General features: G+C 45.2%; 51 protein-coding genes (2 of these 51 cut by a window edge). 19 read left to right on the top strand and 32 right to left on the bottom strand.

Annotation, left to right across the window (positions count from 1 at the left end):
- Together L0U89_RS08685 and L0U89_RS08680 are read right to left on the bottom strand one after the other, a co-directional pair.
- Positions 1-205, bottom strand: the beginning of a protein-coding gene (locus L0U89_RS08685; protein ID WP_234861177.1) for a response regulator. 428 nt of this gene lie to the left of the window's left edge; 205 of the gene's 633 nt are visible here — the first part of the coding sequence; it begins with the start codon at positions 203-205; the stop codon falls past the left edge of the window.
- Between the two features lie 73 nt (positions 206-278).
- Positions 279-3,275: a sensor histidine kinase gene (locus tag L0U89_RS08680; RefSeq protein WP_234861176.1), complete on the bottom strand. Its 2,997-nt coding sequence runs from the start codon at positions 3,273-3,275 to the stop codon at positions 279-281.
- Between the two features lie 159 nt (positions 3,276-3,434).
- On the opposite strand from L0U89_RS08680, the gene L0U89_RS08675 reads away from it, so the two are divergent.
- The 4 genes from L0U89_RS08675 to L0U89_RS08660 are packed head-to-tail and all read left to right on the top strand — an operon-like array spanning position 3,435 to position 7,543.
- Entirely contained in the window at positions 3,435-4,838 is a 1,404-nt protein-coding gene (locus L0U89_RS08675) for a S41 family peptidase (protein ID WP_234861175.1), read from the top strand.
- Positions 4,839-4,848: 10 nt separating this feature from the next.
- Positions 4,849-5,682: a hypothetical protein gene (locus L0U89_RS08670; protein WP_234861174.1), complete on the top strand. Its 834-nt coding sequence runs from the start codon at positions 4,849-4,851 to the stop codon at positions 5,680-5,682.
- 6 nt (positions 5,683-5,688) lie between these two features.
- The gene (locus L0U89_RS08665; RefSeq protein WP_234861173.1) at positions 5,689-6,735 is read left to right on the top strand and encodes a S41 family peptidase; all 1,047 of its coding nucleotides are present in this window, start codon (positions 5,689-5,691) and stop codon (positions 6,733-6,735) included.
- A 10-nt stretch (positions 6,736-6,745) separates the two neighbouring features.
- Positions 6,746-7,543, top strand: coding sequence for a glucose 1-dehydrogenase (locus L0U89_RS08660; RefSeq protein ID WP_234861172.1), 798 nt, complete (start codon positions 6,746-6,748; stop codon positions 7,541-7,543).
- Positions 7,544-7,791: 248 nt separating this feature from the next.
- On the opposite strand, the gene L0U89_RS08655 is transcribed toward L0U89_RS08660, so the two are convergent.
- From L0U89_RS08655 to L0U89_RS08615, 9 genes are all read right to left on the bottom strand, one after another.
- Positions 7,792-8,322, bottom strand: a complete 531-nt coding sequence (locus L0U89_RS08655; protein WP_234861171.1) for a dihydrofolate reductase family protein — start codon at positions 8,320-8,322, stop codon at positions 7,792-7,794.
- A gap of 74 nt (positions 8,323-8,396) precedes the next feature.
- Positions 8,397-8,831: a DUF4345 domain-containing protein gene (locus tag L0U89_RS08650; RefSeq protein WP_008626091.1), complete on the bottom strand. Its 435-nt coding sequence runs from the start codon at positions 8,829-8,831 to the stop codon at positions 8,397-8,399.
- Positions 8,832-8,839: 8 nt separating this feature from the next.
- On the bottom strand, positions 8,840-9,535 hold the full coding sequence (locus L0U89_RS08645; protein ID WP_234861170.1) for a hypothetical protein: 696 nt from the start codon (positions 9,533-9,535) through the stop codon (positions 8,840-8,842).
- A 24-nt stretch (positions 9,536-9,559) separates the two neighbouring features.
- Positions 9,560-10,165: a c-type cytochrome gene (locus L0U89_RS08640; RefSeq protein WP_234861169.1), complete on the bottom strand. Its 606-nt coding sequence runs from the start codon at positions 10,163-10,165 to the stop codon at positions 9,560-9,562.
- 231 nt (positions 10,166-10,396) lie between these two features.
- A complete protein-coding gene (locus tag L0U89_RS08635; protein ID WP_234861168.1) occupies positions 10,397-11,134 on the bottom strand; it encodes a TlpA family protein disulfide reductase in 738 nt (245 codons plus the stop codon).
- Between the two features lie 98 nt (positions 11,135-11,232).
- Complete coding sequence (locus tag L0U89_RS08630; protein WP_234861167.1) at positions 11,233-12,204, bottom strand: alpha/beta hydrolase; 972 nt, start codon at positions 12,202-12,204, stop codon at positions 11,233-11,235.
- A 213-nt stretch (positions 12,205-12,417) separates the two neighbouring features.
- The gene (locus L0U89_RS08625; protein ID WP_234861166.1) at positions 12,418-12,897 is read right to left on the bottom strand and encodes a DUF2306 domain-containing protein; all 480 of its coding nucleotides are present in this window, start codon (positions 12,895-12,897) and stop codon (positions 12,418-12,420) included.
- Positions 12,890-13,612 (bottom strand): TMEM175 family protein, encoded by a 723-nt coding sequence (locus L0U89_RS08620; RefSeq protein WP_234861165.1) that lies wholly within the window; start codon positions 13,610-13,612, stop codon positions 12,890-12,892. Before L0U89_RS08620 ends, L0U89_RS08625 begins: the two co-directional genes overlap by 8 nt.
- A gap of 294 nt (positions 13,613-13,906) precedes the next feature.
- The gene (locus L0U89_RS08615; RefSeq protein WP_234861164.1) at positions 13,907-14,296 is read right to left on the bottom strand and encodes a hypothetical protein; all 390 of its coding nucleotides are present in this window, start codon (positions 14,294-14,296) and stop codon (positions 13,907-13,909) included.
- Between the two features lie 216 nt (positions 14,297-14,512).
- Here L0U89_RS08615 and L0U89_RS08610 point away from each other — a divergent pair, with 216 nt between their 5' ends.
- A complete protein-coding gene (locus tag L0U89_RS08610; RefSeq protein WP_234861163.1) occupies positions 14,513-15,412 on the top strand; it encodes a DUF6882 domain-containing protein in 900 nt (299 codons plus the stop codon).
- 12 nt (positions 15,413-15,424) lie between these two features.
- On the opposite strand, the gene L0U89_RS08605 is transcribed toward L0U89_RS08610, so the two are convergent.
- From L0U89_RS08605 to L0U89_RS08585, 5 genes are all read right to left on the bottom strand, one after another.
- On the bottom strand, positions 15,425-15,907 hold the full coding sequence (locus tag L0U89_RS08605) for a hypothetical protein (protein WP_234861162.1): 483 nt from the start codon (positions 15,905-15,907) through the stop codon (positions 15,425-15,427).
- Positions 15,908-16,163: 256 nt separating this feature from the next.
- Complete coding sequence (locus tag L0U89_RS08600; protein WP_234861161.1) at positions 16,164-16,820, bottom strand: porin family protein; 657 nt, start codon at positions 16,818-16,820, stop codon at positions 16,164-16,166.
- 255 nt (positions 16,821-17,075) lie between these two features.
- Positions 17,076-17,552 carry a threonine/serine exporter family protein gene (locus L0U89_RS08595; RefSeq protein ID WP_234861160.1) on the bottom strand — a complete coding sequence of 159 codons (477 nt, stop codon included), beginning with the start codon at positions 17,550-17,552 and terminating at the stop codon, positions 17,076-17,078.
- 23 nt (positions 17,553-17,575) lie between these two features.
- Positions 17,576-18,352 carry a threonine/serine exporter family protein gene (locus tag L0U89_RS08590; protein WP_234861159.1) on the bottom strand — a complete coding sequence of 259 codons (777 nt, stop codon included), beginning with the start codon at positions 18,350-18,352 and terminating at the stop codon, positions 17,576-17,578.
- A 60-nt stretch (positions 18,353-18,412) separates the two neighbouring features.
- Positions 18,413-20,518: an acylase gene (locus L0U89_RS08585; RefSeq protein ID WP_234861158.1), complete on the bottom strand. Its 2,106-nt coding sequence runs from the start codon at positions 20,516-20,518 to the stop codon at positions 18,413-18,415.
- Positions 20,519-20,970: 452 nt separating this feature from the next.
- On the opposite strand from L0U89_RS08585, the gene L0U89_RS08580 reads away from it, so the two are divergent.
- The gene (locus L0U89_RS08580; RefSeq protein ID WP_234861157.1) at positions 20,971-22,083 is read left to right on the top strand and encodes a fatty acid desaturase family protein; all 1,113 of its coding nucleotides are present in this window, start codon (positions 20,971-20,973) and stop codon (positions 22,081-22,083) included.
- 178 nt (positions 22,084-22,261) lie between these two features.
- Here L0U89_RS08580 and L0U89_RS08575 read toward each other — a convergent pair whose 3' ends face one another.
- The 3 genes from L0U89_RS08575 to L0U89_RS08565 all read right to left on the bottom strand — a co-directional run bounded on the left by L0U89_RS08575 (position 22,262) and on the right by L0U89_RS08565 (position 25,056).
- On the bottom strand, positions 22,262-23,308 hold the full coding sequence (locus L0U89_RS08575) for a TolB family protein (RefSeq protein ID WP_234861156.1): 1,047 nt from the start codon (positions 23,306-23,308) through the stop codon (positions 22,262-22,264).
- Between the two features lie 163 nt (positions 23,309-23,471).
- Entirely contained in the window at positions 23,472-24,062 is a 591-nt protein-coding gene (locus L0U89_RS08570; protein ID WP_234861155.1) for a hypothetical protein, read from the bottom strand.
- Between the two features lie 19 nt (positions 24,063-24,081).
- Positions 24,082-25,056 (bottom strand): hypothetical protein, encoded by a 975-nt coding sequence (locus L0U89_RS08565; protein WP_234861154.1) that lies wholly within the window; start codon positions 25,054-25,056, stop codon positions 24,082-24,084.
- A 405-nt stretch (positions 25,057-25,461) separates the two neighbouring features.
- On the opposite strand from L0U89_RS08565, the gene L0U89_RS08560 reads away from it, so the two are divergent.
- Both L0U89_RS08560 and L0U89_RS08555 read left to right on the top strand, forming a co-directional pair.
- Positions 25,462-26,967 (top strand): arylsulfatase, encoded by a 1,506-nt coding sequence (locus L0U89_RS08560; RefSeq protein WP_234861153.1) that lies wholly within the window; start codon positions 25,462-25,464, stop codon positions 26,965-26,967.
- Positions 26,968-27,283: 316 nt separating this feature from the next.
- Positions 27,284-28,108: an SDR family oxidoreductase gene (locus L0U89_RS08555; RefSeq protein WP_234861152.1), complete on the top strand. Its 825-nt coding sequence runs from the start codon at positions 27,284-27,286 to the stop codon at positions 28,106-28,108.
- Between the two features lie 239 nt (positions 28,109-28,347).
- Here L0U89_RS08555 and L0U89_RS08550 read toward each other — a convergent pair whose 3' ends face one another.
- Together L0U89_RS08550 and L0U89_RS08545 are read right to left on the bottom strand one after the other, a co-directional pair.
- Positions 28,348-28,821: a glycosyl-4,4'-diaponeurosporenoate acyltransferase CrtO family protein gene (locus tag L0U89_RS08550; RefSeq protein WP_234861151.1), complete on the bottom strand. Its 474-nt coding sequence runs from the start codon at positions 28,819-28,821 to the stop codon at positions 28,348-28,350.
- Between the two features lie 177 nt (positions 28,822-28,998).
- Entirely contained in the window at positions 28,999-29,625 is a 627-nt protein-coding gene (locus L0U89_RS08545; protein WP_234861150.1) for a hypothetical protein, read from the bottom strand.
- 1,176 nt (positions 29,626-30,801) lie between these two features.
- Between L0U89_RS08545 and L0U89_RS08540 the strand changes: the two genes are divergently transcribed.
- Both L0U89_RS08540 and L0U89_RS08535 read left to right on the top strand, forming a co-directional pair.
- Positions 30,802-33,699, top strand: coding sequence for a PAS domain S-box protein (locus L0U89_RS08540; protein ID WP_234861149.1), 2,898 nt, complete (start codon positions 30,802-30,804; stop codon positions 33,697-33,699).
- Between the two features lie 4 nt (positions 33,700-33,703).
- Positions 33,704-34,090, top strand: coding sequence for a response regulator (locus L0U89_RS08535; RefSeq protein WP_008626028.1), 387 nt, complete (start codon positions 33,704-33,706; stop codon positions 34,088-34,090).
- A gap of 271 nt (positions 34,091-34,361) precedes the next feature.
- Here L0U89_RS08535 and L0U89_RS08530 read toward each other — a convergent pair whose 3' ends face one another.
- Positions 34,362-36,692, bottom strand: a complete 2,331-nt coding sequence (locus L0U89_RS08530) for an ABC transporter permease (RefSeq protein WP_234861148.1) — start codon at positions 36,690-36,692, stop codon at positions 34,362-34,364.
- 366 nt (positions 36,693-37,058) lie between these two features.
- Positions 37,059-37,511 carry an IS200/IS605 family transposase gene (gene tnpA, locus L0U89_RS08525; protein WP_234861147.1) on the bottom strand — a complete coding sequence of 151 codons (453 nt, stop codon included), beginning with the start codon at positions 37,509-37,511 and terminating at the stop codon, positions 37,059-37,061.
- A 78-nt stretch (positions 37,512-37,589) separates the two neighbouring features.
- Here tnpA and L0U89_RS08520 point away from each other — a divergent pair, with 78 nt between their 5' ends.
- Positions 37,590-37,820 (top strand): STAG domain-containing protein, encoded by a 231-nt coding sequence (locus L0U89_RS08520; protein WP_234861146.1) that lies wholly within the window; start codon positions 37,590-37,592, stop codon positions 37,818-37,820.
- Between the two features lie 285 nt (positions 37,821-38,105).
- Here the strand turns inward: L0U89_RS08520 and L0U89_RS08515 are convergent, their stop codons facing one another.
- Positions 38,106-39,746 (bottom strand): DUF8832 domain-containing protein, encoded by a 1,641-nt coding sequence (locus tag L0U89_RS08515; protein ID WP_234861145.1) that lies wholly within the window; start codon positions 39,744-39,746, stop codon positions 38,106-38,108.
- Positions 39,747-39,749: 3 nt separating this feature from the next.
- Entirely contained in the window at positions 39,750-40,952 is a 1,203-nt protein-coding gene (locus tag L0U89_RS08510) for a hypothetical protein (RefSeq protein WP_234861144.1), read from the bottom strand.
- 923 nt (positions 40,953-41,875) lie between these two features.
- Here L0U89_RS08510 and L0U89_RS08505 point away from each other — a divergent pair.
- From L0U89_RS08505 to L0U89_RS08470, 8 genes are all read left to right on the top strand, one after another.
- On the top strand, positions 41,876-42,187 hold the full coding sequence (locus L0U89_RS08505; RefSeq protein ID WP_255777854.1) for an ORF6N domain-containing protein: 312 nt from the start codon (positions 41,876-41,878) through the stop codon (positions 42,185-42,187).
- Positions 42,180-43,085 (top strand): ORF6N domain-containing protein, encoded by a 906-nt coding sequence (locus L0U89_RS08500; RefSeq protein WP_234861143.1) that lies wholly within the window; start codon positions 42,180-42,182, stop codon positions 43,083-43,085. The genes L0U89_RS08505 and L0U89_RS08500 overlap by 8 nt, the downstream gene beginning before the upstream one ends.
- A 184-nt stretch (positions 43,086-43,269) precedes the next feature.
- A complete protein-coding gene (locus L0U89_RS08495) occupies positions 43,270-43,587 on the top strand; it encodes a helix-turn-helix domain-containing protein (RefSeq protein WP_255777853.1) in 318 nt (105 codons plus the stop codon).
- Entirely contained in the window at positions 43,587-44,861 is a 1,275-nt protein-coding gene (locus L0U89_RS08490) for a type II toxin-antitoxin system HipA family toxin (RefSeq protein WP_234861141.1), read from the top strand. The genes L0U89_RS08495 and L0U89_RS08490 overlap by 1 nt, the downstream gene beginning before the upstream one ends.
- A 256-nt stretch (positions 44,862-45,117) precedes the next feature.
- Positions 45,118-45,396 carry a hypothetical protein gene (locus L0U89_RS08485; RefSeq protein ID WP_234861140.1) on the top strand — a complete coding sequence of 93 codons (279 nt, stop codon included), beginning with the start codon at positions 45,118-45,120 and terminating at the stop codon, positions 45,394-45,396.
- Positions 45,397-45,909: 513 nt separating this feature from the next.
- Positions 45,910-46,755: a DUF3825 domain-containing protein gene (locus L0U89_RS08480; RefSeq protein ID WP_234861139.1), complete on the top strand. Its 846-nt coding sequence runs from the start codon at positions 45,910-45,912 to the stop codon at positions 46,753-46,755.
- Positions 46,756-46,921: 166 nt separating this feature from the next.
- Positions 46,922-47,848 carry a DUF8426 domain-containing protein gene (locus tag L0U89_RS08475; protein WP_234861138.1) on the top strand — a complete coding sequence of 309 codons (927 nt, stop codon included), beginning with the start codon at positions 46,922-46,924 and terminating at the stop codon, positions 47,846-47,848.
- 43 nt (positions 47,849-47,891) lie between these two features.
- Positions 47,892-48,359, top strand: coding sequence for a hypothetical protein (locus tag L0U89_RS08470; RefSeq protein ID WP_234861137.1), 468 nt, complete (start codon positions 47,892-47,894; stop codon positions 48,357-48,359).
- Positions 48,360-49,244: 885 nt separating this feature from the next.
- Here L0U89_RS08470 and L0U89_RS08465 read toward each other — a convergent pair.
- The 7 genes from L0U89_RS08465 to L0U89_RS08435 all read right to left on the bottom strand — a co-directional run.
- Positions 49,245-50,372, bottom strand: coding sequence for a site-specific DNA-methyltransferase (locus L0U89_RS08465; protein WP_234861136.1), 1,128 nt, complete (start codon positions 50,370-50,372; stop codon positions 49,245-49,247).
- Complete coding sequence (locus L0U89_RS08460) at positions 50,369-51,736, bottom strand: DNA double-strand break repair nuclease NurA (protein ID WP_234861135.1); 1,368 nt, start codon at positions 51,734-51,736, stop codon at positions 50,369-50,371. Before L0U89_RS08460 ends, L0U89_RS08465 begins: the two co-directional genes overlap by 4 nt.
- Before the next feature lie 15 nt (positions 51,737-51,751).
- On the bottom strand, positions 51,752-53,851 hold the full coding sequence (locus L0U89_RS08455; protein WP_234861134.1) for a helicase HerA domain-containing protein: 2,100 nt from the start codon (positions 53,849-53,851) through the stop codon (positions 51,752-51,754).
- 300 nt (positions 53,852-54,151) lie between these two features.
- The gene (locus L0U89_RS08450) at positions 54,152-56,035 is read right to left on the bottom strand and encodes a monovalent cation:proton antiporter-2 (CPA2) family protein (protein WP_234861133.1); all 1,884 of its coding nucleotides are present in this window, start codon (positions 56,033-56,035) and stop codon (positions 54,152-54,154) included.
- The gene (gene kefF, locus L0U89_RS08445) at positions 56,025-56,612 is read right to left on the bottom strand and encodes a glutathione-regulated potassium-efflux system oxidoreductase KefF (RefSeq protein WP_234861132.1); all 588 of its coding nucleotides are present in this window, start codon (positions 56,610-56,612) and stop codon (positions 56,025-56,027) included. Before kefF ends, L0U89_RS08450 begins: the two co-directional genes overlap by 11 nt.
- A gap of 252 nt (positions 56,613-56,864) precedes the next feature.
- Positions 56,865-57,086, bottom strand: coding sequence for a (4Fe-4S)-binding protein (locus tag L0U89_RS08440; RefSeq protein ID WP_008625997.1), 222 nt, complete (start codon positions 57,084-57,086; stop codon positions 56,865-56,867).
- A 407-nt stretch (positions 57,087-57,493) separates the two neighbouring features.
- A protein-coding gene (locus L0U89_RS08435; RefSeq protein ID WP_234861131.1) for an acyl-CoA thioesterase crosses the window boundary here: on the bottom strand, positions 57,494-57,671 show its final stretch. Its footprint extends 365 nt past the window's final position; 178 of the gene's 543 nt are visible here — the last part of the coding sequence; its start codon lies beyond the right edge, outside the window — the gene reads right to left on this strand; it ends in the stop codon at positions 57,494-57,496.

Raw genomic sequence — 57,671 nt, 5'->3', positions numbered from 1 at the left:
TGATTTTCAATCCTTCCAATCCATTGACTCCCGGCATGTCGATGTCCATCAGGACGACATCCGGGCGGAAAGTCCTGATTTCTTCGGCTACGTTTGTACAGTTCTTGAATGCCGCCAACACGCTGAATCCCTCACTGCCGTCGATCAGCATGGTGAGCCCCTCTCGGAGTTGGGGATTGTCTTCGTATATCAGGAGCTTGATCATGGTTTTCACAGTTTAGCAATACAAAGGTAAGGTCATGCTGATACGCTATCAATCACATATTGAGGTGGTTTTGTCAGAGATGTACCCGGAGCGTCAGTTCGGTGCCCTTTTCGGCTTCAGTTTTGATTTCCAAGTTACCCCCGAGATTGGAAGCTCTTTTTTTCATGTTTTCCAATCCGTTGCCTTCGTCTATTTCCGCCATATCAAAGCCTTTTCCATAATCCCTGATCCGCATGGTAAAGAGGTGTCCCTCCAAGCCAAAGGAGATGAACACCCGGGCTGCCCCAGAGTATTTGGCCGCGTTGTTGATTCCTTCCTTGAAGATCAAAAACAAATCCCTTCTCGCGTCCATGCTCAGTTTCATACCCAAGATCCGGTCGTCCACCTCCATGGAAAACACGATGTCTTTGCCCTCGAGCACTTGATTGGCAAATTCCCGCATGCGGGCGATGAGCTTTTCCATGGAATCATTCTGTGGCTTGATGCTCCACACGATGTCGTCCATGGATTCCATCATCCGTTGGCTGTTTTCCGAGATTTTGGAAATGTACTCGCTGGTTTTGGCAGGATCGGTTCCGAGTTTGGTTTTGGCCATGGAGCTCAGGATATTGATCGTGCTGAGGGTGGACCCCATGTCATCATGCAGGTCACGTGCCAATCGACTTCGAAGTTTGACTACTGCCAAAATGCGGTTGACATTCATACGATAGATCAGCGCCACGATCCCCAAAAACAGCAATCCCAAAAATGCCTTGAACCACCAAGTCTGCACCAGGCTGGGTTTGATCTCAAAGGCATAAACGGCAGGTTCTGAATAAACTCCCGATTCATTGATGCTTCTCACTTCAAATTGGTATTCTCCAGGGGGAAGTAGGGAATAGACCGCTTGGAAATTGCTTTTTGCACTGATCCAATCGGGGTCGGCGCCCACCAATCGATATTGATAGGAGAATCTGTCTTGTTTGGAAAAATTGAGGATATTAAAATCAAAAGTGAGGCTGTTTTCCTGGGAAGTGAATTCCCGTCTCATTTCAGGTAAAGATCCATCTCCTATATATAGTCCGAAAAGTTCGATGCCGGTAATCGTCGGGACGGGAGGGGGGAGGTTTCGGGCAAATTGCATAGGGTCAAAAATGATGATCCCGTTGTTGCTCACAAAGGCCAATTCCCCATTTGCGAATCGGGTCCCACTTCGGCCGTCATTTGGGATGTTTGAAAAAAAATGATTCTTGCCGAACGAATAGAATGTATTGGTTTTGACATCAAATCTGGTCAATCCATTGGGTGTATAAATCCAAACCAATCCATCCGCATCCATTTCCAAACCGAAAATCGTGTTGCTGAGCATTCCGTCGGAGTAGGAGAAGACTTCGTTTTTGCCCGTGCGGGTGTTGAATTTGTTCAGCAGTTCGTAGCCGATCAGGAAAATGCTGTCATTTACCTGCAGGAGTTGCTCGTTGTTGTTGGAATTCAGGATGGAATTATCCAGGTGTCTTAGGATTTTTCCTTCTTCAAGATCAAGTTCGTAAACGCCTTCGTTGGTGGTAGTCACCCAGAGATGTTGGTCTTTGCTGATGAGTATTTTTGGAATTCTTCCCTGGAATCTGCGGTACCTGCGAAATCCCTCCTCGTCGATTCCTTTGCCTTCGTATTTGATGATACTCCCACTTTGGGTTCCAAACCACAAGTTTCCTTCGGCATCCTCGGCAATTGTTCGGATGGTAGATCCCTCAAAGGCCTCTGGATAAAAGTAGTGAACCTTTTTTGAATCAAGCTCAATGACTTGGATCAGTCCTTTTTGAAGTGCAACCCATACCACTTGGCGTTTTTTGTCATGGTGCAGGTCCCAAACCTGATAGGTCTCGATGGCATCTGGCAACCCCTTGTATATCCACTTTGAGTCCAACTCTCCAGTCAAGGGCTTAAGGATTCCGATGCCTTTGCCCCAACTACCCAGCCATACGCTAGTATCTCCGCGGTGGATGACTTCCTCCACGGCCTGGTATTCAAAGTTGCCGTCTTGCGTGCTGCGCTCTTGAAAATATATGCTCGGCGTGTCAAAATGCAGAAAGTAAAGCCCCGCGTCCGTAGCCATCCAAATGCCGCCTGCATCATCCCATATCAGTTTGGTGATCTTGTCGAACCGGATATCACTCTGAATGAGTGGGGTAAAGGTTTTTGATCTTCGGTCATAGCTCGCCAGGGTCTGAATCCCATACCTCCAGATTTCTCCATTGGGCAATTCCAAGTGGCCATAGGCTTCCTGATAGTTGGTGTTTGGGGGAGAAATCTCGCTTTTGTGGTTTCGCCATATTTTGGTCAGGGGATCGTAGGAGAGCAGCCTTTCATCGGGTGACCAATAATTGACCCAAAAGATGCTCTCAGAGTCTTCATATACATTGAACACATAGGTCAAATCAGGTTTTTTGAGCACTTCCAGTCCCAAGGGATTCGAGGCGTGGGTGTAGATTTCCCCACTTTTCGGATCATACACACTGATCCCTTCGATGTTGCTGACCCAATACAGCCCCCTTTTGTCTTCAAATATGGACCTCGGTCTCCAACCGTCCGGCACTTTTACCGGTAGGTTTTGATCGGTGATTTTGCCCTTTTTTTGATCTATCCAGAGGAGCTTGTTGTTGTTCAGGATCACAAACAGGTTTCCCTTTCTGTCCATCCAAAGGGATTCGCCCTGAAATCGGTTTTCGTTTTTTTCAAATGGCACTGGGGTAAACTCCTGTTTTTCGGGAATATAGCTGCCGTATTGATCGCCTACCCGCAGCCACATTTTTTCGTGCCGGTCCACCAAAATCTCAGATACCGATTGTGCGGGTTGGCGACCTTGGGGAGTATCGATCTGATAGCTCATAAACTTGCGCCCGTCGAAACGCTGCAATCCATTGGAACTCCCGATCCAAAGGTAATTGTGCTTGTCTTTGAATACCGTCAAGACCTGGTTGGAAGCCAAACCATCCGATGTCCTCAAATTGGTCACATAAAACCGTTTGGTCTCCGCATGGAGATGCCAGCAGCTGATCGTCAGGAGAAGAAGTAAGAGCCCTTTTTTCATTTTGTTAAGCTAAAAATAGGCATTTGGGGATGAAAATTGCGCTTAATTTTCCCCCAAATCACATCATTATGTGGGTGAAGACAAAGCAACCTCAGAGCCGACAGCCCCATCTGGGAAGTAGAAAAACAAGAAATCAATTTTCATTTAACTCAGACGACTATGAAAAAACTACTCACATTTATTCTTGGGCTGCAGGCATTTTCGCCACAATCTCCGGCCCAAACGCTCAATCCCGATCAGCTCAAGGAAGATTTGGGAATCTTTAGGGATGCCCTTGAGCGCTTCCATCCAGAAATGTACCGATATACGGATGAGGCTGGCTTTCAGGTCATTTTCTCTGATATCGAACGCCAACTTGACCGGCCTATGGATCAGTTGGAATTTTATCAGACCATGCGTCCCGCCCTAGCGGCCTTGAAAGACGGCCATATCAAATGGATAATCCAAGGCGAAGACCAGCACTATGGGGCTTTTACATCTGGCCTTTTTCCCCTGCAACTCCATTTTGAGGCGGAAAAAGTGAAAGTTCTTACTCATTTCGGTGGCGAAAACGTTCCGGTCCTCGCCGAAGTAGTCAGTATCAACGGTAGGCCGATTGCCTCCATCAAAGATGCGATATGGAAAAGACTGAGCTTTGGGGATGGAGACAGCGATGGGGGAAAGAGATTCCAGCTCAACCGCTACTTTTCGGCCCTTCATGCCTTTGAATATGGCCTGAATGAAAGCTATGAAGTGGAATTGCTCCACGATGGGAAGCTCCAAATCTGGAAGGGAAATGGCGTGGAAAAGGACCAAATAGAGGCAAGCTTCAAGACCGAAGACACCCCTTTTTCCTTTCGCATGACCAATGGCTGGACGGGAATCATGAAGATCAACCGCTTTTTCTCCTACAAGCATGAGCCTGATTTCAAGCGGTTTTTGAGAAACTCATTCAAATCACTCGAAGAAGAAAACATCTGCAACCTGATTCTTGACCTGCGGGGAAATGAAGGAGGATTTGAAAAGCTGGGGATAGAACTGTACCGTTACCTCGCCCAAGATCAATTTGAATACTACGACTATGTAACGACAAGGAGAAATCAGAAAACAGACTATCCAAGCCATACTTCCAAGATTTTCCGTATGCTGAATTCATTTTCAAAGGAGAAAGATGGAGTCTTCCGATTCACCAAAGCTCCCGGGCTGAAAACCTACAAATCCCACAAGAACCGATTTGATGGCAATCTGATCGTGTTGCTGGATGGGCAGAGTTTCTCGGTGACGACGGAGTTATCTGCCCGAGTCCAGGCAGATGGACGGGCGCATTTTGTTGGGGAAGAAACTGCCGGAGGAGCGGAAATCAACAGCAGCGGATTTTTCACCATCGTCACCCTGCCGCATTCCAAGATTGATCTTGGAATTCCCCGGCTGGGATTCCATATGGCAAACCTGAATCCGGCAATGCCTAGGGACCGCGGGATTTTACCCAATCATCCCATCGTGCCCACTGCGGCAGATATCGTCAATGGAAAGGACCCTGTGATGGAAAAAGCACTTGAACTGGTCGTCAGACCCAACCACTAAACCAAAAATTATGAACAGACTATTGAAAAACTTACTGGCAGCGGGATGCTTGCTGGGAGGAACCACCTTGGGATTTTCGCAGAACAAAGCGGAGCATTCAGGTGCCGAATTGACAGTATCTTATTTGAGGGGAACGCAGAAACTGCATGATTTGCAGGCATCGCCGATGATGTACTTCACCGATTATAACGGCATCAATCTGGACTACAAGCGGATGAAGGGCCGCAATCGCTGGGAGTTTGGCTTGGAAGCCAAAACAGGATCCATGATCGCTCCGGCATTGGGAACGCGGGAATTTCAGTTTGGGGAAGGAGGAGAGGGATTTCTCCTTATTCCCACGCAGTATTTCGGGGAGATCAGGGCCGGCTATCAGCGGGGGTTGATTCAAAATGAAAAACAGGAAACCTATCTCGGTGTCAATCTTCGCAATCAGATTCACTATGCCGATGGATTGGCCATGAATACCTGGGCGATGAATTTGTTGGGATTGGGGGTCAGGTATACCCACCTGCTCAGATTGGGAACAAAGCATCAGATTCTTGGCGATTTCCAACTCCCCATTTTCGCCTTTGTCGCAAGGATGCCCTTCAGCAACGTGGTTTCGCAACCCGAAACGTCCCAATTCAAGTCCTTTATGTCCGGAAGTACATTCACCTCCGTCCACCAATTTCAGCAACCTGAAATCCGCATTGCGTATCGATACCACCTAGCCCGTCGAAGCAGCCTTGAGCTGGGTTATTCCTATGAATGGCTGCATTATTCCAAGCCCCAAACCATCAAGAAATCCAACCATGAGTTGGGTCTTTCCTGGGTTTACTATTTTCAATTTTCCCCAGCAAACTAACACGCCATGAAACGATTAATCAAAACTTCTCTATTCGCCAGCCTTTTCGTCTGTGGACTTGGTCTGGTTTCCTGCAACGAACTCATGCTGGGCGAAGAACCAAGCCAGGGCCCTGTCTCTACATTCGAGTATCTTTGGTCGACTTTTGATGACCATTATGGGCTTTTTGAAGTGAAGCAATTGGACTGGGATGAAGTCCATGCCGAATTTTCAACGAAAGTGAATGACCAAATGGGCGCTGATGAGCTCTTTGACCTCTTCTCCGAAATGCTTTCCCGCCTCAACGACGGCCACGTATGGATGGTCAAACCCAATCCGGGTTTCCGCCGATTTGACAGTGGGCCGAGTTTTCCCGATGGGACTTTTGATTTGGACCTGATTCGGGAAAGCCTTTCCGAAGAGACGTTTTTTGGTCCCGCTGACAATCCTCTGGTGCTGTTTGGCAAATTCAAAAACACCAATATTGGGTATCTGTATTTGGACCATTTGGGTCAAGCTCCGGGTTTCTATGAAGACCATATAAGTACCGCCTTGGCAGCTTTGGCGGGTACGGATGAATTGGTCTTTGATGCGCGGGGGATCGAGGGAGGCGATGACCGTTCTGCCCAAATAGTGGCCAGTTATTTTGCCGAGGAGAGAAAGCTATACATGAAGACCCGCTTCAAACAAAGCGCAAATCCGGGTGATTTTTCGGATTGGATACTTTGGCAATTGGCTCCGAGACCAGGTGCCTATACCAAGCCAGTAGTCCTGCTTACCGACCGGGGAACAGGCAGCGCGGGTGAGACCTTCACCTTGGCCATGCGCCAAAACGAAAACGTAGAGATCGTCGGCGACTTCACCTTTGGTGCCTTTTCAGACAATCCCAAATGGGAATTGCCAAACGGATGGATTGTTGCGATGAGTACTGGCGACTTCCGGGACCAAAGCGGTATTAGTTACGAAGGGATCGGATTGGAGCCGGATGAGGTCGTGATCAATACACCTGAGGAAGTGTCGAATGGTACAGACCGTGCTTTGATTCGTGCTTTGAGTATCTTGTTGGAAAATTAGTGGATCGTTTATGGGAAGACTGGAAAACAAAATCGCTTTGATTACCGGGGCAGCCCGAGGCATCGGAGAAAGCATTGCCCGCGTTTTTCATCGGGAAGGTGCGATGGTCATTCTTTCAGACATTCTGGATGAAAAGGGAAAAGCTCTTGCCCAAGAACTGGGAGAAATGGCATGCTATACCCATTTGGATGTAGCGGATGAAAACGATTGGAGGCTCGTGTACCAAAAGCTGTTGCTGGAGTTCGGAGGGCTTGACATTTTGGTGAATAATGCCGGCATCACAGGGTTTCTGGAGAGTAAAGGGCCTGTTGATGCGGAAAATCCAGATATGGATTCCTTTGAGCAAGTCATGCGGGTCAATCTCAACGGGACGGTTTTGGGATGTAAATATGCCATTCCTCTGATGAAGCGGAAGGGAAATGGAAGCATCATCAATATTTCTTCACGCAGCGGCCTTGTGGGAATTCCCGGGGCCGCCGCTTATGCTGCAAGCAAAGCTGCGGTAAGAAACCATACCAAGTCCGTTGCCCTGCTCTGCGCCGAAAAGCGCTACAACATCCGCTGCAATTCCATCCATCCTGCTGCTATCATGACCCCGATGTGGGATGCCATGCTCGGCGAAGGAGAGATGCGGGAAAAAATCATTAAAAGCGTGGAGGCTGGAATTCCTCTCGGCCATTTTGGTGAACCGGAGGACGTCGCTTACGCTGCACTGTATCTCGCGTCCGAAGAATCCAAGTATGTCACGGGAATCGAGCTCAATGTGGACGGTGGGATATTGGCGGGTTCCGAAGCCAGGCCAGAGTGACAATTGCTTGGTGTTGATTTTACCGAGTTGCGGATTTAGGCCTTCTTTTATCAATAAGCATTTCAAAGGAATGGGACTTTTTCCCGTTCCTTTTTTTAATGTTCGACTAGAGGTTGGATTGGGCTTTGTTAAAATAACCCTGAAAAAGCATTCAATCTAACCCAACTTTCCGAATCTGAACAGGTCAGGATGTTGGGCTTTTTTATATCAAAAAAAATAGGCCGGCCCGTCTTTGAACCGGCCCGAAATTACTTCACTAACCGATAGTGAACCTGCACCAAACCAGATGGATAACTTCTTGACCTGATCAACTCCAACTTTTGCTCTGGAAAACCTGCCTGAAATAGGCGGATTCCATCCCCGAGAAGGACAGGAACAAAGGAAACAATCAGCTCATCCAGCAATCCTGCCTCCAAAAACCGATGAACGGTCTTTGCGCCGCCATCCACGAAGATGTCTTTTCCCGGTTTGGATTTTAGGTTGGAAACAAGTTCTGAGAGGTTACCCGAAAAGAATTGGACCGTGCCGATAGCTGGCAGGCTTTGCCGGGTCAGCACGTAGGTTTCTTTTCCCTGATGGGGAAATTCACCAATTTGACCCATTACCCAATCGTAAGTTCGTTTGCCCAGGATCACGGTATCTATCTGCCCGTAAAATTGCCCATAGCCGTAGTCCTGTCCGTCTTGGGCGACAGCTTCGAGAAAATCAAGATTATCGCCCGGCTTGGCGATGTAGCCGTCCAGACTGGCGGCGATGTAAAGGATGGTTTTCCGTTCCATGGTTTTGTGAAAACGTGAAAAAAACCGCCTCGGAAATATTTACCGAAGCGGTTTTTGTGAGCGAATATGATTGTTTATAAGCTAGGATTCAAGATGAATTTCTGCTTTCTCCTGCCCGAACTCAGGGTAAGCCAAAGCCCCAGTCCAATCAGTGCCATGATGGATTCGATGATCAGCCATTGGCTTCCAAAATCGCCCAATGGACCGTCCGAGATCAAGGTAATGAGTCGGGAGAAAGCATAGGCTCCCCAAAATATGCTCAGGAAACCTGCGCCCTTTTCGGGATGCTTGATCAGCAGGTAGAGAATGCTCAGGCAAATCGTGATGCCGACTCCACCATACACACCGCGAATGGAACTCAAGGCATCGGTGTTGCTGAGTTGGACGTCGACGAGATCCATCACGGATTGCGGATCGAAAAGTGCCATCATGCTCACCGATAGCAGTGAAAGGAGCGAAAAACCAAGGTAAATGCGGGTGAAAAGTACCCATTTATTAAGCTTATTCATGGCTTAGGTCAGTTTAAGGCGCAATAATTTTGGTACAAAAGGATATGGTTGCCGAGGTCTTCGAGTTTGGGTTTTCTGACGTCCGAAAGCACCTGTGGACAATCCCCAAAAAGCACTTCAAAGGCTTTCTTATAGTTGCCTTTTTTCACTTTCATCAATGGTCCACCATTTTTTGAGATAAAGAAAGCCCTGTGTTTGTCGCCTGTCCATCTGATATATTCTCCTTCGAGGGAAGTGGTTTTTCTGGCAAAAGGATCGTAAAACACTTCGAATACCTCATCAAAATCTGGATTGAGCAGTTGCAGTAGCAGTTCTTTCTGTCCGTTTACGCTTGTGTTTCGGAAAATGATGAAGTCCTTGGGCTTTGCTGTCGGTTGGTCTTTTGACAGGAGTTTTTTCACCGATGAACCTCTTTCCATCATATATTGGAGCCTCACAGCGTCGTTCATCGCAATGGCGAATTCAAAAATTTCCTCCGCGCTGATTTTGTGTTTTGTGCCGGACATGTCCTCCAAACTCACTTTGGTGATGCCACGTGTACTGTTCGAATTGATGATTCTCCCCTCGATGACTTCACCTGATTTGAGCAATGCATAGCCCCGGTTGGACATGGGGAAATCTTCCAAGGGTTGCTGGAGCTGCTGGGCATCGAGCTTGCAGATCATTGCCAGCAGAAGGACGATTGATGTGATTGTTGTTTTCATAGTTGGTTTAATAAAAGAAGTGGATTAAATGGGAGCGCTCATTGGCGGAAGTGGCTGTGGGACGATGTTGTCAATCGGATTGGTGCTTTTGAGGTAGGCGAAAATGGCGCTGATCTCCTCATCGGTCATGTGCGCAAACATCTCATAAGGCATCGGCGGAAGCAGCTGCCTGTTGGTGGAAATGCCTTTGGATTTGCCTTCACGCAAGGCACGGAAAAATTGTTCCTCAGACCAATTGCCGATACCCGTGGCATCAGAAGTGATGTTGGAGGCAAAAGAAACGCCCCATGGTCCGATCCAAGCTGTAAGTCCTTGGGTAGCTGCGACTCCTTTGGATTCGAGTTCTTTGCGATCCAGATATGGAAGCGGTTGTTGGGCGGGATGTCCGGACAGCGCGCGATCCATATCCAGTTCAGGTCCCTTTGGTCCCATTTTCTTTGGCGTATGGCAGTCATGGCAGCCTGTGATCATAACCAAGTGCTTGCCCAAGGCCACTTTGGTATCCAATTCGGTTTTGGCGTTTGATTCAGGCTGCGGTGTAGTGGTTTCTTTTTCCACATTGGATTTACAGGATGCAAGGGCAAATGCAATCGCAGCGGTTCCGACAAAAAGATGGATTCGATTTTTCATAAAACTTGGGATTTGATTTTCCCAAAAGATGGAAAAAAGTGGGAACGGGTTGCACGCAGAGCAATTTTCCGATTTTGGTTTTTGTAATCAATGACCAATTGATGCCTGATCTGCACAAATGGTCTCCAAGGTGAACCTTCTTATTTTCTTCAAGGATCCGCACGTGGTGGGGAAAACCGCTCGGTTGTTACAAGGAATGCGCTTGGGAGTGGTAAACAAAACCCTGATTCCTTACAAAAGCCCCTCCAGGATCGCCAAAAACTCTGCGCCGTCGGAGATTTCGAGCTCTCCGTTCTCATTTTTCTTGTAGGGAATATTCCCTTCGATCACACGAAGTCTGCCTTCTTTATCCAAAAAGAGGTTTACCGGGAAACTCTGGAACCCAAGGTCCGAAGTCAGTTCATCGGAGTCCACGATATGTTCAAACTCGAAGTCAAACCGTTTCAAAAACTTTCGGACTGCAGATTCGGATTCGAAGGTGATCGACAAAAAGTTAAATCGATCACTGTTTTCGGCCTGCATCTGATTCAATACGGGCATTTCCTCGATACATGGTTTACAGGTGGTAAACCACATGTTGACGAGTGTGGGCTTGCCTTTGAAATCATCGATGCTGACAACCCTGCCATCCAAGGTCTTTACGGCATTTATCGGAAACACTTTCCCTATCAGTGCTTTCTTCCTTTCGATTTCTGCCTTGGTCCGGTCGACATTATCCGTAAAATGCCATTTGTATGAATAGACTAAAGAGTCGTTTCGGTTGAATTCCTGATCCAGTTCTTCATAGATATTCATGGACTTGGAGAATTCCAGCATCGACGCCAAGGCTTTATCCTTTTGTTCGTTATAGGTTTTTTGATCTTTGATGGTTCCGTTGGCGTCGCGATAATAGACATTTGACTGCGAAAAGCCAGTAATGGAAGTAAGCATACCCAACAGAAATACGACAAACTGAATCTTCGTCTTCATGATTGTTTTTTGCTTTTGGAAGAATAACGAGCTGTAGCCTTACTTGTTTTCTTCTTCGAAGGTTGTCACCAATATACCTGACCTTATTGATGTGTTCTTCAATCCCTTGTCCGCCGCACATAGTCCTTCAAAATCCTGAAGAATTCAAGTGGTTTTTCTTCGAGGATTTCGTGTCCACATTGTTCTATGACATGTACCTCGGCCAACTTCAGGCTTTCTATTTGTTCGAAAAACGTCGATTCCCCTTGGTCATCTTGACGCCCGTAAACGATCAGAGCGGGGATTTCCAGGTTCTTCAGCTTTTCCCGGATATCAAATCGTGATTCAACGATTTGTTTGTCGATGATAGGGATCACCTGAAAGTTGAAATCATAGAATTCCTTCTCGTACAAAGCACGGGATACTTTGCTCCGGTCGTAATACATTGCACGAACATGGAAGAGTATGAACTCCTTGTATGCCGAGACCTCAGGGCAGTCCGGACAGGCTATCTTAAGAGAGTCGAGTTCTTTTTCGGATTTGCTTGAAAATATTTTTTGGAGTTGGTTCATGGAATCCAGTTCAGAGACCGAGCGTCGGGAGAATTGATTGTCATACAGCACGTTCCAAAGGCGGTATGAGGGCGGTCCCGAACAGACCAAAATCAGGTTTGAAGCGAAATCCGGATAGGTAGCCGCATAATTCATCGCAAGCATACCGCCCCAGGAAATTCCCAACAATGAGATTTTCTTATCCCCACGGGCTTTGCGCAAGAGTTCAAGGTCTTGGGAATAGTGCTCGATGCCAATGGTGCTTTCATTGATTGGGATATCCCGCGACAGGCCTGTTCCCCGCTGGTGCACAAGGATGCAGGTATAGCTCGACTTGAGGCTGTCGACGATTTGTCGGTAGGGATGGTCGGGGGACTCGCCCGGTCCACCTGATAGGATATACATCGGCGGACCCTCGCCAAATTCCTCATAAAAGAGTTTATAGGAACCATTGTCGAAGCTCTTGACTTGCTGTCCGAGGCATACAGAAAAGGTTGCGAGCAAAAGCCCTAAAATCGAAAGGTTGGTTTTTCTGGACACACAATTGATCATTTTCAATCTAATCAAGAAAATTCATGAAAGCTGTCGAAGACATCACTGAAATAATGTTTTGACCTGATGCAGAAAGATAATCATAAAAAAGCAGGGGGTGAAAATATATTACCGTGATTTATAGTGGATTACAATAGTTCACTTCAGATTTTCACTTAAGAAATGAGTAAGGTTGGTTTTTATTTGTCCGGACAAAGTCTGCTATTTCAACAAGTACCGGCTCCAAACTTTTTCTTTCCAAAAAATGAAAAAAGAGCCCAATACAAATATGCTTCCCGTGGCTATCCCCACCATCGTGTAAAATGGTTTATCAGGAATCCGAACGCTCAATTCAGATGCGAAAGCCGCATAGAGTCCCAATACGGAATAGTACATAAACCAAAGGTGAAAGACGCGAAAGTCTTTCCGGATACCCTTGACCAACAATGGCAACATTCCCGCGATCAGCGTCCCAAAACCAAGGAATGCAAGTATATGGAACATGCCGAAACGGCCTGTAAGGTTGTAAATTCCCAAAGCCGAGCCACAAATCAAGACCATAGAAAAGACATAGATGTAGCCGATTTTTTTATGGTTCTTGGTTCCTTTTGTAGCAAAAAGGATATAGGCACCTGCCGCCATCGCCACCACTGAGGCGGCCAAATGAAACCAACCAAGTGAACTATTTACAAAACTATACATGCCCGAATTCTTTTGATTTTTTCAAAAAGTCCCTATGCCACCAAATCATTAAAGGCGTGTACAGAAAGTAGGTGATCCCCCCAAAAACCGAAGCCCAGACAAATGAAAATTGATTCATGACGGCTGTCACCAAAATGGACAAGAGGGGTACGGAAAACAAAATCAGCAGTCTTTTCTTTTGCGAGGAAGTGTAAAACACTTCGAAGGGATTTAAATCAAGTTCATTTTTCAACGCATTGGCCCTGTGATATAGCAAGTAAAGGATAAAATACAGCGCAAATGCCACAAAACCATAGTACATCATCAGGTAGGGGACTTGGTCGCCCCTGATACTTACCGCGATATCCGTACTGAAAAAGAAATTGGTGAGGAACAGTGTCAAAAATCGCAATGGGTACACATAGAAAATCACCAATGCGATAAATACCGTGTTGAGGATAGTAAGCCTTGTGTCTTGGAAAGCATAAACTTCGGAAAAGTCAAGATGCTCATTCCATATCAGGACGATAAACGAAATGCTGATCAAAAACGCGGGAAGCGTTTTGGTAAATGTCAACAAGTCTGCAAAGGAATTGGGATTGGAAAGATTGAAGATCAGGAGGGTAATGGCGATGCCAAATACCGCGTCGGTCAGGTTGTCGAGCCTTGACGCGCTGCTGCCGCGGTAGTTGATGCGCGGGTCATGTTGTCTGCTTTTCAAAATCTCATTTCTCATGTTTACAAATTCACGCAGGCTGGCCAAACAGGATCGATAAAGTGAAGATCAAGCCGAACGGGAAAGTTTGGTGATTCGACCCAAAGCCCTTCACTTAAAAGTATCAAAATTTGATTTTTCTCCAAAAACACGGACTGGGATTTTTGCCAACGATATCGAATCTGAGCCTGACTTAGGTTCAAAGGAAACTGTATCGGTCCAAGCCCATGAAGAAATGAGGCTAAGTATTTCCGGAGAGCCGGAAACCCGAACGTTGCAATCAGGAAGAAAGGAGAGAGGCAGCAACCTGCATTCTTACATCTGTTTTTTTGGGTGGTTAAGTAGGACGTATCCAAAAAGGATCGCAAAAACCAGGTAGATGATGGCCACCAATAGAATAATCAAGGGGAGCTTGCTTTCATTCATATAGGCTTTGGCCAGTGCGAGTCCCCCGACAAAAAAGTGCGTGAAGTTTCCAATACTGATCGGCCTGCCATAAATACCGCCAATAATTGTCCCTTTTGCTATCCAGTTTGTGATGGCAAAGCCAAAATAAAGTGCACCCATTAGTTGAAGCGCAATGACGGATATCTGGTTGGAATCTTGGCCAAGTCCTAACAAAACCTCTTGTGGACCAAAGCTCAGCACGATGCCGGCGATGCCCATGAGTATAGCGCTTGCCATCATCAATAGTTTTGTATTCATGGTTTTTACTTTTTACTTGCAATCAAAGATAGTGGTTCGGATGTTTTTTCCTCATTTTCCCTTCACAGTCCGAGACTGGGGAAGGAATATCCCATTTTGACCCTCACCCATTACCATTTCCATTTGCCCTCAATTTGATTATTCCCGAACTTGACTGCCAGGTGCGTCATCGCGCAAAACCTTTGATATTCCCAAGCAACTTACAACACTATTTCCATGTTTTTCATTCGAATTCTAGGCACCCTCATCTTGCTTATTTCTGGCATTCCTGCCAAAGGACAAGCTGAACTGGAGACTGCAACGGCAGGCGCTGCAGCGGAGATGGGCCTACGAAACATGTACCACACGATATCCTGGGGTATGTCACCATTGAATCCATACCTTTTTGACCAGGACATGGGTACCTTGACCTATACCGTGGAGGAAAAGGGCTTGGAGGTCATCGCGCAGCCGAAAGTGTTGGGGACATTCAATTTGAAGGACAAGACATTCCTGTGGGCAGACCAAAATGCATCCATCGACAAAAGGCTCAGCGATAGGGTAGCGGCATTTCGGCAATCCCTACCTGAAGCATACCAAAAGGCCAAATTCCGGGCTACAACAGAATCAGGCCTTTCACTCCTCGCACTCTTTGGGGTACAGGTGGACGCCAATGCAACGGACTTCAAGCGACAGGATGAGACGATCATCTATTTCGCGCTGATGGAGATCGAGGTGCTCAGGGACGGAAAGGTACAGCAGACCATTCTACCCAAAAATCACGTTTCCCTCCAACAGGATGATGCTTTGCTCGCCTTGGTGAAAGAATTTCTGGAAGAGAAATGTGCCGTCAACCGCATGCATCATGAGGAAAAACTTGAGCTTGAACAGGCATTTGAGCGGATGGAGGAAGTTCATCTCCGATATTGGGAAAATGAGGATCCATACTTTTTTCCCGCACTTTCCTGGCCCTGCGCCAATGATCCCAAATCTATCCTTGATTGGCAGGTGTTTAGCGTTGAGGGAGGGAGGAAGTTTGTAATGTTCATGAATGATTTGGGATATTCCAGGGAAAATCGTGCCTACGAAATAGATCCGAAAGCCACTGGGAAAAAGCTGATTATCAATGAGTATTGATGCCAGTTGGAGTTATTTTTTGACTGAGAGCAAATAGGTTTCGAATGCTTTCATCTTTGCTCCATCCCCTCCAATATCAAAGGTTCTAGAACCTTTGAACAATGCAGTAATTCCTCCAACAGCGGCCCCCATTGGAGCTCCCAAAAGTAGTCCTGACGCAGCTCCCTCTGTTTCGTTATAAGCGAAAATATATGCATCCTCATCAGCACTCACTATCCCCAAGATAGCCATTGTCACTGCCCCGACACCGGCCCCGACAGCAATGTTATTTCCCGCGGACCGCTTTGTCTTGATGCTGAAGATGTCCGACACAGGTAGATCAATTACCTGTCCGTTTCTTCTTAGTTGCAGGAGGCTTTCCGTCACAGACACGACCTTGCCTTTTGCAATCTTCATCCCTTTTTCATCAAATACCCTTGCGAAGCCGAAATTCTGTCCGACTGCACCTGAACTGATGGCCCATAATGCGATGATGACAATAAGCCGAGTTTTCATAGGCAATAGCAAATTGTTTGTTTTTTTAACTAGAATAGGCAAGTTGGAAAATATTTCTTCAAAACCAAGAATACGTATGTAAAACCAAGGGGCAGTTTAGTGGGTAACACGGTGAAGGGAATCTTTTTCCTGAACGCAGAAGGGAAATGCTGGTTCGCAATAGGTGAAGTTCTCTCGTCCATATTTAAAAAGTAAAACCGGGGAAAACTCGATATCATCCGCTTTCCCCGGTCTCAAATGTCTAATCTCAATTCCCTTATTTCCCCGGAAGCCTGAATACCAAGCCTCCATCAAACCCAAACTGGTACATGGTGGAAAAGGTCGTCACGCCGGCACCCGCACCGCCTGTACCAAAATACAATCCACCGCCCATCGATTGGACCGCCGAAAACAAAGAGGCCTGAATCCTAATGGCTACATTTTCTGCGACCCAAAAATTGGAGCCGCCCCTGATATTCCAAGCAAATTTCGTCGCATTGTTGGTCCTTCCGTTGTCGGGATTTCTCACATCAAAAATTCCCATGCCAAGACCGCCTCCAAGAAATGGCTCCACTGTCTCATTGACAGGGATATAATTGGTGAAATTCAACATGATCCAATTGATACCTACGTCGAAGTTGGCAGTATTGAGGCCACCACCGCCGATACTTGGATCCCTGTAAGTAGTGGGGGCAGTAGTGTCCTGCCTTTTGTATTGGAGTTCTATTGCACGATTGCCGGGAATGGCATACTCCAAGCCCACACCCCATCGAAAACCATCTTGGATTTGTCCTTGCGCATAAGAGTTTGAGGAATAATAATTGTCGAAGCGGTCAGGGAAAACATAGCCCGCGTACGTGTTGATACGGAGACCCTGGGCAAATCCAAATCCGCCCATCAACATCAATAAGATCAAAATAATTGGCTTTTTCATTGTCTTCAATGGTTTATGTTGTTGTGTTTTTGTTCAAATAATCAGTTTATCGCGATTTCCACTTTTTCTGAAAGAATCATCCATTGTCCAAATGTAGGTTTTCGAATACGGGAAGATTATGATTAAACCTTTGGAGAAATATGATAACTGTCATGCTTCGAATGGATAAAATCGACAGACGGACAATATGAAAGTTACAAAAAACATGACGGAAAATAGCCTGCATCCGATAAATATAAAGACATGCGGGGCGATTTATTGACCTTTTTTAAAAAATGTGGAAAGCCTGAAATTCTTGACACTTTCGATCCTGAACAAAAGCATGGGAAGTGTCACGCCCAAGGCCAGTACCAGGATAATGAATAGTGTCATCAGTCCGTTGTGAACCATCCTGGTCAACACCTCTACCTCTGTGTTGTAAATAAAATTGATCAAACCCAAGATCGTTCTGTAGGCGAATGAACCTGGGATTAAGGGAATCACTGCGGGTATCCCGATAACCACGGGAGGCACGTGTCGCCAATGGGAGACGGGAATGCTCGCAAAACCTACCGCAGTCGCCGCCAACGCCGAGGCCAGGATAATGCCACCGCCTACAATGGGATTGAATATTGAGAACTTGATCAGCCCAGCCACAAAAGCGCACAGGAAAATGGCCAGTAAGGCGCGAGTCGGTGCATTGAAAAGTACAGCGAATCCCATCGCGGCCACGCCACACCAAAAACCCTTCAAGACTATGTCCAGCCAATCCACCATCACCTTGCACCAAAAATATAGAGTACCGTCGCCAAGCCGGAGGCGATCGCAAATGCATGCATCAGGGCATTGATCCCCCGGTCGAGTCCATTGATGATGTATCCGTCCATTAGGTCTATGAATGCATTGATCATGAGTACCCCGGGAATCAAAAACAGGATGCAGGTCGCGAACGCATGGTCCAATTTGGAATCCACGCCTATCTTCCAAAAGATACCGATGACGGTGGCAGCAACTACCGCACTCGCGTAAGTGACCAAAAAGGGGTTAAACTTCTTGCGGACCAATTCCTGCTTCAGATATAATCCGATAAAAGTGGCGGCAAACGTGATCGCCATTTCCGTGGCGTTGCCGCCAAACGTGAAACAAAACGCAGCACCTGCCAATCCTACCAACAGCAGGATCAAATACCGGTTGTACATGGGCATTTCCTTGGCTTTCTTGAGTCTTTCTTCCACCATATCCATATTGATGTCTTCCTCGATCACATCCCAACTGAGTTTGCTGATCGCAGAGACAACCCTGAAATTGGCTCCGGGAAGTGTGGCTATGCTCCGCGAGCCGGAGAAGATGTTTTCCTGATTTTCCAGGTGGAGGGAAATTGAGACATTGCGGGTGCCCATATCGATATTGGCTTCATACCCATAGGCCATGGCAAATCGCGACAAGTTGCTCACCACCCTGCTGCTGCCAGCACCCGATTTGATGAGTGCCACTCCCGCCTGCAGTAGGAGGTTTCCGAGTCTTGAAGGCTCTGCAGGCTGTCGTGTGGTCATGGATTACGATTCAAAAAGCTTCCAAATATACATGTTTTCGGATTTGGTGCATTCGTGCCGTTAGTATTGCCGGGCGGAAAAAACATCCCCTCCGGGCCTGTACCTTCTTTTCGCGGATTTCAGTACGGTAGCTTTGTCCAAACTCATGGGCTTGAGTTCCCGATTCAGAAAATGCACCATTTGGTCAGCGTAATGGGGACTTTCGGGACGATTGCTTGCCCCAAAGACATTGATCGTTTCGATCTCCGGCAATCCGTCGCCAAACTTCACCATCATGATGTAAGATTCCCCCTGAACACCTTTCCGCATGCCATTTTCCCAAGGGGATGTGCGCATGGCCGCCAACACATCGTCAATTCCCCACAGAGGCAAGGACTTGTCTCCACGCACCAATTTTTGGTATGCTCCCAAAGGCACCAGGGACTTTCCAAAATGGGTCTCAAAATGTGATTTTGCTGCACGAATGCCTTGAATGGCCTCTTTTTCGGTCAGGATGGTGTCGAAACTTCTGCCTGCTTTTGCAAATTCATCCCACCAGTAGTAATAGATAAAAGCAAAAAGGCTCGCTCCTTCGCTATCTATTCCGGCCGATTTGTCCCAAGTCGCGAGCGTCAGGATTTGTTTCTTCAAATCCGGATATGCTGCCGTGTCCAATTTGAACAAGATTTCCATATCCGTCCGAAAGGCCTGTTTATGAGGCAAGGTTTGATCAAATTTGATCCGTTCGAAAACCTCATAGCTGATGCTTCCCGCATCGGGCATCAGTTCCCGAAATCTCAGGGAGCGGTTATTGTCCCGGTCAACAAAGCCCATTTCTTTGGGGAAGTTTTCTGGATCAAGGTTATCCGCCCAAGCGCTTGCTCGGAATGGCGAATGGTTTGTATTGAATAGGTAGCCGGATGGAGGATTTACCTGCTGGGGAAGCTCGGAAAAGGCATGAAATTCGGTCCAAAGCGTCTCTTTGGTATTTCCCGGGACAGTCCCTGAATAGTCATGGCCGGGCTTTCGCTTCGGTAGCAGACCATTGCTGACATAAAAAATCGTGTCGTACTTGTCGGCGTAGACGGTATTGAAATTGGTGAGCTGCATGGTATTCATGGCAGCTTCCCATTCGGCAAAATTCTTCGCCTTGTTCATTCTCCACCACTGTTCGGGTGCACCGACTTGCTGCAAGGCTCCAAAACGTATGGAGAATGCACCCTGCTCCGTGACCAAAGTTGGTCCATAGATGCTTTTCCAGACTTTCTTCGGAATTGGTAGCGTGATCCAATCCCAAAGTCGCACTTTCAGCCAGACGTATTTGGACTCCATTTTAAGCCATTCCCCGTCGACCATGTATTCATCCTCATCTTCTGGATTGATCTCAAGTTGGTACAGGTCGAGAAAGTCAGGTGTATTTACGGTATGCGCCCAGCCCAGATGTTCGTTTACGCCATGGAATACCATCGAGCCACCTGGGAAAAGTCCCCCTACGATGTTCCATCCCTCTTCTGATTGCAGATGTGCTTCGTACCAGGCCACGGGTCCTTCCAAAGGCTGGTGGGAGTTGATTGCAAGGAAAGTCTCTCCGGAATCGGTCCTGGAGGAATGGATGGCGATGGCATTCGAGCCTTTGGGATTCTGGTCTTCGGGAATCAAGTCAACAGTCCCGCCGACAATTTGCTGCACCGCACGGTCAGCACCAGACATTTGGGCTAGCGATAGGATATAGGCGGATAGCATCTCCCGGGGATTGATCGGAAAAGCGGGGGCATACAGCACTTCCTCGGGATGGGTCAATGCATAATCATTCAGTCCAGCGGCATAGCCTTCCAGCACCTTTTTGAACGCGGGCGAAAAGCTTGACTCATATTTTTCCTCGGCAATTTGCTTGGTTTCGAGTAAGTGGACAAAGAAATCAACACCCGCACTTTGCTCCCCGTAGACCCGTCCCAACAATGCTTTTCCGGCCAAGACGGTCTTTTGGATGGTTTCGAAATCATCTTCCGCATGTGCCCAGGCCAAGCCATAAGCCACATCGGCGTCCGTCTTTCCAAAAATATGTGGTACCCCAAATTCATCCCGCACGATTTCGATTTGGCTGGTGTCCCAGCCCGAGGGTTTAAGGACCCTTTGGCACGACAATGCGACAAGAGCAAGAAGGGTGAAGAGAAGTGATTTTTGCATAGGATTCAGCCTTTTGGCGAAAATGGTTTTCTGGGGATTTGTAAATATAAATGGGAAAAAGCATTCTACATCCTCAGCGAGATGGTATCCCAAGACCAAAGCAAAAGCCATGTCGATGAAATCATGTCAAATGAAAAACGGTTGAGGCATATTCATCTTTAAAGCCACTAGGGGGGGGCGCATTTTCCATTAGCCCGTTGTGAATGGTATTGGAGAAGTCCCTCGTATTTGTTTTGGTAAATTCCATATACATGGACGGGCCTACTTCTATTTCCACAGTAAAGGCTCCTCATGGATGAATGAAGAAGGATTGGCAAATTGGAAACGGACTCGAGACAGACTAAATCCAGAAATACTTTTTGACTTTAACCGGAGTCTCGGGTATTTATTTTTTCAAACTGATAAATATCGTTGAAGTTTTATTTACCTTGCTAGTCAAGTTAATCATCCGAATGAAGAATACACCTAAGTTCGCCCGAGGGCAGTCCGAGTTTTATGCCACGCTTACGCAACGCGTGAATGCGTATTTCAAGAATAACAACATCCAACGTACTGCCAATACCGAAATGGTGGTAAAAACTGTGTTTATGTTTGCGTTGTTTTTTGTTCCATACATTTTCCTGATCACAGGAACATTCCCAAACCTGCCCGTATTCTATGGGCTCTATTTTATCATGGGCCTAGGCACAGCCGGTATTGGTTTGTCGGTGATGCACGATGCCAACCACGGAGCCTATTCCAACAAGGCTTGGGTAAATAACCTGCTCGGTTTTTCCCTGAACGTTGTCGGCGGTCATGCTTTCAACTGGAAAATCCAACACAACGTATTGCATCATACCTATACCAATGTGCACGACGTGGATGAAGATATCAGTCCAAGGGGTGTCCTGCGGATGGCGCCAGGCTCTGATTGGAAGCCGATGCACCGTTGGCAGCACATTTATGCCTGGTTTTTCTACGGCTTGCTTACCTTGGTTTGGATCACCTTCAAGGATTTTCAACGGCTCACTCGATACAACCAAGAAGGTTTCGTTGAACGCCAAAATTCATCCATCCGGCGGGAATGGGCGGTAATGCTCATCAGCAAATTGATTTACGCGGGTTACGTGGTCATACTTCCCATGGTGCTGCTTCCGGTAGGTTGGGGACATGTCTTGTTGGGCTTCTTGCTGATGCAATTTGTGGCAGGATTTATTCTCGCCATCATCTTCCAGCCTGCACATGTGGTTGAGGGAACAGAATATCCCGTTGCCGATATGGAGGGCAATCTTGAAAACAATTGGGCGATCCACCAACTCCATACGACGACCAATTTTGGCCAAAGACATAAGATATTCTCATGGTATGTCGGCGGGCTCAATTACCAGGTGGAACATCACCTTTTTCCCAATATCTGCCATGTGCATTACCGGAAAATTGCCAAGATCGTGGAACGCACCGCGCGGGAATTTGGATTGCCTTACAAATCGAAAGATACTTTTGCCCAAGCCATTGTCGCACATACGAGAATGCTCAAAGAGCTAGGGAAAAAACCAATAACAGAGCCTGCCGTGGTTTCCGCATAGGAGGGAATCGTTCGAAAATTTGGCTAAACCAGGTTTCTTGGGTGCTTGAAAACAAGCAAAACAACATCATCCCCACAGGATGATTTGCTCGTGCGATACAAGTGCGGGGTATAGACTTTCATGGTCTTTGGGAGACAGACCATGATGGGGATTTTGTCGCCATTATTAGCCTTCGATCTCACTTTTTCATCTTGTGCCTTTCGTATGCATCTAGATCAAAAAGGAAGATACCCCGTCCATCTCCCGCGCCTTTCTGATAGCCGAACTGGTGGGCGATAAGGTTTCCATGTTTGTTGACCACAGGATTATCCGATTTGATCTTGTTGAAATATCGGGTGGAAAAATCGGCCAAGCGCTCAACTTCCCCGCTGCCATCCAGTTTGAGTTTGTATATATCGAGTTTATACTTGTTCCTTTCCTCCATGGGCTGGTGCCGATCACTTTCGATTACCATGTATTCTCCGTCTGGGAATATCCCTTCTGCTTCATTGTAGCTTTTCGGAAGGTCCGTATACTTGGTTGTCTTCTTCGTAACCAAATTGAATCCAAACACCTGGGAATTAAAGTACTGATCTCTTTCATCTCCCCAATAGTGGGTATAGATCAATTCTTCGTCATTGGTTGGCCTAAAATCCTGAGTTTCCAGCCTAACATAGGCTGAGGAGTCATTGTAGGAGATGATCGTTTCTACGTCCTTCAGCTGTGGGACACCATCCACATAGTGTATTTCCCCCATTTTTATTTCCCTTTGTCCCTGAAGCGTCCAAGCTATCTTCAGGCTATTTTTTGATACCGCGGGACCCTCGTCGCAAAAGGCATTCAGCGGATAGGGTTTGCTAGGGTTTTCCTTGGTGAGAATGTACAGTCCGAGTCCCGCATGCCTGTCCTTCTCGGGATTGGTCGCGTCAAAAATGTTGGAGCCCATGGCCAAAAGCAAATCCCCATTAGAAAGACACAATACGCGGTGGATGCCGCCGTGATAGAACCCGGAGGTGACTTGGGAAACCTCTTTGGTGGCTATGTTGATTTTAAACACGTCACCGACGAGCTTATTCAAAAAATAGATATTTTCCGATTTCTCATCCCATTCGGGTCTCACCCCCCAAGTAGTCAGGATGGAGAAGTAGGGCGGGAGTTCCTTCGCCAAGGATTCGATCGTTTGGGCATGGGCTGAGTTAATCAGCTGGAAAATAAAGAAGGCAATTACCGTTAGACTTTTTTTCATTAAGTTTTTTCTAAAGTTTGTGAGCATAATTAATCGGGAATTCCATCGCCTAATCAACCGACATTTGGAGGATTTCGGCTCGAATACACATCCTTCATTTCCCAATTACCTTTTTACAAAGCGAAATCGAGTCATAGCCTTGGACGGACCCAGGATTCTGAATTTAGTCTGAAAACCTTGAATTCTTCCAAGCATCGAGCATTTGTTGTCCTTTTTTCGGGTCGACAAACATGATGTTGACCGAAAACTCACGCTTTCCAAAAAGGCGGCTGTACATGATCTGGTGCATCACCATCTTGTTGGGAAGGACGATTTTCATGGTATGGGTCTGGAATTCGAGTTTGCCGATCTTTTCCACCGAAGATGCGGTATCTATTTTGGCATCCGGTATTTGGGTTGCAAATGTCTCATAAATCAGTGCATTGACATTTTTGCAGGACTCGATATAATCACCGTCCACTTCGGGATCAAATGGCTGATAATTTGCCTCGAAGTAGTTGAATTGGTTGCTTCGGAACACAAAAATCGTCTTGGCTTGATTGATGATTTCCTCTCCAAAGGTATCCTCAATGGCTTCCGCTCCCCGGTTCTGCATTTTGGTCCATTCCTCGGTACTGACGGTTTGGAAGTTTTCGGGAATCAAAATGGTCCAATTGAAGTCCTCGTCATGGAACTCCTTGGCGGGGGTCGTTTGTCCGTTGCAGATTTGGATAGCTGCAATGAAGGCTAAAAACAGATTAAAGCGAATTTTCATCGGAATGGAGCGGAATATTTTAAAGAATTTCCTGTAACACCTGCCTGATTTTTTGGGCGCCGGCTGGGATGCCCGCTACATCATGGGAAGTCTCCTCGGGAAGAAAATGCCATTCTTTTTTGCTTTTGACAGCATCAAAGAACAGACGTCCCTGTCCGTCGGCGTTAGTCACATCATTGGTGTTGATGAAGATGAGGTTGGTGCTGTAGTCCAATTCGGGTGGAATGCGGGTAGAAAGAAGCGAGGATTCGTCGAGGGCATCCAACACAAATTGGGGAGGTGTTTGGTTTCGGTTTTGGCAATAGTTGCCGTTACCGTCCCAGCCGTGGATATAGTCGGTGATTCGGAATCCCCCCAATCCATCCGGCCAAAATGCATCCCCATTTTTGTCTCCAAAAATCCCCTTTGGCAGATCTGCCGTTGGTGGACCTGCGACGAGTATGGCATGGTGTATATCATTTTCCAAGGCAAAACGGCTCAATCCATAAGCGATTTGGAAGGAACCGCCACTTCCTCCATGGGCAATGATATTGTCGGGCTTTGTCATTTCACTTGTCTTCAAATAGCGGAGGATGACGCCATAAGCCCTTACCGCCTTCGGATAGCCTGCGCCCGCAATGCCCGTACCCCAGCCTTCTGAACCCTGCCACCTAATCTCGAAAGTCTCCAGACCAAGGTTAAGCGCAAAGTCCAAGGTAGTGTTGGTTTCCAAGCCGATGCCATAGAAGTTTGTGCCAAATCCGCCGGAACTCAGCACCAGGGCGCCTTTGGACGGTATCGATGGCTTCATGATACGAACTTCGACCGTGCGCTGACTGCTGAGGTCTTCTGAGCGCACTTCGAGTTGGAGGAGGGTGGCTTCCCTGTTGAGAAAGGAAACTTGGGTCCGTCCGATAAACCGGACCTCCTCCATCGGGTCCGGGGGAGGAGTAGGGGTACTGATACATGAGAAAAGCCCCAAGCCCAAAAAGACAATCAAAAGGCGCGTAATCATATGCGAAGGAATTATCAAGCGAAAAAGATATCTACAATGATTTCGTTTTCCAAATCTCCCATAAGTGTCGGGACAAATGTTTTGGAAGATTTTTCGATTTGTCCATCAAAACCTGAATTCCTTCAATCTAATAAACGAAAGAAATGGTCCCAGAATGAAAGATAGCTTTAAACCCAAATAACGGCCTTTTGGAAGTCTTGACTGGGTCGACACCGTGGTTCCCTAATGTCAGGAAGAACAATAAGCATCGTCATGTTTCTTGGGAGTTTTTTCGGATAATCTGGATCAGTTCTTTGGATTTTGTTTTCTTAAAACTTAACAAAAAATTTTTTTTTTTCTGGATTCTGAATTTGCGTACATTTTATCTTCCAAAGTCATTCATTTCCAAAATTTCCTCCCCAAAATATGCTGAGACTAGCCACCTTGCTGCTGTTTATTGCCACCGCCGTGGCATATGGTCAAAAGAAATCCGACAGGCCCAACATTTTGTTGATTTGTACCGATGACGTTGGAATCTGGAACGTCGGTGCCTACAGCCACGGGATGATGGTACCCACCCCCAACATAGACCGTCTTGCGAAAGAGGGCATGTTGTTTACCGACCATTATTCCGCGCCTTCCTGCACACCCGGCCGTGCCATGATGGTCACCGGTCAATTGCCGATAAGAACTGGATTAACTACTGTTGGAATGGCAGGCTCGCCCATTGGGTTGAGTCAAAAGGATCCTACCTTGGCGGAAATCCTCAAACCATTGGGTTATAGGACGGGACAATTTGGAAAAAACCATCTGGGCGACAGGAATGAGCACTTGCCTACGGTGCACGGATTCGACGAGTTTTATGGTAACCTCTACCACCTTAATACCGAAGAAGAGCCTTTTCTTGCTTCTTGGCCAAAAGATCCTGGTTTTGATCAGCGTTATAAACCCAGAGGCGTGTTGGATTGCAAGGCAACGAATGTGGATGACCCGAAGGTAGATGGACGCTTTGGAAAGGTGGGAAAGCAAATCATCAAAGATACCGGGCCATTGGATCCCAAGCGAATGGAGACTGTCGACGACGAGTTCAATGCCCGCGCAATGGATTTTATGGAGCGTGCCGTCAAAGCAGGGGAACCATTTTTCGTCTATCATAACCCCACCCGTATGCATATCTACACCCACATGAGGCCAGAGCGCAGAAATCTTGCTACACCCTATTCCTCCGAGTTTGATCTGTTTGGGAGCGGCATGATGGAGTTGGATATGATGGTGGGTGAGCTTTTGCAGAAACTCGAAGACCTCGGCGTTGCCGACAATACAATCGTCCTGTTCACAGCCGACAACGGTCCAATGTCAGATTGGTTCCCCGACGGTGGTACAACCCCTTTTCGCTCTGAGAAAGCTACTACCTGGGAAGGCGGCGTACGGGTGCCATTGTTGGTTCGTTGGCCATCAAAGATCAAAGGTGGCTCAGTTTCCAATGGCATCCAGGACCAGACCGACCTTTTCACGACCTTGGCTGCTGCCGCGGGCGTGGATAACCTGCATGAAAAACTCAAAAAGAGCCACAAGGTATACATCGATGGGGTCAATAATCTCAACCATTGGTTAGGACAGGGGCCTTCCAATCGGAATTTTATTCTCTATTATAACGAAAAGGAACTCACCGCAATTCGGATTGGGAACTGGAAATCCCACAACATGCAGCGTGAGGGATTTTTCGACTACAACAAGCCAAGTGCCTTGATGTTCAATCTCAGGGCCGATCCGTTTGAGCGGCACGATGATTGGAAATCCCGCGAAATAGCGATGAAGCTTGGCGTAGCCTGGGGTGGTCAGGTACAGGACCTCATTCGCGAACACAGCAAATCACTCGCTGATTTTCCCCCAAGGCAAGAAGGGGGAAGCCTTCGGATGGGTGAAAAGTAGGCGGTCCTTGAGCTGTGAATCGTCTTCATTTTCCGGTATCTGAACATCAAATCCGGAAAAAATGATGGATGCTTGCGGTGGTTTTTCAGGTCTCGCAAACCGCGGTTTTTGTAGGATGGATTTATGAAGGTTACCCACAGGTAAATGGAAGCATTCTATCCTTTGCAACTTGAATCAGAAGTTTGTTCTCGCGATAGAGCTGTTTTGAAGAGGAAAAGTTCGGATTGAATCCTCAGTTCAAAGTTCCTGCAGTCAACCGGGGCAGATTTGACAATTGGCCTTGGGCAAAAGGACGGATATATTTTAACCAAACAGGATGAAGAAGAAAATCATTGCGATTACCGGAAGCCAATCAGGCATGGGTTTGGCTTTTCGGACTTTGCTGGAACAATCGGGAAATGAAATCATTGGAATTGACCTTCCGGGAAAAGGAGCGGAAGTGGAAGGGGATTTGACAAGACAAGACGAAAGAATCCGGGTTGTTACTGAAGTCAAGGAACTTTCCCGGGGAAGGCTAGATGGGTTTATTGCCAATGCAGGAATTGACAACCCAAATGTGAGGCTTGTGTTTCAATTGAATTATTTTGGTGTGGTAGTGCTTTTGGAAGGCCTTCGAGATGTCCTTGCCGCCAACGAGCGTGCTAGCGTACTGATCACCGCCTCCAATTCCGTGGTGATTACGCCTGGGATTCCGGAGGCACCTGTGGCGGATTTGTTGGAGGACAATTTCGAAGCCGCCGTTGCCTCATTGGGTGAAACGAATCCCATGGCCTATCAAGTCAGTAAACTTGCTATCCTCCGATGGATGAGAAGCCAAGCCCATACATCCAACTGGGCGGGTCGTGGGATCACGATGAATGCCATCTCACCGGGCCCCGTATTGACCCCCCTTTTGGAAAAGGACTTGGCAGATCCTCAAAAAGGACCCATCATTCGAAAACTCCCACAGCCGTTGGGCTCCTTCGCCAAACCTTCGGATATCGCTGGCCTTGTAAAATTCATGATCAGCGAGGAAGCAAGGTTTATCGTGGGCCAAAATATCATTATTGACGGTGGGATGGAGGCGGCTTGGCGTGAAAAGGATTACCCAACAGTTTGGGACATCGGATCGGAAGCATTTATGGCATTGATGTCCTCTTGACTGTTTCTCTGAACTGGGCACTGTTTTATTGAGGGTGTGCGATTCCATCTGAACCGTCAATTTTTTTTGCGCTCCTAATTCGAACCTCAGGGTCCACGGTTCAATTTATGGAGAAGGAATGGCCCAGGGAGAACAAATTATGGTGGGGGCTAGACCTTTCATTTCTGCGCAAAAACCTGCGAACAAACAGCAGGGTAGATTCAGTCATTTTGCCTTTTAACTACAGCCTTTTGGATCCGCTACCGGGATTCATGACGCTTGAGGACTTTGTCGATTCTTCTTTTGTTTTCTTGCTGAAGTAGGGAGGGGTAGGCGTTGAGAATGGAATTTGGGATCATCATGCTGAGTCCGAAAACAAGGCTTATATTGAATGTCTGGAACAGTGCAAAGGCAGCCACGAAAAGAAATCCAATCAGGTGGCTAACCTCGGCAAGGGTCATCTGATGGCGGATGGCGCTCAAATCGGTGTTTTTGCCTTCTACCTTGATTCCCTGATTGAGGAATCTGAAAAAGGTGTTTTTCACAATCCATTTGAACTCTCCAATTCCGAGTGCTTTGTTCAGGGCTTTGCTTGGGATGAAATTGAGGTGGGACAGCCTTTCGTAATAGCTTGTTTTCAGCAGCAGGGCGTTGCCGATGATTCCGACCATCCAAGAGACGATGGAGAGGGATAATCCAAAGCCGAGGCCGGTCAGGAAGTGATTCGAAAGCATGGGTCAGGTGTGACTATTCATTTAAAAAGGGAAAGCGGGGGAGGATTCCTAAAATACGCAAAATCGCTCAGTCCTTGGTCGATAAAAAGCCACGAATGCACGAATGGTTTGCGACTGTCCTCTGAGCTTTGCGCTTATGGCGTCTTTGCCTAAACGATTCATCCAGTCCGGGGAGTCTTAATCCACAATCCACAGGCTGTCTTTCATGACAAATGCCACCAAACCCAGACGGCTGGCCAGATAGATTTCCTGGGGCTGGGTATTTGGGTTGGATTGGCTGATTTTGAAGACTTTGTCGTAGTTCTTTCCGTTCAAAACCAGACTGGGGTAATTTTTAAAAAGGTAATCCTCGGTGTCATCGACTGTGTAATTGATTCTCTTGCCTACCAGAGTATCGTTGACGATTTCCAAGCTGAACATCATTTGTTGGAAACCCACATTCATGTGGCCCAAACCGGAGGATTTCCCGTAGCCGACTTCATTGAAGATATAGACTGTGTGATCCTCCGTCCAGTGGTTTGAACTATAAAGGCCATGGCATCTGCTTTCTCCGGCTCTAATCCTGTCGGGGTCAGTGCTGACCAAGAAGGGTTCGGAGATCCTGTAATCCGAGATTACCTTGCGTGTTTTTTCACCGCTTCGGAATACATAATCCGGCCCGGGAAGCAGCAGCATCCAATCCCGCGCCGGAATGGTAAAATCAAAGCCCTCACAGGATTCCACGATCATTTCCTCTTCCTCCGGCACACATCCAAACATGCTCAGGAAAAAAACGGGTACAAGTACAAAATTCCGGATTTTCATGGGGTAGAAATTTGTGTCGGTTTTTTGTTCTGGAACCAAGATAAGATTTTTTAGGTGGTTTGGGAAAAATCACTGGGATATTTAGGGGATGCTCTTTGTTTTCTACTTCTCCCGCTCCTAGAGGAGAGGGTCGGGGAGAGGTGGACCACATCCTAAATCTGCAAAAGATTCCTTCTTCTGACCGCGCGGGGGAATGAAAGTCCGCCGGGCCGGCCGGGGCCTTGTGGGCTGATAGGATCGGACTTTCTTGACTCCCGATTATTATCGGGATTGGTTACTTCCTGCCTGTCGGCAGACAGGTTTTGTCAAGAAAAAAGTAACAAGAGAGAGAGAATATTAACCACGTCCAGCTCGCAGTGCGAGGAATGGTGTTGAGCCAATTACAAATTGGCAGGTAGGGAGGAGGGTGGGATTACATCCCGATTGTCGCGGACCCACCCAGCAAGGGAATTGTTTCTCAACCACATAGCGCACATAGTGACATAGCTTTCGATCCGCGACGGTCTCTGTGTGCTCTGTGAACTATGTGGTGAATGAAGTTTACTGCGTAGCGATCAAACCATCAAATCGCCTCTCCGAGGCTCGTGGTCCCGATAAAACACCTTCTACTACAATCAAATCGCCCCTATGAGGCTGATCAATTCTCGATCTGCAATGGATTCTCATTTTTTTCAACTTCTCCCTCTCCAAGAGGAGAGGGTCGGGGAGAGGTGGAGCAGGATAAGATGGTCTTTGAGTGACAGACCATGGATAGGATTAATTTTAAACAACATAGCACACAGTGACATAGCTTTCGATCCGCGACGGTCTCTGTGTGCTCTGTGAACTATGTGGTAAATGAAGTTTCCTTCATAGCAATCAATAAAACCGCAATCAATTTTTATGAACATCGGATAAAGCGAAAACCTTAATCCTGATGTTTGTGGTTTTTCTTAGAATTTGTTAGATTTATTCCTTAGATTAAGGGTGAATTTAGTTATCTATTCAAAACCGGTAAATAGAAAGCTACTTTTTAATTAACAAAAGAGTTGGAATCCGTTTGATAATGAACTCTATAGATAGCTAAAAAGATAGCTGACGAAAACTGACAGGTTTTTCAGAAAAGCAGATATGTGTCATCTGAGTGATAGGATAAAAATTGAGTGAAAGATTTTATGCCAACCAAATGTGTGAAGTTTGAGGAAGTCCCCCGATTATAGTGGCTTATTCTACCAGAACAAACACCCTTCCTGGATTTATGACCTGAAAAGTTTTCAGATACTTGAGGTCAATCAGTCTGCTTTGGATCTTTTTGGTTTTTCAAAAGATGAATTTCTTTTGCTTAGCCAAAAAGACCTTATGCCCGAAAATGAAATTCCTGTATTTCTGGAAGCTCATGGACTTGCGGTCAATACTGACGGGAGTACCTACTTTGGGGAATTTACATATCAAAAGAAGAGTGGAGAACAGCTTCGCCTTGCAGTTGATGGATACAAACTAAGATTTGACGACCTTGACTGTGTGCTGGTAACCTGTCAGGATGTAACCCAGCATGAAAAGCAATTGGGTTTGCTACAAGAAAAAAGCAAACAGCTTGAAGCAATTTCCTCTCTTGGGAAAATCGGTTATTGCAGGTTGAAATTAGATAATAACGTCCTTTTTTGTACTGAAGAGGTGTTCAAAATCCTGGGCAGAAATAAGCAAGATTTTGAATTGAACTTTGCCGACTTTGAGCAATCTATACATCCTGAAGATCTGGAAGCCTTTCAAAAAGCAAAAAGTGCCGCATTTGCTGGAAAGGAAGCACTTGATTTTGCACATAGGGTCATTTTACCGGACGGTAGAATTAAATGGGTAAGGCAAAAGGGGAGTTTGCTCAAAGATAAAACGGGCAGTCCTTATGCTTTCGAATGTGCTATTCAGGACATTACCAGAAAAAAGGAAACGGAATTCCGTTTTTTGGAGATCACTGCGGAGCTCCAAAAAAGCGAAAAGCGATTTAGACTCGTTCAGGAAATGTCCCCGGATGGCTTTACCATTTTGAAGCCTGTGCGGGACAAGGAAGGGATTATTGTTGATTTTGAGTGGATTTATGAAAACGAGGCAATCGCAAGGATCAATAATACGGATCGTGATCGAATCATCGGCATGAGGCTTCTTGAAGTGTTTCCCTCCCATCGTGATTCCGAGGTTTTCGAAGCCTATGTGGATGTAGCGAATACAGGTAATACTACAGTTCTGGAAGATGTATATGTGGGTGAAATTGTTTCCATGCAGACCTGGCTACGTCTGGTGATTGTTTCGATAGGTAATGATGAAATTGCCATACTTTCTGAAGACATCACCGACCGGAAAATGGCCGAAGATTCCCTACAGAAAAGTGAAGCCAATTTCAGATCAATTTTCGAAATCGCTTCACTCGGAATTGCCCAAGTGGATCCCGCCAATGGCCGAATCATCCTGATCAACTCATTTTATGAAACGATTACCGGGTATACTGCCGAAGAACTTGGAAATATGACATTTCTAGAGCTGACTCACCCAGAAGATAGGAGTAAGGATTGGGAAATATTCAGTAAAGCAGCCCGGGGCGAAGCGGAATATAGAAACGAAAAGCGCTACATCAAAAAAGACGGCACCATCATCTGGGTGCGGCTCCATATTGCATTCATTAGGGACAAGAATGGGAAGCCTACCAAAACAGTAGCCATTTGCGAAGATATCACTGATCGCAAAATGGCACAGCTTCGCCTAAGGGACCTGGCGGATAATTTACCCGGAGTAGTTTTTCAGTACCTTCTTTTTCCCGATGGTACAGATGCTTTACGTTCGGTAAGCAAAGGTGCCTATCAGATTTGGGGTTACAGCCCGGAGGAAGTAGAGCGGGATGTCAATCTGGTCTGGAATCAGACCAAAGCAGGCGGAGATGCTGAGCAGGTCAAAAAAGATATCGTGAAAGCATTAAGTGCCAGGTCCCAATGGATGTCAAGGTACCGGAGTATCATGCCAAACGGTGATTTACGCAGATTTCTGGGCATAGGCTCGCCCAATTTTCTGGCAGATGGCACAATACTCTTCAACTCATTTGTGTTGGATATTACCAATGAAACAAAAAATGAAGAGCTGCTCTCTGAGGCAACACAAATGGCGCGGATAGGTAGTTGGGAGGTGAATTTTGTGAATAATAGAATCCTGTGGTCAGATATTACACATGAACTTCACGAAACAGATCCGAACACATTTGTTCCTGATTTGGGGACAAGTATAGAGTTCTACCGGGAGGATTTTCGGGATATGGTGCGCCGTTCTGTTCAGGAATGCCAAGAAAAAGGCAAAAATTTTGATTTTGAGGCCGTGATTGTTACTGCCAAAAACAACGAAAGATGGGTGCGGGCCATTGGACGGGCAGATATGATAAGCGGACATTGTAAGCGCATCCTTGGCAGCTTTCAGGATATTCATGCCTATAAGACCATTGAAATCGAACTGGCACAAAGTCTAAAAATGCTTCAGGATTATCAATATGCTGTGGACCAATCTGCAATTTTTACCATTACTGACACTCATGGTGTTATTATCGACGTGAACGATAAATTTTCGGAGCTTTCCCAGTATTCCCGTGAAGAGTTAATCGGTTCCACGCACAGGATGATCAATTCCCAATATCATTCAAAAGAATTTTTTAAGGATTTTTGGAAGACCATCAAATCCGGCAAAATATGGCGGGGTGAAGTGCGCAACAAGAAAAAAGACGGGACTTTTTATTGGGTAGATACGACCATAGTTCCTTTTTTGGATGAAAATGGCTCTCCCATTAAATTTTTAGCCTTACGCATAGACATCACTGCAAAAAAACTGGCAGAGGAAAAAATCAAAGAGGCCTATGAAAAGCTCAAATCCATTGCCTGGACCCAATCGCATCTTGTCCGTGCACCTTTGGCAAGGATTTTGGGTATTATCAATCTCATTGAAACCCAGAAAGACAGTCTTGACGACTTGATGTATTGGCTCGATCAATTGAAAATTTCATCTGAGGAAATGGATGAAATCATCAAAACTATCATCAAAGATGCCCAATATATCAAAGATAACTAAACCAATGAGCAAAAATGTATTTTTGATTGATGATGATGGTGTCCTTCGCTTAATGGTAGAGAGGATGATGCGCCGCATTGATAATTCCCTTGTGTTTTTTCCATGCGAAAATGGGAGAATAGGCCTGGAAAAATTGAATGACCACCTTGAAGACGATGCCGAAAGCATTATTCTCTTGGATCTGAATATGCCCGTGTTGGATGGCTGGGGCTTTTTGGAAGCAATGCAGGCAAGCCAATGGAGTACTTCCGCCAATATTACCTTATACATTTTGTCCTCGTCCACAGACAAGAGTGACATAGAAAGAGCAGGACAATATGCCTGCGTCAAAAAGTTCTATCACAAGCCTTTGAGCAACCAGGATTTCAATAAAATTTTAGAGGCTTCATAATTTGGAAATTAACTTTGGTCAAACCTTCCCTGTTTTAGGCGGAAAGCCCAATGCACATTTGACATTATTTCGGCCACAAGCTCGGGATGTTTTGTGGATTGTTCTCCCCGGGTTGCGTTCCTTAGAAGGACCTGCCCATATATGATTCCTGTGGGATCATTTTTTGATCCAAATCGACTTTGTCAGCGCTTGAAACGGCTGCCTCGAGAAAGGGGGGAAGCGTTAATTGAAAGGCGATCCTCTCAGCCTTCCAGTGAATATTCTGGCTTTTTTACTCGGCCTTTAAAACCTTTACCGGTTCAATTTTTCCTGCTCGAATGGTTTGGGATAAAACAGTCAATAAACCAAGTACCGCCACCACACCAAAACCGATGCCTACATTGATTGGACCCAAATCCAACTGACTTCCCATATCCTCTCTTAATAAATCAGCGCCAAAAATACCTGCCGGTACCCCCATTAATCCAGCAATGAGGATAAGCACGGCGAACTTTCCGGTAGCTGTCCATACCAAGTTTATGTTGCTTGCACCCAATACTTTCCTTACACCCAGTTCTTTGGTGCGTATTTCTGTGGTGTAACTGGCGATGCCTAGAATGCCCAAACCTGCGATTATAATAATTATTAGCGCAAAGCCACCAAAGAAACCCATTCTCTCTCTATTGCCTTCTCCTGAATAACGTTCTTCCAAGTTTTGAATATTTGCCGTCTTATCAGGAACATGGTTTTTCCATAAGTTCTGAATCGCTTGGGTTACCATCAATTCTGTTCCTGGCTTTATTTTTATCGTCAATGCGCTGATTTCACTGGGCAAATACCGATAGACCAAAGGAATTGATTTGCCAATGGTTTCGTTGGGCATGATACCAATGATTTGTACATAGACAGAGTCCAGCAGTAGATTTTGGCCTACAATATTTTCAAGCTTAGGATCCAGTAATTTTGCGGCAGATTCGTTGACCAACACGTATTGCTCAATACTATGGGGCATATTTTCGGGAAAATTTTGCCCGGATGTTAATCTGATTCCTTCTGTTTCAATTGTTTTTGGGTCGATACTTACATGATTTATTATCAGGGATTTATCATTAAATGTAACAGAAGATTTACCCATCTTAATTGGTTCAAAATACCAGTTTGTCGCAAAAGTCGTTTCAACCTGACTCAACTGACTTATCTCGTACTGCAGTTTTTCATATTTCTCGCCCTTCAAATCAAGTGTCAGCACATGGGGTGGCACGGTGGAGCTAATCTTAGCATTTTCCTTTATGACGTAGTCGGTTAATGTCACAAAGATTACCATCAGCATGATACTTGCTGAAAATTGCAGGACAATCAAAACTTTGTAGATCGCGACACCCTGGAACAGCTTTATGTTCTTCATTTTTCGCAAAATCTGAATAGGCTGAAATGCGGACAAAAGCCATGAGGGAAATGCTCCCGCTACCAAGCCGGTAATTACCGCATAGGTTACCAAGCCCAGGATAAAGATGGGATCCCAAGAAAAATCCATATCCATATCCGGGATATTGTGCATTAGAATGTTCACACACGGCACTGTAAAAAACAAGGCCAATAGGGCAACGAGGGTAGACTCGGTTAGAAATTGCCCCATGATTTCAGCTCTTTTTGCGCCCACCGTCTTGCGGATACCAACTTCATGCGCCCGGGAGAAGGCACGCGCCAAGGACAAACTGATATAGTTGAACGCAGACAAAAGGGTAAGGGTAAAAATTAAGATCAGCTGTACTTTTATTCCCTCTTCATCGACGCCCGCATTGGTGTCATTGATTATATCCTTGTTTCTAGGCGTAATATTCTCTATCGGTTGTGCCAGGAACTGTATACTGCTCTTGTCGAACTTCCTATTGTAGGTCTGCAGCGTTGCATTGAGCTGCTCCAAATCATCCTCTGATTTTAACCTTCCGTAAATGGCGGAGCTCTTAAAGTTTTCCCAATTTTCACTAACATTCCCGATTACACCCTCTTTTTCAAGAATTTCAGAGGCTTTGATAGAACCAATTGCCTCAAAGGGTAGATGTGTCTCAAACGGAGGGTCTTGGATAATTCCCTCAACGGTATAGGAACCCAAGTTTTCAATTTGAACAGTATTTCCTATGGCATTGGTATTTCCAAATATTTTTTTCGCCGTTTTTTCAGAGAGAAAAATGGCCGTGGGATTATCCGCAAGGCTCTGTACATTACCTGACAATATTTTAAAGCCAAATACATCAAAAAAAGAAGGCTCTGTAAATTTGATATCGATCGGTACATCTCCTTTGTCGGTTTGCAGGTTATGCGCTCCTGACATACGTAGCCTCGCCGTTTTTTCAACAAAGGAGATGCTTTCTATTTGATTCGCCAACGGAAATGGTGCCGTTGCCCATTTGGTTTGTACCCCTTCGATAGATTCCAAGGTGAGTATCCGTACAAGTTGATTTAATTTCGGATGGAAATGGTCTGTATCATAGGTGGCTTTCAGACCTGTGAAAAGAATGACACCTACCGCCATACTCAATGACAAACCCAGAATATTCACCAATGAAAACAGTTTGTTTTTCCAGAGTATCCGTATTGCGATTTTTAGGTTGGTCCTAATCATACCTTCAATTTTTGATCTTAAATGAAAAATCCGCCAAATACTGGGTCAGCCCCCCCAATCCCAACTATAATGACAATGCTTGGGCCAAAAAATCAACTGACTTATTTTCAAGATTTTATCAAAAATAGTCATGAAAACATCTTGGATTTTTGTACGCCTGTTGTCTCAATTTGACACAATCCGGTAAAAAGACATGGCCTACAGCCATGTCTATGGGATTACGCCCTTTCAGCCATGGCCTACAGCCATGTCTATGGGATTACGCCCTTTCAGCCATGGCCTACAACCATGTCTGTGAGATTGCGCCCTTTCAGGGCTAAAAAGAAATAGGTATCGCCCCTTGCTGAAGGGACGGCATCCAAAAAACTAATCCCAAACATACCTCTCATCATATTCTACCTTGTATTTTTTCAAAAATTGGCGGAATTCTGCCTGAAATGACTTTTCGCGGTGGTGCGTTTCCTGGTTTTCGATGTATTCAATCACCTTGTCAACATCGGACGGATTAACGGAAAATGCACCATAGCCATTTTGCCAATAAAAATCGGTGAATCCATCACCTTTGGTCTTCATCCATTTTGAGGAATGACTTTTTACCTCTTCTACAAGTTTCATTAAGGGTATTTTTTGGGACAAAAGACAAAGGAGATGGATATGGTCCTTGTATCCTCCAACCCTGATCGGTTTGCAATCAAATTGCTTGCAAATGCCGCCCAAGTAGTTGAATAGTTCTTTTTCAATATCCTCCGAAATAAACGGATATCGATGTTTTGTGCTAAAAACCAGGTGAATGTAGTTTTTTACCAAGGATTGTCCCATAGCTTGCAAAAAGTTGAATCTGGATACTTTTAAATATAAATATAGTTTTATTCGATTTCAAGACATGGCCCACAGTCTATGAGATGGCGCCCTTTCAGCCATGGCCTACAGCCATGTCTATGGGATTACGCCCTTTCAGACATGGCCTACAATCATGTCTATGTGATGACGTCCTTTCAGACATGGCCTTCAGCCATGTCTATGGGATTACGCCCTTTCAGACATGGCCTACAGCCATGTCTATGGGATTACGCCCTTTCAGACATGGCCTACAGCCATGTCTATGGGATTACGCCCTTTCAGGGCTAAAAAGAAATAGGTATCGCCCCTTGCTGAAGGGGCGGCATCCATCGTATCGTTTTTGTTTTTGTCGGTCGGGGAGTGGTGGAGAAAGTTAAAATGGTCTTCGGGGCATAGACCATGGAGGGGGAGACACAGACCATGGAAAAGGAAAACCGGTACAGTTTGAACCGAAACGGCTTGCACTATTAGACCGAAACAGGTGGCATAAATCGAACCCTAATATCCACACCCATAGCTATTGAAAGGTTTGCTCCATTCGCGGTCTTTGCTTTCCTTGATTTTTTCTTCTGCTTACTCCACTTCCACATCAAAAGCTCCGTTCACAATTTTCCCATCGATCTTTACCTGCACCCAGATACGGTAGTTTCCCGGTTGGGGAAAGGCATAGGGAAAGCTGACCATGCTGTGTTCGATGTGATCAGGATCGGCTGGGTCGAGGTGGACCATATTTCCCATCAGGAGGCTGTCACGCTCCGATTCGGGCATCTGATCCAAAACCTTGATCACCCTATCGATACTGTCTTGAAAGCTGAGCACTGAGGGCAGATTTTGCATGCCGATTTTGCCTGATTCAAACCGCTCGAGCAGCATCTGCTGTGATCCCATGGAATAATTGCCTGTAGGGTGGAGGTGGATGTACACAGACCCGTCGTGTTTCAGGACCACGGCATGGCCCATCATCCCGAGATAGGGTTCGAGTTTGGCAGGTTTTCCCTCCGGATCAAAAAGCGCAAAATCAAGGTTGTAAAGGCTTCCGGTTTCAAATTTTTCCCCCTCAGTTTCCCACACTGCCGAGTATCCTCCCGGCAAATCGGTTTTGATACCGGGTTTGCCACAGATCATGATATCCCCATCCAGGGAAGTTTTTTTACCTGAAACAGGATTGGAAAAGGTATAGGTATCGTCCCGACCCAAAACGACTTCTGTATTGGAAATGAGCTGAAATCCTGACGTTTCTGGAATAGTAAAATCCGAAATGATCGTTTCTGAAAACCCAGTAAACCGGGTGATATCAGCATACACATGGTAATCCCCTGCCGGAATGGGAGGTAGCTTTACCTTGAAGTTCAAGGAGTCCAAGCGCTCCGGGTGCAGGTGTGCAAAGACATCCAGATCGCCCTTTCTGATCAGAAACAAATGCATCAATTTGCCGTGGTCCGGTACGATGAGGCTGAGTTTTCGGGTAAGCTTTCCCTGACGGAGCGTGGCGGTGTCGACTTCCATATGCAGGTAATTTGCACCGTTTGCCGATTCTATCCTGGAATTGGCCTCTATGGGCTTGAAAAGGTATTCGTCATAATTCTTCGATTCGGCATCCCACCAGGTTTTTCCTCCCCAAAGGATCAAGAGCATGATGACAGACCCGATGGCAATTCCATATTTTCTTCTTTTTTCCACAGCCGGGTTCCTTTCTTTTCCCGGTTCCCGGATGCTGTCACTCATCGCTGAGGAGATGATGGTCACCATCAGGACGACCAAGAAAATCCCCAGAATCGTCAGCGGAATGCCCAACTCTGAGGTCATGGAATTTTTGGCTGTGGGCCAGGCCATGACCGGAACGACCGCTTCAAAAGTCTCTCCCTGGGATTGCATGATCACCTGCACGCTGGAAGTTCCCGAATTCATAAACCACAATTCCCCTTCATATTTCCCTGGTTCCCCCGGCACTGCCACCATAGGATCGGCTTTGGGAGTTCCTTTCAGACCAGCTGACCAATAAACCGGCCGAACCTCCAGGGTAATATTTTCAGGATTTTCGGGAAGGATGATCGTCACCCGAGCGATTCCCGGGACGACTTCGGCGGGGATGATATTGGCGAGGATCCGGTAAGGTCCCAATAGACCTTCAAAGATGACGCCCGGACTTCCCACATGGCTGCTTGCGGTACACCAAAGCAAGATAAGAAAGGGCAATACAAGTTTTTTTCTCATGGCTTATCGCTTCACCTGCTTCATCCAATTGCCCCATGAAAGACCGACCCTTGAAGTCAGCGCCCCGATGCCTACCGCTATCAACAAGCCTTTGATCAAATCCCATCCATGAGAGGTGGTATCAGGATGGAACTGGAACCGGAATTCATAATCCGGATTGGCAAAATAGGGCCAAGAAAACCTCCCAAAAAACCATCCTCTGCCAGCCTCAGAAATCAGTATTTCGGAAAAATACCATTGTGCAGGGGTAAAGAAGATCACGAAAATCAGGGAAAGCATGCCCGCCAAAAGCCATTTGTTGGTATGCCTCCATCTTTCTATTGCATAGTCTATGGCTACCGCGGGGACGATCAAAAGGATCGGGAAATGAAAGGGCTGAAACCGCGTGATGTAATTGAAAACCGGACTGAGCTTGGGTTCGGCAGGAAACAAAGGCATGATCCACACCATGGCTGCCATGGCAAAGGTATAGATCAAGGCCATTTTGGTAGCCCCGAATTTATAGGGAGAAGCAAATGAAATCGAAATCAAAAACAAAGGAAACATCAAAGCGGCCACCTGATAAGTCAAAACCCCATGCAGCATATTCAAAAAGAAATACTCAGACACGAGGGTATAGACCATCACCAACAGAAACCCTGCGGACAAGGCATACATCCATTGGAGGTGGGATTTGGTCCGGGCATCCATTTTTTCTCCCAGTTTATTTTGTGCTGCAATCACCGAAATCATGGCCCCAAATTGGATCATCATCATCCCGAGCCCCAACAAAGCATGGGGAGGAGAGAGGATTTTGACATCAAGTCCATAGGTATTGTGCCACCAATCGTCAAAAGGGGCAGAGGTCAGCATCGCAAAAGCTCCCCATACGCAAAACATCGCACCCAGGGATCCGTGGAAAATCCCCCAAAACTTGATGCTTTGGGACTTTTCTTCCTTGGAACCCCAAAAGCTGGTCCTCAAAACCTTGATCCCTGAAAAAAGACCCGCAATCACCGCACCCAGATAGATCAGGATATGGGGAGGAGAAAACAAACCGTCCCGACCCACACTCATGTGCCAAGAAATATCCCACTGCAATCCCACCGCGATGCACAGGGAAGCAAAAACCGTCGCATAGACATAAGTCGGAATCACGCGGCTGACCGTGGTGGCTTCCGCTTGGCGGGAATCGGTCAGGGTAGTGGAAGTGAAATTTTGGTTCATAAAAATCAGATTTGCGTATCAATTTAAGCACAATCGGTTGTAGATGAAAATAATTTTTCGGTTAAGTCATTGCCCACAACCATGTCTATGAGATATTCAGGGCTAGAGAGATTTGTTCCCGGAAAAAGAAAAGCCCCAACGGGGCGCAATCTCCAAGCAAGGGGTGCAGCCCCTTGCGAATAATGGAGACACGGTTCCAAAGCCCCAAAGGGGCGTCATCCGTTTTTCAGACATGGCCTACAACCATGTCTTTGAGATGGCGCCCTTTCAGACATGGCCTACAACCATGTCTATGAGATTGCGCCCTTTCAGGGCTAGAGAGATGTGTTCCCGGATAAAGAATAGCCCCAAGGGGGCGTAATCCTCCAGCAAGGGGTAACGCCCCATGCGAATAATGACGACATGGTTCCCAAGCCCCAACGGGGCGTCATCCATATTTCAGACATGGCCTACAACCATGTTTGTGAGATATTCAGGGCTAGAGAGATGTGTTCCCCGAAACAGAAAAGCCCCAAGGGGGCGTAATCCCGCAGCAAGGGGTATCGCCCCTTGCTGAAGGGACGGCATCCATCGTGTCGTTTTTTGTCTCCGTAGGTCGGGGAGCAGTAGAGAAAGTTAGAATGGTCTATGGACACAGACCGTGTACACCTAGTCACTACAATACAACCATTACACGCTCATACAGGTAAACTGCAAGACGCACAACTGATCACAAAAAAGCGTGCTCCCAAGAGACAAAATTGATGGCGGGGGCCAAAGGAAACCATTTGGGTATATGCCGACTGGGAGGGAATTTCAACCTGACGAATGTCGTGGGTCCTTGGCGAAACAGCATTCTAAACTCATAGTAGGGGAATGGCAACAACCGAAGATGCGTTGAAACTATCCCTAAAAGTGTGTAAATAGCTTAAAAGAATGGCGTCATGACTAAGGATCTACAGCATATCGAAAATCGAATTTTCAGCTTTCGAGATCAGCAGGTGATGATAGACAGTGATTTGGCTGGATTGTACCAAATCGAAACGAAGGTCCTTAATCAAGCTGTAAAGCGGAATATTTCCCGTTTTCCTGAATCTTTTCGATTTCAGCTGAATAAAAATGAGTTATCTGAACTGCTTGCAAATTGCGACAGGTTTGGACATTTGGGATCACAACATAGAATCCAAAATTCAAGGTCACAAATTGTGACCTCAATCTGTGGGGAAAATAGCTTAACGAAATTGTGTCATGACTAAGGATCTACAGCATATCGAAAACCGGATTTTCACTTTTCGAGATCAGCAGGTGATGATAGACAGTGATTTGGCTGAATTGTACCAAATCGAAACGAAGGTCCTTAATCAAGCTGTAAAGCGGAATATTTCCCGTTTTCCTGAATCTTTTCGATTTCAGCTGAATGACAATGAATTCAATGAACTGGTCACAGGCAGTGACCGGTTTGATTCTTTGAGGTCACAATCTGTGACCTCAAACAAACGGGGAGGGAGAAGGTATTTGCCCTATGCTTTTACCGAACAGGGTGTCGCCATGCTTTCTGCCGTATTGAGGTCTGATATAGCCGTTAAAGTGAGTATTCAGATCATGAATGCCTTTATTGCTATGCGCAAACAACTCCATTCCAATCAATTGCTTTTGAATCGATTGGACCGGATAGAACTGAAGCAACTGGAGGCTGACCAAAAGTTTGAACAGATCTTTAGCGCCTTGGAACGTAAAGATCCTGATCCAATACAGGGGATATTTTTTGATGGACAGGTTTTCGATGCCTATCAGTTTGTGGCCGACCTTGTTCGAAAAGCAGAAAAATCGATTATCCTTTTGGACAACTATGTAGACGATACCGTATTGACCCTACTGTCAAAGCGTAAAAACGGAGTGAAATGCCTGATTCTGACAAAAGCCATCGGAAAGCAACTCCAATTGGATCTGGACAAACACCAGGCGCAATATCCCCCGATTGAAGTGAAGGTATTGGACAAGGCGCACGACCGGTTTTTGATTTTGGACAAAAAGGAAATTTACCATATCGGAGCTTCGCTCAAGGACTTGGGAAAGCGCTGGTTTGCTTTCTCGAAACTCGATGCTTCGGGGCTAACTATTTTGGAGAATTTAAAAGTATTGGGGTATGAATGAGTGAAGAAATCTTGCTCTAAAGGAGTGCGGAGTCCCCTCAAAGAGAGTGGAAGAGTCGGGGGTCAATATACTCCGCAATATTCGAATATTCTGTGTTGACAAAGACCCTGGGGGAGGGAAATCCAATCAATAATGTTTCATTATTAATACAGATTTTCTATTTTTGTTTCATTATTGATACATTATGGCAAATACCTCTCCCATTCTATTCCCTAAGCTTCAGCGAATTTTAAGTGAAGTTGGGGAAAACATCAAATTGGCCCGCTTGCGCAGAAAGCTGAGCAGCGAGCAGGTGGCCGAACGCGCAGGAATCGGGCGTTCTACTTTGGTCAAAATTGAGCAGGGCCACCCAGGAGTCAGTATGGGAAACTACATGAATGTAATATGGGTCCTGGGTCTTGAGCAAGACTTTTTGCTTTTGGCCAAGGATGATGAGCTGGGAAGGAAACTGCAAGACGCACAACTGATCACCAAAGAGCGTGCTCCCAAAAAGAAAAATTGATGGCAGGGACTAAAAAAAATATCTGGGTGTATGCCGATTGGGAGGGAATGGAATCCCCTGAACTCATGGGAATCCTACAGGCCGAGTTGCTTCGTGGGAAGGAAATCTTCTCGTTCGAATATGATTCCGCTTGGCTAAAAAATCCCCGTTCCCAAGTCTTGGACCCGGATCTCCAGCTCTATGGAGGAAAGCAATTTTTGAGTACTTCCGGAAAATCCAATTTTGGGGTATTCTTAGATTCCTCCCCGGACCGTTGGGGAAGGGTACTGATGCGAAGAAGAGAGGCAGCGCTAGCCCGAAATGAAGAACGAAAAGAAAGGAATTTGGCAGAATCCGACTATTTGTTAGGGGTCTACGACGGACACAGAATGGGGGGATTGAGATTCAAATCGGATCCCGAAGGCCCATTCTTAAGTAACGATTCCAAACTGGCAAGCCCTCCCTGGACTTCCATCCGTGAATTGGAGCAGATCAGCCTTCGTCTCGAGGAAGATGACGTATCCAGCGATCCGGAGTATTTAAGTTGGCTTCAAATGCTCGTTGCTCCCGGTTCTTCTTTGGGTGGGGCAAGACCAAAGGCCAGTGTTCTTGACAGCAATAAGCACTTGTGGATTGCTAAATTTCCTAGTAAACAGGATGATTTCGATATCGGCGGCTGGGAATGGATAGTACATCAGTTAGCCCTAAAGGCAGGTATTAACATGGCTGAAGGAATGGCTCAGCGCTTTTCTTCGCCACATCATACGTTTCTGACCAAGCGCTTTGATCGTGGGGCCAAGGGAAGAAGGATTCACTTTGCCTCAGCCATGACTTTGCTGGGATATCAAGACGGCCAAGATGATTTAGATGGAATTAGTTATCTTGAGCTGGCGGAATTTATTGCCCACCACAGTGCATCTGTCCAGGAGGATTTGGAAGAACTCTGGCGAAGGATTGTCTTCAGCATATGTGTGAGTAATGTGGATGACCATTTGAGAAATCATGGCTTTATTTTGACTCCGGGAGGATGGAGACTTTCCCCTGCCTATGACGTCAATCCGGTCGAAACAGGCACGGGTCTGAAACTCAACATCTCAGAGAATGACAATTCCCTTAGCCTGGAATTGGCCATGGATGTTATTCACTTTTTCAGAATCAAAAAAGGAGAGGCTTTAGAGATAAAAGAAAATGTTTGCAAAGCTGTGCTTCACTGGAGAGATATAGCGAAGAAAATCGGCATCCCAAAACAACAAGTCGAACGAAAACAAGGCGCGTTTCGACACGCGGAACTTTAAGCTGCGAAATTCACGGGATCAAATTCAGTATGCAGCATTTTTCAGGTATTTACCGCCGTCAAGAAACTGGAGGAAAGCATCGACAAGCCCCACTACGACTGGATGCACCAAACAAAATACTATCTTCAACATACTAAACCGCGGGAAAAAGAGACACTCCAAATCGTTTTGGAGAGTCTTTTTTGGGAAACGCTGAACGGTCTCAGATAAAAAAGAAAATAAGGTAAATGCGGAATCGTTTTGTGCTAACTTCAATTTGGCATCGATAGGAGGGTGGGATTACACCCCGACGATCGTCGCGGAAACACATAAAGGGCGGGGGACTCAGACCATCGGTGTACCGATTGACACAGGTTTCGAAGTGTGTTGGGACATGGTATGCGCAGTCTCCGACAGGAGTTGGACTGGACTTGGACTGGAGTTAGACTGGGCATGGACTGGAGAAGGGTCTCCTCACCACCGGGTGATGGTAGGGTCATTCCCAGGACATCATCAGGACATCATCTACTTTGATACGAAGATGCAAGGGATTTGATATAGGGAGCATTGGACTAACAAGCCTTGAAAAAACAAAGATGCCAGGATGGCGAATAAGAGTCGACTCGCCAAGACCTTAAGAGAGGTAGTTGAAAAGGCCAATTGCAAATTGGCAGCGATAGGAGGGTGGGATTACATGCCGACGACTGTCGCGGACCCACTCAGGCGGGGACTTTCGGGGGTATCCAGATTTTTTCGTTTGAAGGTATTGCCTTTTACAGATTTTTTAGTCTATTTTATGAGGCCGGGTTTTTTCTATCGGCATTTGGACTTTTCAGATTCGTACTACAAAGACCAAGGTCATTTTTGAGGTGATCTCAATAACCCATCGGCTTGGCGGCGATAGATGAAGGTTCCATTAGTATTTGACACCTTGATAAAGGTCAAAAAAATCAGGTTTAGCCGGCCTAAAAAAAGAGTCTAAATTAGAAAGGCGGCAGGCTTATTCGCAAGTTATGCGTCAGATTTAAGAATGTGTTATCAAAACGGAAACAAACCAAAAACAGATATTATGGCGACAAAGAAATACGGCTCACTTACTAAAAGGTATCAAGATCAACCATTCGGAGACATTTTTGCTCATTTCCCTTACGACGGTGAAAACAGGGAAAGTTGGGAAACACCTTACGAACATCTTGCAAGACTTGCAAAGGACGAGGATTGGCATTTCAATAGACCTGAATTTAAAGCTAAATACAAGCAAAGGTTCCCCATATTGACAAACTACTTGAACTATACTTTTTTACGAGCACAGGAGCTTAATTTGATTTCATACTCAAGTGACGATGACAAGGCTTGTTTTAACACAGGACTTCAGACAAAAGATGAAAAGGACATTTTTGCTTTGTTCTTTCGAAATAAAGAAGCAACTAAGTATAAAGCCCCTGACTGGACACTATATACTTTTGTTGACTCCTATTCAACAAAATTAAACCCATATAAGCCGTTACCAGACTTACCAACTTATATAAAAGACCCAGCAGACTTAGTTTTTGACACAACACTTGACCTTGAAATAAACACTGAACATATTATTGACCAAAACAAGGACCGGTTGCCTACTGTATTGCAATCAAACAGACGTCTTGCAATGACAGCATTAAACGGCTCTATAGAATCTTTGAAGTCAAAAGTTTTGAGAAATTACAAAGTTGCTATTCCGCACTGGTATGAAAATAAAATGCAGCTTCTACTTCCATTGAATTTGACAGACGACAACAATGCAGACGTAGCTCTAGTTATTGATAAAGATAAACAAAGAAATATTTATCGTGCGACAACAATTTTGACAATGGACTTGGCGTACATTGATGCAAGATTGATAACAAGACCAGACAGAGAATGGCTAAATCCGTAGAACACCAACACCATTATTGTCATTTTGCATCATTGCAGCAGGAATGCTTTGTTGAAACACTTTTGTTAAATTAAACATTTGATTTTCGATTGAACGGTGCCGCAAAAATTTCCCGCAACGAATACCCTAAAAACGGTGTCTTAAATCATAAAAAAAACACTAAGGAATGACATTACAAGAAATATTAGATAAGGTAGATAAACTCAATATTGAATCAAATTATTGGTTTGTAAGAACGGATTACGGATCACTTTTTGACGACTTTTACAGTGGTGATTACATTGCCATTGGTTGGGATTATTTGACACTTTACGAGTTTGAAAATTCGGATGAGTATAATATTAAATCAAAAATGGCTCGAGCTGAGGGAGTTGATTTATCCAAATTTCAAGGCAAAATAAAAATATCGGCTGCTTACAACAAAATTAAAACTTTCACCAATTTAAGGAAGGATGATATTGTAATTATTCCCAGCAGAAATTCAGATAGACTTGCTTTTGGTCGTATAGTCGATGAACAACCATATGAAGATTTAAATGCAAAAAGATTTATCAAACGCAGAAAAGTGAAATGGTTAGAAATCAAAGAAATGAGTGATTTGAATCCGATTTTCTATCAAGTAAAATCTAATCAACATACAATTAGCAACGTTAAACATTATTCTCAGCATATTGACAGAGTAGTAGGAAATTTATTTAAAAAAGGCGAAAACACCCATTATGTTTTAAAAATTGAAAAACCAGACGACATAAATTTTGAAGAACTAAGGGTTTTAATGGACAGCATACAAACACTTGTTCAAAATATAAATGAAACCTTCAACTTTAATGACTATAGCGGTGAATTTTATATAAAAATTAACCTTCAATCAAAAGGTGCCGTTGAACTAATTAAAAAGGGGAAAAGTCTATCTGTGTTAGCGTATTTGATTTTCCTTACTTCTTGCAATAAATTGGACAATGCACAGGACGATGAAATTCGGACACTAATTACAAGGAACAGAAATGTTTTAGAAGACACATCTTTAGTGATTGATAGTTTGAAAATCGACACCAATGAACTGGTGAAGCCGTTTAAAGAAGATGGAAACTAGTTTCTTTTCAGGCTCAGAGAACTTATACAAATATTTAGTGACAATGGGAATTTTACTCATTGTATTGACAGTTTATTACCCCTTGAAAGAGAAACAAGAACTAGAATTAAAGACTATTGAATTAGAAAATGAGGTAAAAACACTTAGTTATTCAATTCAAGAGAATCAAAAAAATGTAGATAGACTTCAACGATTTTTAAAAGAGAATGGGAAGACCTACGAGAGCAATATCCAGCTTAATGAAGTTGAAAAACTTAATAATCAAAATCATATTAATCAACTTCAAACTGAAAGAAAACACTCAGAAATACAGATTAGAAAAAGATATACAAGACTATACGAAATTATGTTTTGGATATTCTTCCCAATTGGTATATTCTTGGTATTTTTTGGTTTTATTAAGTGGAAAGCAGCCAAGACATTTGACGATAACATCTTGAAATTGGAAAATGAGAAATTGGAAATTGAGGTTGATAGAATGAGAGGCGAAAAAACCAAAAAAAAGAAATAAATGGCATTGAAAAATACCTGATGTGCTACAGGTGGGCTTTTCTCTGGAATTTGAGATTTGTGATTCGATTTAGATTCGGTGCTGGCTGATTGTTTTGCGCACTGAAACCTGCCCAAATAGGGAATCCTAAACACATTATTGTCGATTTTTAGAGACAATTTGAAAAATAAACGGCAAATGAGATTTTCGATTTATGCAATGCACTAAACAGGACGATACACGAGCCTTTGTGTCACAGTTTTTATAATATTCCAAATGGATTAAAATACGCTCAAATATTCACTTCAATCGACCTGATCGAAGATAGCCAAATTGCAATAGAGGAATTTGAAAGTGCTGAATCTTTGGGAAAGCAAGGTTGAAGCACATTGCTTATTTATGCACTACTTTAGACACTTTTTCTTCAACAAGATGGGCTTTATCACGGTACAAGTGTGTTTTAGACGAAATTTTTAAGCAAAATGGATTCTTTGACACATTTTACTTTGATAATGATATAAGGCAAGTTCGTAACGACATTGCGGGACATCCGACCAACAGAAGAATTTCAGAATTCTATTTTATTATTAAAGGACCAATTTCAAAAGACCGATTTACATACGTAGGATAAACTCCTGCTTTAAGAACTGTTGAGGTTAATTTAGAGACATTCGTAATTAATCAATTAGAATTCACGAGAAGTGTTCTTCAATGTGTCCAATAGAAACCAAGAAAGAAAACTTTAACCGAAACTGAATTGGAACTTTAAGCACTCAAAAAGTTCGAAACATTTGAAAGGACCGAAGGACTGGAGTTTTTGGTATGAATTACAAATTCAAAAAAATGGAGAAGCGGAATTTCAAATTCCGCTTACGGAAGTCGCACTTTACTCCTAGACGGGGAAGTTTACGTCCCTGTCATAATTATATCAACTTCTCCCGGTTTCATTGTCTTGTCCCCATAAAGTTTTGTTTGTGTCTTGGTGTCTTTTGTCAAAGGTTTTTCTACAATCTTTATTGAATGATTTGGAAAATGCTTTTTAAGGATTTCAAGTGTAGAGTTAAATGTGAACTCTCTCTTGTCTGTCCGCACGTAAACAGTGCTTTTCCTTTTCATCATTTTGGCACAAAGTCCAAAAACATTGTCGAGCAAGTCATAATATTCTTGTTTGTTTACAAATCGACCCTTGTGTTTGTCCTTTAGTGATTGTGGATTTTCAGGACCACCTAAAAGCCAAAGACGCAACCATTGGTCAGCGTGATAGTCTGTTATTGAGCAATACGGTGGTGATGTAAACAGCAATGAAAATTTTATATTGTTGCTCACTGCTCGGTCTGCAATGTTTACCAATTCATTTGAGCTATCGCCGAACACAACTGCACTCTCAGAAACTTTGGGTTTTCCCTTCTCATAACGCCATTCAATTTTTTTGAGAATAAAATCACAAGGATTTATTTCAGGTGGTGTGGTCATTTTATTCCTCTTCCACCATTGCACTGAGTAATTCATTCCCATTGACTTAGTCATTCTCATTTGATTGGAAAGTCCTTCGCCGAGTTTTGCGTGTAGATAAATTAGCAGGATTGCCATCAATGTCGCATCAACATTATTGTTTTTCCAATCTAAGTGAGTTCTGGCAGCCAACAGGAATTTTAGAACTTCATCACAATAGCAAATGCGATAAAATTCGGGCATTCGTTGTATAGCTCGGTTGTAATAGTTTCTCTTGCCATAAATTTCAACAAGTCGGTCAATAACTTCTTCTTTATCTGCCGGTTGAAGTTTTACAGTGCCATACAGCCAACCTACAGGATTGATTTCAATTCCTAAACTATTTCTACCAAAAACACCACCCGCATAGATACTGCTGCATCTTCCCGCAAAAGGGTCAATGATATAATCACCTTTCTTTGAATGCTTCTCAACTACATCAAATGCGAATTCCAAAGGAAACATAGCATAGTACGGCCCAAACCTTGCCCATCGTGCTTCGGCAGTTTCAAAACCTTTTAATATTTTTTCCTTTGCTATCATTCTTTTAATTTCTCTCTTATTTCTCTTGCTATGTCTTCAAATATTCTTTTACCTAAGTTCAATGGGATTGCTGCTTCTGCGTGTGCTGAAACTAATGGTGAAACAGAATTCGGGTATCTGCTTGAAACGAGTTGGTCAAGTAAATTCATTACATCTGCTAATCTTGTAAATTGGTCAGGATTTGCCGTGTCTAAGTTTCGTTGATATTCATTGAAACAAGCTACAACAGGGACAATTTTTTGACCTGAGGCGGCTTTGTAGAAAAGTTTTCTGCCAAAATAGGTGTCTTGTCCGTATGGTTTGGTGCTTTCTGAAAATATGATGTTTCGTTTTATGTAGCCATCATTTAAGAGTTGGGCAGATTGTTTGGGAAATTTATCTGTTATACCATCTTTGGTTGTGTCTATCTCAATGAAGTGATTAAAAAAAGTTCCTGATTTTTCTATTCCAATTATTAAAAGGTCTTGCCCGTTTACTTTCCTTTGAAGGTAATTCAGTCGGGTTAATTCGTGGCTAATAACTTTAGTCAACCAAGATGAAGTGCTGAACACAGCCAAAGGGCCATCCATCATAAAAGCAACTCTTCGAAGTGTTGCTAACCATCCTTTGCGTTCAAATGCTCTTAGAATATGAACAAGCCAAAGTTTTTCGAGAGTTGACATTATTTGCCCAAACATTTCTCCATTGCTCCCGCCTGGGTTCATCAGTTCGTGCAAACGCAAAGCATCAGTTGAGAAAAGCGGCTCACCTGAATGAGGACAAGTATATTCCCCATAATCATAAGTCATTTCTTCTTCAACTCCTTCAATTGGGCTTCTTGGTAAATTTCTTTCTTGAAAATGTTCACGTTTTATTCTAAAAAGATGCTCGTATGTGTCAAGCAAAGTTTCTCCATCTGTGAAAATGGTGTTGTTTCGTAACTCTTCAAACAAAGCTCTCCTTAAAGAAGCTTTGGCATTTTTTTCTTTATCAAGAATTACATTACAGCCGGGAAAAACACTTTCAATAGTTGATGCTTTCTCAGTTTCTCGAAATTTCTTTGGTTCTACAAATTCCTTTCTTTCTAACTCCCCAATTAACTTTAAGTCAATTAAAATAGAAGCTATGGTAATGTAACCAAATTCAGCACCAGGAAATCCGTTTTCTGCTTTAGCAGCTAAATTACTTCCATCAATTGCAAGAACTAAATCAGGTTGCAATGTGCTTTCCTTCAAATCAGATTTTTTGACTATTGAACCTTCAAAGTCTTCTGTTTCTTCTTCCTGTTGCCTTATTTTAAGTCGGTTTTGAAGTGCTTTCACTTTTTCACTATCAAGTAACCGCCTTAAAGGCTCATAACTTGCAAATTCTCCTTCAAAACTCATAATGATAATAGTGCTTTAAACCTCAAACCTGTCAACTTGAACAGGGATGACAAATAGGTTGCTTAATGTTTTAACTCTTAAAAATCCTTTGTCCTGTGCTCGTCTTATGGATGGTTCAAAGTCTGCGAAGTCATAATACTTGCAAAGTTCTTTTGTCTCATCAGTATTGTTCAAGTGACTAATAAACCAATTCGCAGTGTTTTTAAGAATATTCTTTTGAATACTGCTCACTTCTTGCGTGGCATAAACCATTCCAATGCGATACTTAGAACCTTCTTTTGCAGTTCTTACCCAAATGTCAGATAAATCTAGGTCGCTTCCAGCAGGAAGTAAATTGTGGGCTTCTTCGATGTAAACCAAAATTTCGGGAGGTAGCTTTCCTTCTCTAAAATCACTTTGATTCTGCTTGAAAATGTGCCACATTATTCTTTCTGCGGATGATTTATTAAGAATAGGGTCGCCACTAGATTGGTCAACAATCACTAGTTTACCGTCAACTAAGTCCTTGTAAATATCTACAACGTAATCTGTTGACGTGCTGCTCGTATGTTGTTCTCTTGCTTCACCCAGTTGTCGAACTCCGTTTGGATATTGAAACATCGTTATAATCTTTTTTAAATCTTCATCAGCCCAAGGATCCCCAGATGCTTTAGGCCTTTGGTTGATATACCAATCATCAAATTGCCTATATCCACTTGTTGCATCATTGATGAAAGTGTTTAAAGTTTTAAAAGCAGTAGCAAGTTGACCCCAAGTAGGATTGGCATTCCCGAATATTGTTGCTGCAGCCCGATATTCAGAAGCATTATCTGCTGTCGATCCTTGTAAGGCTTTTAAAATTTCTGGACTAAACAAACCACTTGTACTTCTTGAAATGTTTGATGATACTTCAAAACCCGCTTGATGCAGGAGGGCACGATAAGCTAAAGCCCTTCTTTTGAATCTAGTGCTCGGACTGCCAAATTGATTCTGCGGCTTTTCAAATATTACTTGTCTAAAGTTTGATATGTACTTAGAATTATCTCCAGAAAGTACACCATCAATAATTTCTTTCCCTGTTTGTAAATTTTCATCCAAATGAAAATTTAAAAGCATTAACCTTCTGTCAGTGTCCTCAGGATGAGAAGTAATTCCATAAGTGACAATTTCCTTTTCTTTAACTCCATTTGGCAAAAGCTGCCAAATATTTTTTAGAGCAGAATTATTGTCCTGAACATTTTCATTTGCATACTCACCATTTGGGTCAAAAATAATTTGCCCTATTCGTAGTGGACTGTCATTAGGATTTTCGTTTGTTCTTAATTCAAATACTGATTTAGCAATAATTTTAGTGGTGTTTGATTTGCCGGTTCTAGTCATCCCGAATAATGCGGATTTTTGAGATAGCAAGTCCGCAGGGTATATAAAAACAGGAACATCATCAATTTGCTGATACTTTCGATTTGTGGAAGCATAGCGAACAAACCCAAGTTTTACTCTCTCTGTATTTCCATATTTCTCTATGTGAGCCTGAATGCTTGAAGGGTCTGCATAGTTGACGATTTGCTCAAGTGCTTTTCCGTTGGGCTTATATACTTTTAATCCCCTGTTTGGGTAGTAATTAGAAATATCACTACCAAATTTCAAATTAAGAGGAGCTTCACCATTTTGTACATTTTCTTCGAGAAAGAATGTCCCAATGATTCGGCATTGAACTCCCGCAAAACCAAGAATGTTTTTCGTACGTAAGTCCATCGAACCTGCATCATCCCAATGTTTTTCAGTTTCTCCGCTTATTCTTTGAGCTGTTTCAACTCTTATCCTTTCAGCTTCTTTGTCTTGTGGCAAAGCTGCTGCATCCATTACCCGCAAAAGAACAAATGAAGCATCTTCCTTTTTAAAGTCGATATCTGTTTTGCTTGGATCAACTCGTGTCGCAATTAGAAAACTTAAACTTGGTATTCCACCAACTTTTTCTCTGTAAAAGTCGTGAATGATTACCCTTGCCGTCTCATAATTGATAGAGTAGATGTCACCAACATACTGGTCGGCTTGTATAAGATTTTGAAACCATTGTTGGCTTTCAACCTGTTTGTCACTTTCTCGTCTTGAGTTAAGTCCTTGTTCTATACTCATATTCATTCCTTTTTTTCCAAATCCAAATGGTCTTTCAAATCGTTTGATATTGAGCTTCTTAAATGCAAAAACCGCCTTCGATTTGATCAGTATCCAATTTACGTTACATGCCCATTGCTTTCAACTACTCTGAATAGGACCGTCATTCATTCATCCTTAAGGTCAGGCAAATTCTCTTTAACTGAGGCTATGATGATGAGTTGAGCTCGGCATTGTCGCATCATGTAAAACTATATAATTAACAATCCACTTCAAAAATCCCTGACAGGAATTGACCGAAAATTTAATTTATGAGAAAGATTAAGATTTCCCCTCCGCTTTTTTGAGCCCTTCCTTGATTTGGTCGGAGTCCCAGGCGTGGTCGTTGAGGGAAAACTTCCGGTTGAGTTCCGAGGCGAGGAGGTCTTCCTGCATTTCGATATTGCGCCGGACCATGGAGATATACTCCTGTTGGTTGTCCTTGTACTTGACGAGTTCCTGCAGACCGGCTTCATCGTATTTGATAAAGTTCTGCGCGAGACGGTGGACGGTATGTGCCCGGAAGCCGAGCTTGGTGAGCACGTCCTTGCCCATGCGCACGCTGCTGTCGAGGTGCTCGCGGTAGATATGCGGCACGTCCATTTCCATCAGTTCGTAGGCATCCCCGCGGTGCTTGGCCCGCACCATCAGCTCGAGGTGGGGGAAGTGCTTGTGCACGGTCTCCACGAGGAGGAGGTTGGTTTCGGGATTGTCGATGGCGGAGATCAGGATTTTGGCTTCGTGTGCGCCCGCGGACTCGAGCAGGTCGGCACGGGTGGCATCGCCGTAGTAGACCTTGAAGCCCATGCGGCGCAGCAGGTCCACCCGGTCGGAGTCATGGTCGAGGATGGTGGCATGGATGCCGTTGGCCCGGAGAAAGCGCCCGACGGTGCTGCCGTAGTGGGAGAATCCCGCGATGATGACGGCGTTTTTTTCCTCCATCGCATCGGCTTCGCGCTCGGTCTTTTCCAAGGTGCCGAAGCGGGGCAGGAGGAGTTTGTCGTTGGCCAGGATCAGCAGGGGTGTCAGGGTCATGCTGAGGGCCGTCACCGCCATCATCATTTCCGTGGTGTTTTGGTCGAGGATTTGGAGTTGGCTGGCAAAGGAATACGTGACGAAGGAAAACTCGCCGACTTGGTTGAGGCTGATGGAGAAGATGAGGTTTTGGTCCAGACCCATCTTGTTGGTCTTGCCGATGCCGAAGAGCACGAGGGTCTTGACAAGCATGATGCCGAGCGTGATGGAGATCACGAGCAGGGCTTGGTCAAAGATCAGCCCGAAGTTGATGGAAGCACCCACGGCGATGAAGAAGAGGCCGAGCAGCAGTCCCTTGAAGGGCTCGAGGTCGCTTTCCAGCTCGTGCTTGAACTCCGAGTTGGCCAAGATCACACCCGCGAGGAAGGTTCCCAAGGCAGGGGAGAGGCCGACCGCTTCCATCAGGAAAGCGATGCCGACCACGATCAGCAGGGCACAGGCGACGAAGAGTTCCCGCAGGCGTGTCCGGGAAATCAGGCGCAGCAGCGGCACGATGGCGTACCTTCCCAAGAGGACGACGAGGCCCACCGCGCCGATGACAAGGAGGGTCTGCAGCCAGCCGGGGACTTGGGAGATAAAGCTTTCAGGTCCGCCTTCCCCGCCGGAGGGACTGGCGACTGCCAAGAGCGGCAGCACGGCCAGGATGGGGATGACGGCGATATCCTGCATGAGGAGCACGGCAAAGGAATTCTTGCCCGCGGAGCTGTTGAGGAGGTTCTTTTCCTTGAGCGACTGCAGCACGATCGCCGTAGACGAGAGGGAAAGCGAAAGCGAGATCGCGAGGGATACTTTCCAATCCAAGCCCAGCAGGACCATCGCGGCAAAGAGCAGGCCCGAAGTTATGAGCACTTGGGAAAGTCCGACGCGGGTGATCATGGCGCGCATTTGCCAGAGCTTGGCCGGCTCAAGCTCCAAGCCGATGAGGAACAGCATCATCACCACGCCGAATTCGGCAAAGTGCATGATGTCTTCCCCTTCTTCGCCCACAAACTCCAGGACATAGGGCCCGATCAGTATACCGGCGATGAGGTAGCCGAGGACGGAGCCCATCCCCAGCTTCTTGGCAATGGGGACACAGATGATGGCGGCACCGAGGTAGATGATCGCCTGGAACAAAAAGCTATCTTCCATAGGTTGTCAGGGTTTTCCAATCACCCAGTTCGGCAGGAATCTCGGGCGAATCACGGAGAAAAAGGATGGTGTTGCGGTACTGCGCGGCGGCTTCCCGGAGTTCTTCCGCTTGGATGCGGTGCGTGCCCCCGACATGAAAGGGTGGCAGGTAGCGCATGTTGCAGAGCTTGGCCGTTTGCAGCAAGGGAAGGAGAAATTCCTCCAGCGTATGGCCGTGCCTGCCTTCTTTGGAGTAAGCTGCGTCCGCACCACCGGAAGTAATGCTGCTGAGGACGAGTTTGTTTTTGAGGTAAATCCCGCCCGGTCCATATGCCCAACCAAACTCCAGGACAAGGTCGATCCACTGCTTCATCAGGGGCGGGCAGGAGTACCAATAGAGGGGATGTTGCCAGACGATGACATCCGAGAGGAGGAGCACTTCCTGCTCTGCCTGCACGTCGATGTCGAAGTCAGGATAGAGTTGGTAGAGATCCCGGATGTCGACGTTGTCAAGGCCGCTGATGGCCTTGGTCAGCTGTAGGTTGACATGGGAATGCTCGTACTTGGGATGGGCAAGGAAGACGAGGATTTTACGCATGAGAGTCAAGAAGCAAGAGTCAAGAAGCAAGAGACAAGAAGCGAGAGTCAAGAAGCAAGAGACAAGAAGCAAGAGACAAGAAGCAAGAGACAAGAAGCAAGAGACAAGAAGCAAGAGACAAGAAGCGAGAGCCGAGAGACAAGAAGCAAGAGACAAGAAGCAAGAGACAAGAAGCAAGAAACAAGAGTCTAGAATCTAGGGATCTTGGGTCTGGCTTAGGCTTTTCGGCGTCGTGGGGTTGCGGAAAAAGGCTTATTCGGATTCCTTGTTGAGAAAATAGCCGAGGGCGCCGGAGGGGCATTTCTTGACTTGGTTGATGATGTCTTCGCTGGATGCGGCGTCGATTTTGATCCACGGTTGTTCCTTGGGTTTGAATACTTGGCCGAGTCCGCGGACACAATTGCCGCTGTGGGTGCATTTGGAAGGTTCCCAGGTGACGGTGACTTCGCCGTTGGAGTAGGATTTCTTTGTCATGGTTTGAAAGGAAATAGGTTGAACGGAATGAAAAATTTACCGTTTCAAATTAGGGAAGAAATGGAAAGAAACCTAATCCTTGGATGATTGGGAAATGACTTTCCTTTGTTACCCCGATCCCGATCACTATCGTGGAGAGGGGTCTACAGGCCGGAGAGGACTACAATAGATTCCTCGTTCCTCGGAATGACAAAGTTCCTACCGATGACAGACTTGTGAGTCGTCACCCTGAGGAACGAAGGGTCTCCTCAATTCAGGGGGATGCTTCCCTCCGCAAGCTACGGTTCAGCATGACGGGCCGCAGCTGTCATTGCCTTTCTGTAAATGCCCAATTTTAAAAACTCGGAATAACAAAGGGAGGCTTTTTTTCTCTAAAAACCCGTCCCTGATCAAACATCCCTTATCGACTACTCTCCATTCCCTTCCTTACCAAAATCCGGTTCGAAGATCGCGCGGAGCTCGACGGCGTCCTTGGGATCCATGCGCTTACCGAGGATGAGGCGGAGTTGGCGTCTGCGGAGGGCGCCTTCATAGAGTTCTTTTTCCTGTTCCGTTTCGGGAACCAATTCCGGCACTTCGATCGGA

This window comes from Mariniradius sediminis, assembly GCF_021491425.1.
GTDB classification, from domain to species: Bacteria; Bacteroidota; Bacteroidia; order Cytophagales; family Cyclobacteriaceae; genus Mariniradius; species Mariniradius saccharolyticus.
This window is presented reverse-complemented; position numbering and strand designations above follow the sequence as displayed.

Coding starts and splice junctions, on each gene's coding strand:
- L0U89_RS08555 (WP_234861152.1), top strand. CDS start 27,284: ATGAAGAAGAAAATCATTGCGATTACCGGAAGCCAATCAGGCATGGGT.
- L0U89_RS08670 (WP_234861174.1), top strand. CDS start 4,849: ATGAACAGACTATTGAAAAACTTACTGGCAGCGGGATGCTTGCTGGGA.
- L0U89_RS08585 (WP_234861158.1), bottom strand. CDS start 20,518: ATGCAAAAATCACTTCTCTTCACCCTTCTTGCTCTTGTCGCATTGTCG.
- L0U89_RS08645 (WP_234861170.1), bottom strand. CDS start 9,535: ATGAAAACAACAATCACATCAATCGTCCTTCTGCTGGCAATGATCTGC.
- kefF (WP_234861132.1), bottom strand. CDS start 56,612: ATGCGTAAAATCCTCGTCTTCCTTGCCCATCCCAAGTACGAGCATTCC.
- L0U89_RS08500 (WP_234861143.1), top strand. CDS start 42,180: ATGACTAAGGATCTACAGCATATCGAAAACCGGATTTTCACTTTTCGA.
- L0U89_RS08650 (WP_008626091.1), bottom strand. CDS start 8,831: ATGAATAAGCTTAATAAATGGGTACTTTTCACCCGCATTTACCTTGGT.
- L0U89_RS08590 (WP_234861159.1), bottom strand. CDS start 18,352: ATGACCACACGACAGCCTGCAGAGCCTTCAAGACTCGGAAACCTCCTA.
- L0U89_RS08640 (WP_234861169.1), bottom strand. CDS start 10,165: ATGAAAAATCGAATCCATCTTTTTGTCGGAACCGCTGCGATTGCATTT.
- L0U89_RS08475 (WP_234861138.1), top strand. CDS start 46,922: ATGACATTACAAGAAATATTAGATAAGGTAGATAAACTCAATATTGAA.
- L0U89_RS08545 (WP_234861150.1), bottom strand. CDS start 29,625: ATGAAAATCCGGAATTTTGTACTTGTACCCGTTTTTTTCCTGAGCATG.
- L0U89_RS08615 (WP_234861164.1), bottom strand. CDS start 14,296: ATGAATACAAAACTATTGATGATGGCAAGCGCTATACTCATGGGCATC.
- L0U89_RS08675 (WP_234861175.1), top strand. CDS start 3,435: ATGAAAAAACTACTCACATTTATTCTTGGGCTGCAGGCATTTTCGCCA.
- L0U89_RS08580 (WP_234861157.1), top strand. CDS start 20,971: ATGAAGAATACACCTAAGTTCGCCCGAGGGCAGTCCGAGTTTTATGCC.
- L0U89_RS08610 (WP_234861163.1), top strand. CDS start 14,513: ATGTTTTTCATTCGAATTCTAGGCACCCTCATCTTGCTTATTTCTGGC.
- L0U89_RS08440 (WP_008625997.1), bottom strand. CDS start 57,086: ATGACAAAGAAATCCTACTCCAACGGCGAAGTCACCGTCACCTGGGAA.
- L0U89_RS08665 (WP_234861173.1), top strand. CDS start 5,689: ATGAAACGATTAATCAAAACTTCTCTATTCGCCAGCCTTTTCGTCTGT.
- L0U89_RS08455 (WP_234861134.1), bottom strand. CDS start 53,851: ATGAGTATAGAACAAGGACTTAACTCAAGACGAGAAAGTGACAAACAG.
- L0U89_RS08460 (WP_234861135.1), bottom strand. CDS start 51,736: ATGAGTTTTGAAGGAGAATTTGCAAGTTATGAGCCTTTAAGGCGGTTA.
- L0U89_RS08480 (WP_234861139.1), top strand. CDS start 45,910: ATGGCGACAAAGAAATACGGCTCACTTACTAAAAGGTATCAAGATCAA.
- tnpA (WP_234861147.1), bottom strand. CDS start 37,511: ATGGGACAATCCTTGGTAAAAAACTACATTCACCTGGTTTTTAGCACA.
- L0U89_RS08470 (WP_234861137.1), top strand. CDS start 47,892: ATGGGAATTTTACTCATTGTATTGACAGTTTATTACCCCTTGAAAGAG.
- L0U89_RS08495 (WP_255777853.1), top strand. CDS start 43,270: ATGGCAAATACCTCTCCCATTCTATTCCCTAAGCTTCAGCGAATTTTA.
- L0U89_RS08565 (WP_234861154.1), bottom strand. CDS start 25,056: ATGATTACGCGCCTTTTGATTGTCTTTTTGGGCTTGGGGCTTTTCTCA.
- L0U89_RS08520 (WP_234861146.1), top strand. CDS start 37,590: ATGAGATGGCGCCCTTTCAGCCATGGCCTACAGCCATGTCTATGGGAT.
- L0U89_RS08620 (WP_234861165.1), bottom strand. CDS start 13,612: ATGAGAAATGAGATTTTGAAAAGCAGACAACATGACCCGCGCATCAAC.
- L0U89_RS08530 (WP_234861148.1), bottom strand. CDS start 36,692: ATGATTAGGACCAACCTAAAAATCGCAATACGGATACTCTGGAAAAAC.
- L0U89_RS08605 (WP_234861162.1), bottom strand. CDS start 15,907: ATGAAAACTCGGCTTATTGTCATCATCGCATTATGGGCCATCAGTTCA.
- L0U89_RS08635 (WP_234861168.1), bottom strand. CDS start 11,134: ATGAAGACGAAGATTCAGTTTGTCGTATTTCTGTTGGGTATGCTTACT.
- L0U89_RS08680 (WP_234861176.1), bottom strand. CDS start 3,275: ATGAAAAAAGGGCTCTTACTTCTTCTCCTGACGATCAGCTGCTGGCAT.
- L0U89_RS08535 (WP_008626028.1), top strand. CDS start 33,704: ATGAGCAAAAATGTATTTTTGATTGATGATGATGGTGTCCTTCGCTTA.
- L0U89_RS08550 (WP_234861151.1), bottom strand. CDS start 28,821: ATGCTTTCGAATCACTTCCTGACCGGCCTCGGCTTTGGATTATCCCTC.
- L0U89_RS08570 (WP_234861155.1), bottom strand. CDS start 24,062: ATGAAAATTCGCTTTAATCTGTTTTTAGCCTTCATTGCAGCTATCCAA.
- L0U89_RS08515 (WP_234861145.1), bottom strand. CDS start 39,746: ATGAGAAAAAAACTTGTATTGCCCTTTCTTATCTTGCTTTGGTGTACC.
- L0U89_RS08450 (WP_234861133.1), bottom strand. CDS start 56,035: ATGGAAGATAGCTTTTTGTTCCAGGCGATCATCTACCTCGGTGCCGCC.
- L0U89_RS08560 (WP_234861153.1), top strand. CDS start 25,462: ATGCTGAGACTAGCCACCTTGCTGCTGTTTATTGCCACCGCCGTGGCA.
- L0U89_RS08655 (WP_234861171.1), bottom strand. CDS start 8,322: ATGGAACGGAAAACCATCCTTTACATCGCCGCCAGTCTGGACGGCTAC.
- L0U89_RS08660 (WP_234861172.1), top strand. CDS start 6,746: ATGGGAAGACTGGAAAACAAAATCGCTTTGATTACCGGGGCAGCCCGA.
- L0U89_RS08505 (WP_255777854.1), top strand. CDS start 41,876: ATGACTAAGGATCTACAGCATATCGAAAATCGAATTTTCAGCTTTCGA.
- L0U89_RS08490 (WP_234861141.1), top strand. CDS start 43,587: ATGGCAGGGACTAAAAAAAATATCTGGGTGTATGCCGATTGGGAGGGA.
- L0U89_RS08600 (WP_234861161.1), bottom strand. CDS start 16,820: ATGAAAAAGCCAATTATTTTGATCTTATTGATGTTGATGGGCGGATTT.
- L0U89_RS08465 (WP_234861136.1), bottom strand. CDS start 50,372: ATGATAGCAAAGGAAAAAATATTAAAAGGTTTTGAAACTGCCGAAGCA.
- L0U89_RS08575 (WP_234861156.1), bottom strand. CDS start 23,308: ATGAAAAAAAGTCTAACGGTAATTGCCTTCTTTATTTTCCAGCTGATT.
- L0U89_RS08510 (WP_234861144.1), bottom strand. CDS start 40,952: ATGAACCAAAATTTCACTTCCACTACCCTGACCGATTCCCGCCAAGCG.
- L0U89_RS08625 (WP_234861166.1), bottom strand. CDS start 12,897: ATGTATAGTTTTGTAAATAGTTCACTTGGTTGGTTTCATTTGGCCGCC.